The organism is Actinocorallia sp. A-T 12471, assembly GCF_033875155.1.
In the GTDB taxonomy this organism is placed as follows: Bacteria; Actinomycetota; Actinomycetes; order Streptosporangiales; family Streptosporangiaceae; genus Actinocorallia.
This window is the reverse complement of sequence record NZ_JAWZTE010000011.1, coordinates 226,015-282,624: the sequence shown is the minus strand read 5'-3', so window position 1 is coordinate 282,624 and position 56,610 is coordinate 226,015. Positions and strand designations below refer to the sequence as shown.

Annotated in this window: 53 protein-coding genes (1 of these 53 only partly in view); 16 read left to right on the top strand and 37 right to left on the bottom strand. The window is 71.1% G+C overall.

Annotated features, from left to right (window positions below; genetic code table 11):
* Window positions 1-761 precede the first annotated feature (761 nt).
* Complete coding sequence (locus R9X44_RS27355) at window positions 762-1,793, top strand: alpha/beta hydrolase family protein (RefSeq protein WP_319817166.1); 1,032 nt, start codon at window positions 762-764, stop codon at window positions 1,791-1,793.
* Between the two features lie 176 nt (window positions 1,794-1,969).
* On the opposite strand, the gene urtE is transcribed toward R9X44_RS27355, so the two are convergent.
* The 7 genes from urtE to R9X44_RS27320 all read right to left on the bottom strand — a co-directional run bounded on the left by urtE (window position 1,970) and on the right by R9X44_RS27320 (window position 8,346).
* Window positions 1,970-2,662, bottom strand: coding sequence for an urea ABC transporter ATP-binding subunit UrtE (gene urtE, locus R9X44_RS27350; protein ID WP_319817188.1), 693 nt, complete (start codon window positions 2,660-2,662; stop codon window positions 1,970-1,972).
* Window positions 2,662-3,453: an urea ABC transporter ATP-binding protein UrtD gene (urtD, locus tag R9X44_RS27345; RefSeq protein WP_319817165.1), complete on the bottom strand. Its 792-nt coding sequence runs from the start codon at window positions 3,451-3,453 to the stop codon at window positions 2,662-2,664. Before urtD ends, urtE begins: the two co-directional genes overlap by 1 nt.
* Complete coding sequence (urtC, locus tag R9X44_RS27340) at window positions 3,450-4,595, bottom strand: urea ABC transporter permease subunit UrtC (RefSeq protein ID WP_319817164.1); 1,146 nt, start codon at window positions 4,593-4,595, stop codon at window positions 3,450-3,452. The genes urtD and urtC overlap by 4 nt, the downstream gene beginning before the upstream one ends.
* A complete protein-coding gene (urtB, locus tag R9X44_RS27335) occupies window positions 4,592-5,461 on the bottom strand; it encodes an urea ABC transporter permease subunit UrtB (protein WP_319817163.1) in 870 nt (289 codons plus the stop codon). Before urtB ends, urtC begins: the two co-directional genes overlap by 4 nt.
* Before the next feature lie 119 nt (window positions 5,462-5,580).
* Window positions 5,581-6,780: an urea ABC transporter substrate-binding protein gene (gene urtA / locus R9X44_RS27330; RefSeq protein WP_319817162.1), complete on the bottom strand. Its 1,200-nt coding sequence runs from the start codon at window positions 6,778-6,780 to the stop codon at window positions 5,581-5,583.
* Between the two features lie 202 nt (window positions 6,781-6,982).
* Window positions 6,983-7,741, bottom strand: a complete 759-nt coding sequence (locus R9X44_RS27325) for a dimethylarginine dimethylaminohydrolase family protein (protein WP_319817161.1) — start codon at window positions 7,739-7,741, stop codon at window positions 6,983-6,985.
* Window positions 7,738-8,346: a hypothetical protein gene (locus R9X44_RS27320; RefSeq protein WP_319817160.1), complete on the bottom strand. Its 609-nt coding sequence runs from the start codon at window positions 8,344-8,346 to the stop codon at window positions 7,738-7,740. The genes R9X44_RS27325 and R9X44_RS27320 overlap by 4 nt, the downstream gene beginning before the upstream one ends.
* A 213-nt stretch (window positions 8,347-8,559) precedes the next feature.
* Between R9X44_RS27320 and R9X44_RS27315 the strand changes: the two genes are divergently transcribed.
* Window positions 8,560-9,996 (top strand): glycosyltransferase family 39 protein, encoded by a 1,437-nt coding sequence (locus R9X44_RS27315; protein WP_319817159.1) that lies wholly within the window; start codon window positions 8,560-8,562, stop codon window positions 9,994-9,996.
* A 132-nt stretch (window positions 9,997-10,128) separates the two neighbouring features.
* Here R9X44_RS27315 and R9X44_RS27310 read toward each other — a convergent pair whose 3' ends face one another.
* Together R9X44_RS27310 and R9X44_RS27305 are read right to left on the bottom strand one after the other, a co-directional pair.
* Window positions 10,129-10,530 carry a hypothetical protein gene (locus R9X44_RS27310; protein ID WP_319817158.1) on the bottom strand — a complete coding sequence of 134 codons (402 nt, stop codon included), beginning with the start codon at window positions 10,528-10,530 and terminating at the stop codon, window positions 10,129-10,131.
* A gap of 95 nt (window positions 10,531-10,625) precedes the next feature.
* On the bottom strand, window positions 10,626-11,099 hold the full coding sequence (locus R9X44_RS27305; RefSeq protein ID WP_319817157.1) for a DUF5753 domain-containing protein: 474 nt from the start codon (window positions 11,097-11,099) through the stop codon (window positions 10,626-10,628).
* Window positions 11,100-11,171: 72 nt separating this feature from the next.
* Here R9X44_RS27305 and R9X44_RS27300 point away from each other — a divergent pair, with 72 nt between their 5' ends.
* Together R9X44_RS27300 and R9X44_RS27295 are read left to right on the top strand one after the other, a co-directional pair.
* Window positions 11,172-11,393, top strand: coding sequence for a type II toxin-antitoxin system RelE/ParE family toxin (locus tag R9X44_RS27300; protein WP_319817156.1), 222 nt, complete (start codon window positions 11,172-11,174; stop codon window positions 11,391-11,393).
* A gap of 1 nt (window position 11,394) precedes the next feature.
* Window positions 11,395-11,739, top strand: a complete 345-nt coding sequence (locus R9X44_RS27295) for a helix-turn-helix transcriptional regulator (RefSeq protein WP_319817155.1) — start codon at window positions 11,395-11,397, stop codon at window positions 11,737-11,739.
* Between the two features lie 26 nt (window positions 11,740-11,765).
* Here R9X44_RS27295 and era read toward each other — a convergent pair whose 3' ends face one another.
* Window positions 11,766-12,704, bottom strand: coding sequence for a GTPase Era (gene era / locus R9X44_RS27290; RefSeq protein ID WP_319817154.1), 939 nt, complete (start codon window positions 12,702-12,704; stop codon window positions 11,766-11,768).
* 95 nt (window positions 12,705-12,799) lie between these two features.
* Here era and R9X44_RS27285 point away from each other — a divergent pair, with 95 nt between their 5' ends.
* A complete protein-coding gene (locus tag R9X44_RS27285) occupies window positions 12,800-13,441 on the top strand; it encodes a hemerythrin domain-containing protein (RefSeq protein WP_319817153.1) in 642 nt (213 codons plus the stop codon).
* Here the strand turns inward: R9X44_RS27285 and R9X44_RS27280 are convergent.
* From R9X44_RS27280 to R9X44_RS27240, 9 genes are all read right to left on the bottom strand, one after another.
* Complete coding sequence (locus R9X44_RS27280) at window positions 13,429-16,692, bottom strand: BTAD domain-containing putative transcriptional regulator (RefSeq protein ID WP_319817152.1); 3,264 nt, start codon at window positions 16,690-16,692, stop codon at window positions 13,429-13,431. The genes R9X44_RS27285 and R9X44_RS27280 overlap by 13 nt on opposite strands.
* Window positions 16,693-16,728: 36 nt before the next feature.
* The gene (locus R9X44_RS27275; RefSeq protein WP_319817151.1) at window positions 16,729-20,001 is read right to left on the bottom strand and encodes a BTAD domain-containing putative transcriptional regulator; all 3,273 of its coding nucleotides are present in this window, start codon (window positions 19,999-20,001) and stop codon (window positions 16,729-16,731) included.
* A gap of 84 nt (window positions 20,002-20,085) precedes the next feature.
* Entirely contained in the window at window positions 20,086-22,191 is a 2,106-nt protein-coding gene (locus R9X44_RS27270; protein WP_319817150.1) for an MMPL family transporter, read from the bottom strand.
* Window positions 22,192-22,304: 113 nt separating this feature from the next.
* Window positions 22,305-22,619, bottom strand: coding sequence for a cytidine deaminase (locus tag R9X44_RS27265; RefSeq protein ID WP_319817149.1), 315 nt, complete (start codon window positions 22,617-22,619; stop codon window positions 22,305-22,307).
* Window positions 22,616-23,302 carry a hypothetical protein gene (locus R9X44_RS27260; protein WP_319817148.1) on the bottom strand — a complete coding sequence of 229 codons (687 nt, stop codon included), beginning with the start codon at window positions 23,300-23,302 and terminating at the stop codon, window positions 22,616-22,618. Before R9X44_RS27260 ends, R9X44_RS27265 begins: the two co-directional genes overlap by 4 nt.
* Before the next feature lie 60 nt (window positions 23,303-23,362).
* Window positions 23,363-24,604 (bottom strand): hemolysin family protein, encoded by a 1,242-nt coding sequence (locus tag R9X44_RS27255; RefSeq protein WP_319817147.1) that lies wholly within the window; start codon window positions 24,602-24,604, stop codon window positions 23,363-23,365.
* Window positions 24,605-24,618: 14 nt separating this feature from the next.
* Window positions 24,619-25,086 carry an rRNA maturation RNase YbeY gene (gene ybeY, locus R9X44_RS27250; protein WP_319817146.1) on the bottom strand — a complete coding sequence of 156 codons (468 nt, stop codon included), beginning with the start codon at window positions 25,084-25,086 and terminating at the stop codon, window positions 24,619-24,621.
* Window positions 25,083-26,120 carry a PhoH family protein gene (locus R9X44_RS27245; protein ID WP_413774991.1) on the bottom strand — a complete coding sequence of 346 codons (1,038 nt, stop codon included), beginning with the start codon at window positions 26,118-26,120 and terminating at the stop codon, window positions 25,083-25,085. The genes ybeY and R9X44_RS27245 overlap by 4 nt, the downstream gene beginning before the upstream one ends.
* Before the next feature lie 132 nt (window positions 26,121-26,252).
* On the bottom strand, window positions 26,253-26,591 hold the full coding sequence (locus R9X44_RS27240) for a histidine triad nucleotide-binding protein (RefSeq protein WP_319817144.1): 339 nt from the start codon (window positions 26,589-26,591) through the stop codon (window positions 26,253-26,255).
* A 175-nt stretch (window positions 26,592-26,766) separates the two neighbouring features.
* Between R9X44_RS27240 and R9X44_RS27235 the strand changes: the two genes are divergently transcribed.
* The gene (locus R9X44_RS27235) at window positions 26,767-27,300 is read left to right on the top strand and encodes a SigE family RNA polymerase sigma factor (protein ID WP_319817187.1); all 534 of its coding nucleotides are present in this window, start codon (window positions 26,767-26,769) and stop codon (window positions 27,298-27,300) included.
* On the top strand, window positions 27,297-27,926 hold the full coding sequence (locus R9X44_RS27230) for a hypothetical protein (protein WP_319817143.1): 630 nt from the start codon (window positions 27,297-27,299) through the stop codon (window positions 27,924-27,926). Before R9X44_RS27235 ends, R9X44_RS27230 begins: the two co-directional genes overlap by 4 nt.
* Before the next feature lie 185 nt (window positions 27,927-28,111).
* Here the strand turns inward: R9X44_RS27230 and R9X44_RS27225 are convergent, their stop codons facing one another.
* Both R9X44_RS27225 and R9X44_RS27220 read right to left on the bottom strand, forming a co-directional pair.
* Complete coding sequence (locus tag R9X44_RS27225) at window positions 28,112-28,843, bottom strand: 16S rRNA (uracil(1498)-N(3))-methyltransferase (RefSeq protein ID WP_319817142.1); 732 nt, start codon at window positions 28,841-28,843, stop codon at window positions 28,112-28,114.
* Window positions 28,840-29,532, bottom strand: coding sequence for a hypothetical protein (locus R9X44_RS27220; RefSeq protein WP_319817141.1), 693 nt, complete (start codon window positions 29,530-29,532; stop codon window positions 28,840-28,842). The genes R9X44_RS27225 and R9X44_RS27220 overlap by 4 nt, the downstream gene beginning before the upstream one ends.
* A gap of 313 nt (window positions 29,533-29,845) precedes the next feature.
* Here R9X44_RS27220 and R9X44_RS27215 point away from each other — a divergent pair, with 313 nt between their 5' ends.
* Window positions 29,846-30,577, top strand: coding sequence for a UTRA domain-containing protein (locus R9X44_RS27215; RefSeq protein WP_319817140.1), 732 nt, complete (start codon window positions 29,846-29,848; stop codon window positions 30,575-30,577).
* A gap of 93 nt (window positions 30,578-30,670) precedes the next feature.
* Here the strand turns inward: R9X44_RS27215 and dnaJ are convergent, their stop codons facing one another.
* Window positions 30,671-31,801, bottom strand: coding sequence for a molecular chaperone DnaJ (dnaJ, locus tag R9X44_RS27210; protein ID WP_319817139.1), 1,131 nt, complete (start codon window positions 31,799-31,801; stop codon window positions 30,671-30,673).
* Window positions 31,801-32,811 carry a heat-inducible transcriptional repressor HrcA gene (gene hrcA / locus R9X44_RS27205; RefSeq protein ID WP_319817138.1) on the bottom strand — a complete coding sequence of 337 codons (1,011 nt, stop codon included), beginning with the start codon at window positions 32,809-32,811 and terminating at the stop codon, window positions 31,801-31,803. Before hrcA ends, dnaJ begins: the two co-directional genes overlap by 1 nt.
* Window positions 32,812-32,932: 121 nt before the next feature.
* On the opposite strand from hrcA, the gene R9X44_RS27200 reads away from it, so the two are divergent.
* The 3 genes from R9X44_RS27200 to R9X44_RS27190 are packed head-to-tail and all read left to right on the top strand — an operon-like array spanning window position 32,933 to window position 35,028.
* Entirely contained in the window at window positions 32,933-33,733 is an 801-nt protein-coding gene (locus R9X44_RS27200; RefSeq protein ID WP_319817137.1) for an MBL fold metallo-hydrolase, read from the top strand.
* 36 nt (window positions 33,734-33,769) lie between these two features.
* Entirely contained in the window at window positions 33,770-34,591 is an 822-nt protein-coding gene (locus R9X44_RS27195) for a DUF3097 domain-containing protein (RefSeq protein ID WP_319817136.1), read from the top strand.
* A 5-nt stretch (window positions 34,592-34,596) separates the two neighbouring features.
* On the top strand, window positions 34,597-35,028 hold the full coding sequence (locus tag R9X44_RS27190) for a DUF4870 domain-containing protein (protein WP_319817135.1): 432 nt from the start codon (window positions 34,597-34,599) through the stop codon (window positions 35,026-35,028).
* On the opposite strand, the gene hemW is transcribed toward R9X44_RS27190, so the two are convergent.
* From hemW to lepA, 6 genes are all read right to left on the bottom strand, one after another.
* Complete coding sequence (gene hemW / locus R9X44_RS27185; protein ID WP_319817134.1) at window positions 35,021-36,217, bottom strand: radical SAM family heme chaperone HemW; 1,197 nt, start codon at window positions 36,215-36,217, stop codon at window positions 35,021-35,023. The two genes, R9X44_RS27190 and hemW, sit on opposite strands and share 8 nt — an antisense overlap.
* Before the next feature lie 38 nt (window positions 36,218-36,255).
* Window positions 36,256-37,008, bottom strand: a complete 753-nt coding sequence (locus R9X44_RS27180; protein ID WP_319817133.1) for a Uma2 family endonuclease — start codon at window positions 37,006-37,008, stop codon at window positions 36,256-36,258.
* A gap of 69 nt (window positions 37,009-37,077) precedes the next feature.
* Window positions 37,078-37,404, bottom strand: coding sequence for a cupin (locus R9X44_RS27175; protein ID WP_319817132.1), 327 nt, complete (start codon window positions 37,402-37,404; stop codon window positions 37,078-37,080).
* A 42-nt stretch (window positions 37,405-37,446) separates the two neighbouring features.
* On the bottom strand, window positions 37,447-37,683 hold the full coding sequence (locus R9X44_RS27170; protein WP_319817131.1) for a hypothetical protein: 237 nt from the start codon (window positions 37,681-37,683) through the stop codon (window positions 37,447-37,449).
* Window positions 37,684-37,742: 59 nt separating this feature from the next.
* Window positions 37,743-38,291 carry a DUF4870 domain-containing protein gene (locus R9X44_RS27165; protein ID WP_319817130.1) on the bottom strand — a complete coding sequence of 183 codons (549 nt, stop codon included), beginning with the start codon at window positions 38,289-38,291 and terminating at the stop codon, window positions 37,743-37,745.
* Between the two features lie 11 nt (window positions 38,292-38,302).
* Window positions 38,303-40,168 carry a translation elongation factor 4 gene (lepA, locus tag R9X44_RS27160; RefSeq protein ID WP_319817129.1) on the bottom strand — a complete coding sequence of 622 codons (1,866 nt, stop codon included), beginning with the start codon at window positions 40,166-40,168 and terminating at the stop codon, window positions 38,303-38,305.
* Window positions 40,169-40,428: 260 nt separating this feature from the next.
* Between lepA and rpsT the strand changes: the two genes are divergently transcribed.
* Window positions 40,429-40,695: a 30S ribosomal protein S20 gene (gene rpsT, locus R9X44_RS27155; protein WP_319817128.1), complete on the top strand. Its 267-nt coding sequence runs from the start codon at window positions 40,429-40,431 to the stop codon at window positions 40,693-40,695.
* 118 nt (window positions 40,696-40,813) lie between these two features.
* Window positions 40,814-41,362, top strand: coding sequence for an RNA 2'-phosphotransferase (locus R9X44_RS27150; RefSeq protein WP_319817127.1), 549 nt, complete (start codon window positions 40,814-40,816; stop codon window positions 41,360-41,362).
* On the opposite strand, the gene R9X44_RS27145 is transcribed toward R9X44_RS27150, so the two are convergent.
* The 8 genes from R9X44_RS27145 to hflX all read right to left on the bottom strand — a co-directional run bounded on the left by R9X44_RS27145 (window position 41,353) and on the right by hflX (window position 52,374).
* Window positions 41,353-41,826 carry a hypothetical protein gene (locus tag R9X44_RS27145; RefSeq protein ID WP_319817126.1) on the bottom strand — a complete coding sequence of 158 codons (474 nt, stop codon included), beginning with the start codon at window positions 41,824-41,826 and terminating at the stop codon, window positions 41,353-41,355. The two genes, R9X44_RS27150 and R9X44_RS27145, sit on opposite strands and share 10 nt — an antisense overlap.
* Window positions 41,827-41,921: 95 nt before the next feature.
* Window positions 41,922-42,869, bottom strand: coding sequence for a DNA polymerase III subunit delta (gene holA, locus R9X44_RS27140; RefSeq protein WP_319817186.1), 948 nt, complete (start codon window positions 42,867-42,869; stop codon window positions 41,922-41,924).
* 261 nt (window positions 42,870-43,130) lie between these two features.
* On the bottom strand, window positions 43,131-45,044 hold the full coding sequence (locus R9X44_RS27135; RefSeq protein ID WP_319817125.1) for a ComEC/Rec2 family competence protein: 1,914 nt from the start codon (window positions 45,042-45,044) through the stop codon (window positions 43,131-43,133).
* Window positions 45,045-46,377: 1,333 nt separating this feature from the next.
* On the bottom strand, window positions 46,378-46,953 hold the full coding sequence (locus R9X44_RS27130) for a ComEA family DNA-binding protein (protein WP_319817124.1): 576 nt from the start codon (window positions 46,951-46,953) through the stop codon (window positions 46,378-46,380).
* Window positions 46,954-47,024: 71 nt separating this feature from the next.
* A complete protein-coding gene (locus R9X44_RS27125; protein ID WP_319817123.1) occupies window positions 47,025-47,333 on the bottom strand; it encodes a hypothetical protein in 309 nt (102 codons plus the stop codon).
* A gap of 1,120 nt (window positions 47,334-48,453) precedes the next feature.
* Window positions 48,454-49,296, bottom strand: a complete 843-nt coding sequence (locus R9X44_RS27120; RefSeq protein ID WP_319817122.1) for a DegV family protein — start codon at window positions 49,294-49,296, stop codon at window positions 48,454-48,456.
* 140 nt (window positions 49,297-49,436) lie between these two features.
* Complete coding sequence (hutI, locus tag R9X44_RS27115; RefSeq protein WP_319817121.1) at window positions 49,437-50,648, bottom strand: imidazolonepropionase; 1,212 nt, start codon at window positions 50,646-50,648, stop codon at window positions 49,437-49,439.
* Window positions 50,649-50,931: 283 nt separating this feature from the next.
* Window positions 50,932-52,374 carry a GTPase HflX gene (hflX, locus tag R9X44_RS27110; RefSeq protein ID WP_319817120.1) on the bottom strand — a complete coding sequence of 481 codons (1,443 nt, stop codon included), beginning with the start codon at window positions 52,372-52,374 and terminating at the stop codon, window positions 50,932-50,934.
* 273 nt (window positions 52,375-52,647) lie between these two features.
* On the opposite strand from hflX, the gene aceB reads away from it, so the two are divergent.
* The 3 genes from aceB to R9X44_RS27095 all read left to right on the top strand — a co-directional run.
* Window positions 52,648-54,243: a malate synthase A gene (gene aceB, locus R9X44_RS27105; RefSeq protein ID WP_319817119.1), complete on the top strand. Its 1,596-nt coding sequence runs from the start codon at window positions 52,648-52,650 to the stop codon at window positions 54,241-54,243.
* Window positions 54,244-54,561: 318 nt separating this feature from the next.
* Window positions 54,562-55,980 carry an FAD-linked oxidase C-terminal domain-containing protein gene (locus R9X44_RS27100; RefSeq protein WP_319817118.1) on the top strand — a complete coding sequence of 473 codons (1,419 nt, stop codon included), beginning with the start codon at window positions 54,562-54,564 and terminating at the stop codon, window positions 55,978-55,980.
* Window positions 55,980-56,610: the 5' portion of an FAD-binding oxidoreductase gene (locus R9X44_RS27095; RefSeq protein WP_319817117.1), read on the top strand. The gene runs 494 nt beyond the window's last position; the window shows 631 of its 1,125 coding nt (coding positions 1-631); the start codon lies at window positions 55,980-55,982; the stop codon falls past the right edge of the window. Before R9X44_RS27100 ends, R9X44_RS27095 begins: the two co-directional genes overlap by 1 nt.

The window sequence follows — 56,610 nt, the reverse complement described above, 5'->3', positions numbered from 1 at the left end:
CCGGGCGGGGGCCCGTCTGCGGCGGCCGGGGGGGACCGGGCTGGGGGTACTGGGCCGTAGGGGGCCCGGGGCGCGTCTGCCGGGGGGGCAGGGGCTGGCGGGGCGGCAGGGGCTGCTGCGGCACAGGCTGCGGCTGGGCAGCCTGCGGCACGCCACCGGTGAGCCATTCGAAGTCAGGCCCGCCTGGCGAGGTCGACGATGAGGTCGACATGTCGGTCACAGAGCGCCTCTCCACGAACACGGAAAGCGGCACATGCCGCACGAAACGGTCTAGACCCTATAGGACCCGCGTTGCCCAGAAGTTACTTTCAACAGATTACGAAGGCCCATTGGCCTTATCCGCAGATCCGCCGTTACTGTCCGTTAGCCACCGTCCGGGGGGACGTGACGACGCTCACGAAAGTCATCCGAACTTTCCGGCTCGACCGTGAATCATACGGTCAGGCCCCCTGTGCGCCCCGGAGCCGTGCGCGGCCGCCCCGGGCGCGGAATGTTCCATTCGCCATTGATAAAGAGGCATAACCGGGGCCTTCCCCGGGGTCTCTATTGATCTTTCACAGCGCATTCTGCAATGCAAGTGGATAGGTCAACCGGTGTCAACCACCGGTCGTGACCGCCGCCAGGACGAAACGTCCATAACCGTCACCCAGAGTGATACGAGTGGCGGGTTAGCAGGATGTTCCGCTAGGTTCTCCCCGCAACAGACAATGAGTCCAACAAATCCGACTCGGCCCACCCCGAGGGGCAGAACCGTGCACTCCGTGACAAGGCGCACCGCTCTCGGCGGCATCGCGCTCACCAGCATGATCACCGTCGCGCGCCCCGGCGCGGCGTACGCGGCCCCCGCCGACACCGGCGCGAACGTCATCGACGAACAGGAGGTCAGGGCGCGCACGCTCGACCTCACGATCGACACGCCGTCGATCCCCTTCATGAAGCCGAAGGTCAGGCTCTTCCTGCCGCGCGGCTGGAGCAAGAACGCCGGACGCACCTGGCCCGTCCTGTACGTCTACGGCGGCGGAGGCGAAGGCGACTACCAGGGCTGGGACGTCATGACCGACCTCAAGGACTGGGCCGCGGCCTGGGACGTCCTTGTCGTCTGCCCCGAGGGCGGCGTCGCGGCGGGCTTCACCGACTGGCTGCGGCCCAAGGGCGGCGGCGTCGTCAACTGGGAGACCTTCCACGCCTCGGAGGTCGTCCAGCTGATCCAGCGCAACTACCGGGGCGGCACGCGCCGCGCCGTGATGGGGATCTCCTCGGGCGGCCAGGGCGCCATCACCTACGCCGCCCGGCACAAGGGACTGTTCAAGTACGCCGCGTCGTTCAGCGGCATCCTGCACATGACCAAGCCGGGCATCCCGACCATGATGGAACTCGGCGACATGGGCTCGCCGACCGGCGCGAGCCCCGAGCAGAAGTGGGGCGACCCCGTCGCCGACCGGGCCAACTGGCTGTCCCACGACCCGTACTACCTCGCCACGAACCTGCGCGGCGTCGGCATGTACATCTCTTCCGGCACCACCGGACGCCCCGGCCCGCTCGACGCGTCGTTCAACGACGTCCTGGAGGACCTGGGCGTCGTCGGCGGCACCCAGTGGCAGGTCGTCGGCGGCATCGGCGAGGCCCTCGTGGGCGTCACGGTGAAGTCCTTCGTCACCAAGCTCAAGGCCCTCGGCATCCCGCACACCGCCAACGTCTACGGCGACGGCATGCACAACTGGGCCTACTGGAACCGCGAGTTCCACACCGCCTGGCCCCGCATCATGAAGGCCCTGAACGCCAAGAAGTACTGAGCTCGTCGGCCGATGTGCCGTGCCCGCTCGCCTGGGGGCTCGCGGGCACGGCACATCGGCTGTTCGGGCGCTTTGAGAACCTGGCGTCCGCCCTTCGGCCCTGGGGGCCTACGGGCGGACGCCAGGGCGCCCTCACGGCAACTCTCACCGGCGCGGTTATGTGGGTTTGTGAGTCCTCACACGGCGAGCATTCTGCCGATGCCCTCGTCTCTGAGGTCTTCCTTTTCGCCCGAGTGCGTCACCAAACCGCCTTCGAGGATGACGAATCGGTCGGCAAGGCGGAGGGCGAGCTCGAGGTACTGCTCGACAAGGAGGATCGCCAGCCCGCTCGCGTGCAGGCGCTCGATGGCGTCCTCGATCTCCAGGACGATGTTCGGCTGGATGCCCTCGGTGGGCTCGTCAAGGATGAGCATCCGGGGGCGCGTCACCAGCGCGCGGGCGATCGCGAGCTGCTGCTGCTGGCCGCCGGACAGGAAGCCCGCCTTGCGCTTGAGCAGCGGCACGAGCCTGGGGAACGCGTCGAGCGCCTCGTCGAGCGCGCCCTTGTCCCGGTGGGAGGTGGCCTCCAGCGTCACCTGGAGGTTCTCCTGGACGGTGAGCTGCGGGAAGGTCTCGTGGCCCTGCGGCACGTAGCCCATCCCGAGCCGCACCCGCTCGTGCGTCTTCATCCGGGTGACGTCCTTGCCGTCGAGCACCACCTTGCCGGACGTCGGCGGCAGCACGCCCATGACCGCGTTGAGCAGGGTCGTCTTGCCGACGCCGTTGCGGCCCATGACGCACATGAGCTGACCGGCGTCGACCGCGAAGTCGATCCCGAACAGCACGCGGGCCCTGCCGTAGGCGGCTTCCAGCCCCTCCACCTGGAGCATCACGCGGCGTCCTCCTTCTTGCGGCCCAGATAGACCTCCTGGACCCTCGGGTCGGCCTGGACCGCCGCGACGTCGCCCTCGACCAGCACCGTCCCCTCGTGCAGGACGGTGACGGTCGAGGCGTAGCGGCGCAGGAACTCCATGTCGTGCTCGATGACGATCACCGTGTGGTCCCTGGCGATCTCGGTGAGGAGTTCGCCGGTGCGCTCGCGCTCGTCCTTGCTCATGCCCGCGACGGGTTCGTCGAGGAGGAGCAGCTTCGGGCCCTGCGCGATGAGCATGCCGATCTCCAGCCACTGGCGCTGGCCGTGCGACAGGATGCCGGCGGGCTTGTCGGCGAGGTCCTTCAGGCCGATGGTCTCCAGCGCGGCGGCGACCTCGTCGGAGACGGTCCTTCGCCGTCGCAGCAGCTTGACCAGCGGGTTGCGGAAGGTCGCGGCGAGGTCGATGTTCTCCAGGACCGAGAGTTCCTCGAACACCACGGATGTCTGGAAGGTCCGGCCGACGCCCATCCGGACGATCTGGTGCTCCTTGCGGCCGACCAGCGACGTGCCCGCGAACGTCACGGTCCCGGACGTCGGCTTGGTCAGGCCGGTGATGATGTCCACGAGGGTCGTCTTGCCCGCGCCGTTGGGGCCGATGAGGAACCTGAGCTCCCCCTCCCCCACGGTGAGGTCGACGCCGTTGATCGCCTTGAACCCGTCGAAGACGACCATGAGGTCGCGGATCTCCAGCAGGCCGCCGGACTTGACCGTCGGCGTCTCGGGCGTCGGCTGCGCCTCCTCGGTCATACCGGCACCTCCTTCTTGACCTCGGGCTCCTGTGCCGCCGGAGCGGGCGGGGTCTTGGCGCGGCGGCGCGCGGCGACGTCGCCGAGCTGCCTGGCCAGGCCCGCGATGCCCTTGGGCGCGAGCATGATCACCAGGATGAACAGGCCGCCCTGGACGTAGGTCCAGCCGTCCGGCCAGCTCTCGGAGAACGTGGTGCGCGCCCAGTTCATGAGCACGCCGCCCAGCAGCGCCCCGAACAGCGAGAACCTGCCGCCGATCGCGACCGCGACCAGCAGCTCGATCGACGGGACCACCCCGAGCAGCGCCGGGGAGATGATCCCGACGACCGGGACGTACAGGGCCCCGGCGATGCCCGCCATGGCCGCCGACACCGCGAACGTGATGGTCTTGACCGTCGCGGGGTTGTAGCCGAGGAACCTGACCCTGTCCTCGCCGTCGCGGATCGCCACGAGCAGCCTGCCGAAGCGGCTGCGCACGATGTGCCTGGCCACCAGGTACAGGACGCCGACGGCGATGACGACGACGAAGTAGAACGTCAGCTTGGTGGAGTCGTCCTCGGGGTACATGCCGAAGACGTCGTAGAAGTTGGTGAGCCCGTTGGTGCCGCCGGTGAGGCCCTGGTTGCCGACCAGCCAGATGACGAACGCGGCGGCGAGCGCCTGGCTGAGGATCGCGAAGTACGCCCCGCGCACCCGCTGCCGGAACACCAGCAGGCCGAGCGCCGTCGCCACCACGACGGGCAGCACCACGACCATCGTGAGGGCGAAGAACGGGCTGCGGAACGGCTCCCAGATCGCGGGCAGCTCCTCCACGCCGCTCCACGTCATGAAGTCCGGAAGGCCGTTCTCGCCTGCCTCCTTGAGCTTCAGGTGCATGCCCATGGCGTAGCCGCCCAGGCCGAAGAAGACGCCCTGCCCGAGCGTCATCATGCCGCCCTGGCCCCACGCGAGGCCGATGCCGAGCGCGGCGATGGCCAGGCACAGGTACTTGGCGAGCAGGCTCAGCCGGAACGGGTCGAGCGCCGCGGGGGCGACGGCGAGCAGCAGGAGGGCGACAAGGGCGAAGGCCACATATCCCCGGTACCTGCCGGTGAGGAACGCGCGCACGTCGAACGGGGTCGTGCCCCGCTTCAGCCCGGTCATGTGAGCGCCCGCGAACGCAGGACGAACATGCCCTGGGGACGGACCTGCAGGAAGGCGATGATCGCCGCGAAGACCAGCACCTTGGCCGCGCTGGCGTTCGTCCAGAACTCCGCGTACGACTGGATCATGCCGAGCGCGACCGCCGCGATCACCGCGCCGCGCAGCTGCCCGAGCCCGCCCGCGACGACCACGAGGAACGCGTCGACGATGTAGTTGGTGCCGAGCGTCGGGCCGATCGGGCCGATGAGGGTGAGCGCCACCCCCGCGACGCCCGCGAGGCCCGAGCCGATGAAGAACGTGAACTGGTCGACCCGCTCGGTGACCACGCCCGAGCACGCCGCGAGCTCGCGGTTCTGCATGACCGCGCGCATCCTGCGGCCCTGCTTGGAACGGTTCATATAGGCCCAGATCGCAACGACGCAGGCGACCGCGAGGACCATGATGAACAGCCGGGTGTAGGGGATGGCGACGTCGCCGAGGGTGAGGCGGCCCGACAGCCAGCCGGGCGCGGTCACGTTGACGTTCGGCGCGCCGAAGAGCTGCCTGGCCAGCTGCTGGAGGACGAGGCTGACGCCCCACGTGAGCAGCAGTGTGTCAAGTGGCCGTCCGTAGAATCTCCGGATGGCCAGCCGTTCGAGGATCAGGCCCATCCCTCCCGCGACGAGGAAGGCGACGGGCAGGGCGACGATGACGGCCTGGTCGTCGGCGAAGCCCTGGAGCATGTAGGCGGTGTAGGCGCCGGCCATGATGAACTCGCCGTGCGCCATGTTGATGACGCCCATCTGCCCGAACGTGAACGTCAGGCCGAGCGCGATGAGCAGCAGCGCACCGGCGATGCTGAGGCCGATGGGAAGCTGGCTGAGCATGGTTTTCCCCTCCTTTCTTCTGGCATGCGGGCTACGTGCATGCGGGAGGGCCACTCCGCGCCCGACCCGTGGTCGGCGCGCGGGGTGGCCCCGGTGTCCATGCGGTTCAGCGCGGGGGCCTAGGAGAGACCGGCCGCCCAGGGGTAGTCCTTGAGGTACGGGTCCGGCTTGATCGGCTCACCGGAGTTCCACACCTCCTTGATCAGGCCGTCCGACTGGATGACGCCGATCCTGGCGGTCTTGTAGACGTGCTGGGTGGCGCCGTCGATGGTGACCTTGCCCTCCGGCAGGTCGAGCGCGATGCCGTCGGCTGCCTTCTTGACGGCCTCGACGTCGGTGCTGCCGGCCTTCTCGACGGCGGCGGCCCACAGGTAGACGGCGTTGTATCCGGCCTCCATCGGGTCGGAGGTGACCTTGTCGGAGCCGTACTTCTTCTTGAACGCCTCGACGAACTTGGTGTTCGCCTCGCCCTCGGTGGTCTGGTAGTAGTTCCACGCGACGGGCTGGCCGACGATGTTGTCGACGCCGATGCCGCCGACTTCTTCCTCGGCGATGCTCACCGAAAGGACGGGCAGCTTCTCGGCAGTTCCACCGGCGGCCTTGAACTGCTTGAAGAAGGCGACATTGCTGTCACCGTTCAGGGTGTTGAAAACTGCGTCGGGCTTGGCGTCCATTACCTTCGACACCAGCGTGCCGTATTCGGTGTGGCCGAGCGGGGTGTATTCCTCGCCCAGGACCTCCATGCCGTTGGCCTCGGCGTAGGCTTTGATGATCTTGTTGGCGGTGCGCGGGAAGACGTAGTCGCTGCCGACCAGGAAGATCTTCTTCTTGCCCTCGGACTTGAGGTAGTCGAGGCCGGGGATGATCTGCTGGTTGGTGGTCGCGCCCGTGTAGAAGATGTTGGGCGAGGACTCCAGGCCCTCGTACTGCACCGGGTACCAGAGCAGGCCCTTCTCCTGCTCGAACACCGGCAGCATGGCCTTGCGGCTCGCGCTGGTCCAGCCGCCGAAGACGGTGGCGACCTTGTCGCTGCGGATGAGCTTGCGCGCCTTCTCGGCGAAGGTCGGCCAGTCGGAGGCCCCGTCCTCCACGACCGGAACGATCTTCTTGCCGAGCACGCCGCCCTTGGCGTTGATCTCCTCGATCGCCATCAGCTCGGAGTTGTGGACCGTCACCTCGCTGATCGCCATCGTGCCGCTCAGGGAGTGCAGGATGCCGACCTTGATCTCGTTGGCGTTCGCGTCGCCGCCGCCGGACTCTTCCTCGGCGCCGCCGCAGGCGGTGAGCGCGAGTGCGGACGCGGTAAGCAGGACCGCCATTTTCCGCAGGGGGGTAATGCGCAACTTGCTCTCCTCGGGCGTGGTTCCCCGTCGTTTGTCGGGAACAACTTCCGGGAGCCGTATTTCGCGTATCCCGTCCGTATGTTAATTGCGCATTACCGAAGTACCACCATGTGAACAAACGGTGAATCACGGCGCGTTGAAGAGTCTCACCCTGCGGGACGTACTGGAAGGGTACTTTTCAGATGAGCACGGAAAGGCAGGTCACGCTGCCCTCGAGCGCCTCGAACTGGCCGATGTCAAGAACCGTGACTCGCCAGCCGTCGGCGCGCAGCCGGGCCGCAGTGCGCGGCGCGCTCGCCGCGACCATCACGTGGTCGTCGCCGAGGACCAGCACCCGCGCCCCGGACGGCTCGGGCGCGACGAGCAGGCCGGGCAGCCCTGCGGTGTCGACGTGGTCGGGCGAGCCGATGAGGGTGCCGTCGGGCAGCGCCGTCATCGCGGTCTTCAGATGCAGCACCCCGCCGACCTTGACGCCGACGACGCGGCGGCCGGGCATCAGCGGCGCGAACCTGCACAGGGCCTCGTCGTCGGTGCGGCTCGATCTGCCGACGTACCAGGTGTCCCCGGCGCGCAGGACGTCGCCGCCGTCAAGGGTGCAGCCCTCGCCGAGCGTGTGGATCTCAAGGCCGAGCTCGCGCAGGGCGCGTTCGGTCCCGGCGACCTCGGCCCTGCGCTCCGGCGCGCCCGGCGCGGCGAGGACCGCGCGGTTCCCGGAGACGACCGCGGTGTCCTCGACGAAGACCGCGTCGGGGCAGTCGTCGGCGGGCTCGACGAAACGGACGGCGAACCCGGCGTCGGCGAGCGCCCCGACGTACTCGTCATGCTGGGCGCGGGCGGCGGCGAGGTCGACCGGCGCGCGGTCGAGATGGGTGAGCAGGCCCTCGGCAAGCCTCGGTCCGGGAGCCCGGACCAGGGCGGTGCGCGGGGCCGCGCTCATCGGGACGCGCCCTCGGTGGTGAGGATCACGCCGAGCGCGTGGGCGGGGCTGAGCCCGAGCGTCCCGGCGATGCGGTGCAGCTCGTCGCGCTGGCCGGTGGACAGCTCGCCGGCGGCCAGCGCCACCCTGACGATCTGGGCGAGGAACCACTCCTTGGCCTCGACCGCCAGCTGCGCGCCCGTCGCGGCGATCTCCTCGAGCTGGTAGGACTCGGGCATGTCGAGGTCGCCCGCGAGCTCCTCGGGGCCGTAGGCGTCCTCGCCGTAGCCGCGCACGACGTCGACGGCGCGGACCCGTGCTGCGGTGTCGGCGGGGTCGCCGGCCAGCAGCGCCAGGCAGCACGCGGCGCGGGCGGCGGCGGGGAGCGCCGACTCCATCCGGGCGGCGGTGGGGGTGCGCAGGACGCCGGTGTTGAAGCGGGTGCGGCACGCCCGGCACTGGACGGTGTGGCCGAGCCGGTCGAGGGGGATCAGGGGCAGCACGGCGGTGACGTAGCGCCGTCCGGCCCGTCGCCGGTAGCGGCGATCGCCGCCGCACGACGGGCAGTGGAACATGCCCTCGCCCACGGTCCGGAAGCGGACCGATATCCCGAAGAGGACGAACAACGGGATCTCCCTTCCAAGGGTCGCGAAAGTCAACGTACAGAGGGACCCGGCACCGTGTGGGCGATATGACCAGAGACGTGCCGGCGCAAGGGTAACCCCGGCCCGCCCCTGCTCCCGCCCACGATCACCACAAACTCCACGTCACACGGTTGATCCCCTGAAATCCGGATGGATCGTCGCGGATCGCGCTTCGCCTGTAGCCTCGGTCCCGCGATGAACACCCGTCCCACCCGCTTCCCCGCCGCCGCCCTGCCCGTGCTCGCCGCCCTGGCGGGCCTGGCGGCGGCGCTCTGGCGTCTCGACACCCCCTCGCTGTGGCGCGACGAGGCGGTGACCGCCGACCTGGCGAACCGCTCCCTGCGTCAGCTCGCCGCGGTGCTCCAGGAGATCGACGCCGTCCACGCGGCCTACTACGTGTTCATGCAGGGCTGGACCGCCGTCGCGGGCGACTCGGTGATCGCGCTGCGCCTCCCGTCGGCGCTGGCCGCCGCCGCAGCGGCGGGCCTGACCGCCCTGATCGGCCGCCGCCTCGTCTCCGACCAGGTGGGCCTGATCGCCGGGTTGCTGGTGGCCGCCTCCCCCTTCGTCGCGAGGCACGCCCAGGAAGCCCGCCAGTACGCCATCGTCATGGCCCTCGCCACCCTCGCGACCTGGCTCCTGCTCCGCGCCTCGACCCGACGCGGCTGGGCCCTCTACGCCCTATCGGTGGTCCTCCTGGGCGCGGCCCACCTCTTCGCCCTGCTGCTCCTGCCCGCCCACCTGATCACCCGCCGCTCCGACTGGCGCCCCTACCTGATCTCGACGGCGTCCGCGATGATCCCGCTCTCGGTCCTCGCCTACGCCTCCTCCGCCCAGCGCTACCAGGTCAGCTGGATCGAACCCCCCACCTGGAACGGCTTCACCAACCTCCTGGAAGCCCTCGGCTGGGGCCCCTACTTCGCCGTCCCCGCCTTCGCCCTCATGACCTACGCGGTCATCCGCCGCTCCCCCGTCACCCCCGTAGCCCTCCCCTGGCTGCTCCTCCCCCCGGCCCTCCTCCTGAGCGTCTCCCTCATCTCCCCCCTGTACGTCCAGCGCTACCTCCTCTACTGCGTCCCCGCCGCCGCCCTCCTCATCGCCGCGGCCCTTGCCCTCCTCCCCTGGCGCCCCCTCACCTGGGCCGGCCTCGCCATCGCCATCACCGCGACCGTCCCCGCCCAACTCACCGTCCGCCGCCAGGACGCCCGCGTGGACGACCTCCGCACCCTCACCACCATCATCGCCACCCACAAGGCCCCGGGCGACGCCCTCATCTTCACCGACATCCGCTTCCGCCCCGTCCTCGCCACCTACCCCACCACCTGGCAGGACCTGGACGACATCCTCCTCAAAACCCCCCCCACCAAAACCGGCGACCTCAAGGGCCGCGAACTCCCCCGCCCCGCCTACCCCACCGCCCTCACCACCGCCCCCCGAGTCTGGCTGATCGACAACCGCGTAGCCTTCCTCCCCGGCTCCAAATCCACCGCCCCCGCCAAACGCCAAGCCCTGGAATCCGAAGGCTTCACCCCCACCCAAACGTGGAAATACAAGGGCGGCAAACTAACCCTCTACACCCACCAAAACCCCCTCCCCACCCTCACCCCCCGCACAGCCCCACCCCACCCCTAACCCTCCACACACCGACCGCCCCGCAGCCCAAACCGTCAGCTCCTAGGTGTCCAAGAAGCATGCCGAAGAGGATGCACGTCGCGCCTCCGGTGGCGAGGTGGAGGATCAGGCTGCTGAGCTGGCCGGAGAGCGTCATCCGCTCTTCTCCGGAGGGAGAATTCCCCGGACCGCGCCGAAGTGCTCGAAGCACAGCCCGCCGATTGCCCTGGGGCATTGCGGGCAGAGTCGGACTTGGTCGGCGACGTCCAGCAGTTCGCCGACGATGCGCCCCACCTCCCCGGCGACAACAGCCGCCGGGGGCTCTTCGAGCGGCCCCCGATACTCCAGCGGAGCCGATTCAGCCGGATCGACGGTGAAGCCGTCCGCGTACAACTCCGCGTCGCTCACCGGAAGCACCCGCACAGCCGAGCCGCCGAGCGCTTCCACTTCACCGACGGCCCCCGCTCTTGCGGCCAGATTCAGCAGTTGCCGCGCCGTCACGACCCGCCCCAGCCTCTCGGCTACCGGCGCTGTCAGCGCTTCCTGTTCGACCATCCCCAACCCCCATTCGGCACGTTCGGCCTCCTAGGGACGACGGTAGGAAGCGGGCTTGACCGCCCTCAACGAACGTGCACGAACTTGCACGCCCGCTACGCGAGGGCGTCTAGCGCGGAGTCGATCAGGGCGCGTGCCCGCGCGCCATAGACGGCCATCTCCGACAAATCAGAGAAAGCACGTGCGTAGTCGGCGATCTCGCGGGGTTGGGTGATGGTCAGGTAGCTGGAGACCAGCTCCACGTTGACCTGTTCGTCATCGAAGATCCAGAAGCCCTCCACAGGCCAACGGCGGCGCTGGTGGCCCATGGGGATGACGCCGAGGCTCACCGATGGGAGGGCCGCGCAGATGGCCAGATGGTCGAGCTGCGCGGCATGGTCTTCCGGCTCACACACCGAAGTCCGCAGGACGGATTCCTCAATGACGAACGCGAACCGATGGTCTCCCTCCCGCAGCACCCTCTGACGCTGCATCCGCGCGCTCACCGCCGCGTCAACGTCGTCAGGCGCATCGGTGCGGCGCATGATCGTGCGAAAGACGGCCGTCGTGTATCCGCGCGTCTGGAGCACCCCCGGAACCAGCCAAGACGAGTAAGCGCGAAAGCGCTTCGCGACGAGGGCCCCACGCTGGGCCGACCATTGGTGGATCGGCTCAAGGGGTCGGCGGTGCACCACCTCAAGGAGCTGCGCCCTGGGTCACGAGGACGGTCGGAGATCCGGATAATCTTCGCGTTCGACCCGTCCCGGTCGGCGCTGCTGCTGCTGGGCGGTGACAAGGCGGGCAACTGGGAACGCTGGTACCGCGACAACATCCCGGTCGCCGAACGCCTGTACATCGCGTACACGATCGAAGGACAGGAGTGACATGCCGGTTCCGGAAGACTGGGAGACGCTTGAGGCTGAGTTGTATGCGGCAGGTGTCACGCCCGCTGAGGTTGAGGACGGGGCGCGGCGGCTGCTCGCTGAGGCGCGCGGGCATCAGCTCGCTGAGGCTCGCAGGCAGGCAGGGCTGATCCAGAAGGACATCGCCGCGCGGATGGGGGTCAGCGTCGCGCGTGTTTCGCAGATCGAGCACGGTGAACACGCCGCGCTGGACGTCATCGCGCGGTACGTCCAGGCGCTCGGTGGGCGTCTGGATCTCGTCGCGGACTTCGGTGACCACACCGTGCGGCTGCCCGTTGGCGAGCCGCACGGTGACGGGGCGGGGTGATTGAATGGTCGGCTGGCTGGGTGGGGTTAGTCGTAGAAGCCTAGGCGGCGGAGTTGTTTGGGGTTGCGTTGCCAGTCTTTGGCTACGCTGACCTGGAGGTTCAGGTAGACGCGGGTGCCTAGGAGGGCCTCTATTTGGTGGCGGGCCTGGGTGCCCACCTGGCGGAGGCGTTGGCCCTTGCGGCCGATGAGGATGGCTTTCTGGCTTGGGCGTTCCACGAAGATGTGGGCGTAGATGTCGGTGAGGTCGGGACGGCCCTGGCGGGGGGTCATCTCGTCGACCACGACGGCGATGGAATGGGGGACCTCTTGTTCCACACCCTCCAGGGCGGCTTCGCGGATGAACTCGGCGGCGAGGATCTGTTCCGGCTCGTCGGTGAGGTCGCCTTCGGGGTAGAGCGGGGGGCCTTCGGGGAGTTTGTCGATGATCACGTCGGCGACGACGTCGAGCTGGTAGGGCGTGGCGGAGGAGCCGCCGAGGCCGCCCACGGCCGAGACGGGGACGATGTCGGACCAGGAGCCGAGCTTGTCGACGGCCATGAGCTGTTCGGCGAGCTGCTCGGGGGCGACCTTGTCGGCCTTGGTGACGATCGCGACGACCGGGGTGCCCTTGATCCCGGCGAGTTCCCTGGCGATGTAGCGGTCGCCGTCGCCGACCTTCTCGTCGGCCGGGACGCAGAAGCCGATCACGTCGACCTCGGTGAGGGTGCCGCGCACGAGGCTGTCGAGCCGCTCGCCGAGCAGGGTGCGCGGCCGGTGCAGGCCGGGGGTGTCGACGATGACGAGCTGGGCGTCGGCGCGGTGCACGATGCCCCGGATGGCGCGGCGCGTGGTCTGCGGCCGGTTGCTGGTGATCGCCACCTTCGCGCCGACCAGCGCGTTCATCAGCGTCGACTTGCCCACGTTGGGCCGCCCGACGAAACAGGCGAATCCGGATCTGAAGTCGGGCTGGTCTGGCGTGGTCACGTTCCGATTCTCCCGTATCCGGGCCGATGGCCGGACCAGGGCGGCGGCAAGCACACCGCAAGAGCCCCGCAAGGGCACGGGCCGACAGTGGGGTCATGAACAGCGACAGCGCCCGCCGCGTCGGGGGCGGGGAACCCGACCTGACCATCTTCACGACGATCCACCGGGGCATGCGCGCCGAGGTGCGGCGGCTCGCGGACCTGACCGCGGCCCAGGGCGACGCGCCCTTCCCGCCCGAGCGCGAGGCGGCCTTGCGCCGTCATCTCGACAGCCTGCTCCACGAGATCCACGCCCACCACGCCAGCGAGGACGAGATCGTCTGGCCGGTGATCGTCGCCGCGGCCGGGGCCGCGATCGACCTCGCCCCGCTGACCGACGACCACGGCGCCATCGACCCGTGTCTCGACCGGGTCCGCGCCGCCCGGGGGACCGCCCGCGCCAAGGCCCTCGCCGATCTGCGCGACCTCCTTGACGAGCACATCACCGAGGAGGAGGCGACGGTCTTCCCGATCGTGCGCCGCTATCTGACGGCCGAGCAGTGGGCGGCCTGCGAGGCGCGGATTCGCAAGGGCGCGAAGCCGTCGCATCTGCGGTGGCTCGTGCCGTTCATCGCGGCCTCCTGCGAGCCCGCCGACCGGGCCCGGCTGCTCGCCGACGCCGGGGCGCCCATGCGGCTCGTGCTGCGCCTGTTCGGGCCGTCTTACGCGAGGCTGCTCCGCGCGGTCTACGGGAGCTGAGCGAGCGACCGCTCCGCCCAGTAACGCGACCCCGCCTTGCGCGCGACCCGTGCCGCCTGTGCGTAGTGCTCGGCCGCCTCCGGCCTGCCGAGGAGGGAGGCGGCCTCCCCCAGGACCCACCCGGCCGGGCACAGGGCGACGGCTCCGGTGGTCGTCCCTATGAAGTACTCGGCATACGGCAGGAGCCTTGTGTATGCCTCTTCGGCGGCGGCTCTGTCCGCCAAGGCGACGGCCGCTAGCGCGCGCACGGCCATGTTGAGGTCTTCCAGGTGGTCGGTGCGGATGCGCTCCGACGCGTCGAACACCTCCCTCGCCTTCGCGAGGTCTCCGGAGGCGGCGAGGGTGAGGGCGTAGGCGTCCCGGACGGCTCCGCGCGGCATCAGCCGGAACAGCGACTCGGCGGGGCCGAGCAGGTCGGCGACGGTGTCGCGCATGAGGTGGAGGCTGAGCCTGCCCGCCCAGGAGATCGCCACCTCGCCGCCCCACACGCTGGTCCTGAGCATCGCGGTAAGCACCGCGTCGTACTCGGCCTCGGCTTCCGCGAGCCGTCCTGCGAGGGCGAGGCGCAGGCAGGGGGCCCAGGCGGAGATGTTGACAAGGAGCGTCATCTCGTAGCGACGGGCAAGCCTTCTGCCCTCGGCGAGATGGTGGTCGGCCGTCGTGAAGTCGAGGCGTCCGGCGGCGGTCTTGTACAGGCACAGGTGGCCGAGGGCGAGATAGGGGCCCAACGCGTGCCGTTCGGCGACTTCTACGAGCTCCCTGCCGATCTCCTCGCGGACGGCGAGGTCGGCCGCCGAGCGGTGCCGGTTGGTGAACATGCCGTGCAGCGCGTGCGCGAGCAGTTCCCCGCCGCCCAGCTCACGCGCCAGCGCGACGGCCTCTTCGGCCGCCTTGCTCCCCCTGCCCTGCTCGTCGTTCTCCAGCTCGAGGGCGATCGAGTTGAGCAGCCGCGCCTTGGCCTCCCCGCGCGGCAGCCGGGACACTGCCTCCTCCATGACGGCCACAAGCTCCTCGTCATGGACGCCGTAGCTGTGGCTGTTCCACAGCGAGGGCGTATCGAGCGCGGTGACGACCCTCGCCGTCAGCTCGGGATCGCCGAGCCTGGCAAGCTCCGGGACGGCCTCATTACGGCGCTCGCGTGCCTTCATGACGTCTCCGGCGAGCACAAGCGCGCGCACGAGCCGGGCCGTCAACTCCATCTTGGTACGGACGTCGCCGGACGCGCGTGTGTGGGCGTCAAGGGCCGACGTCCACAGCTCGGCCGCCTGCGGGTGCGCGAAGCGCGCCTCAGCCGCCTCGGCCGCACGGGCGGCGTGATGGGCGGCCCTCGCTAGGTCGGTTCCCGCCGCGAGGTGGTGGTGGGCGAGGGCGGACGCGTCGGCGGAGGGCCGTCTCTCCAAGGCGGCTGCGACCCTCCCGTGCAGACGTGCCCTGCGCAGCACGGACAGCTCGCCGTAGAGGGTGTCGCGGATGAGGACGTGGGCGAAGCGGATACCCGGGCCGTCTTCGGCGACAAGGCCCGTCATGAGGGCGGCGTCCAGGGCGTCGAGGACGGTGTCGTCGTCCACGCCGCAGACCTCGGTGAGCAGGTCGGGATCGACGTCGCGGCCGACGACCGACGCGGTGCGCAGCACGGTCCGCGCGGTCGCCGGAAGCCGGGAGACGCGGCGGCGCAGCACGTCGACCACCCCGGAAGGCACCTCGCGCAAGGCGGCCTCGGGGCCTTCGGCGTCGAGCAGACGCGCGGTCTCCCGGACGAAGAACGGGTTCCCGGCCGTGCGCTCGGCGACGGCGGCGAGGGTCGCGGCGTCCACCTCGCGCCGGCACATCCGCCGCACGAGCGCGGCGACGGCCTCGGGCGCGAGCCCTGTCAGATCCACCCGGACCGGCTCATACCTGGCGAGCGTCGCCAGCGCGTCGGTGAGGGCGTCGGTGAGCTGCGTCGGCCGGTAGGTGCCCAGGACGACGACGCCGGGCGCCTGCTCGTGAAGGCTCGCCAGCAGCGCGAGGGTCTCGTCGTCGGCCCGGTGCAGATCCTCGAGGACGACGGCGAGGGGCGCGGCGGCCGAGACATCGGCGAGGTACGCCCCGACCGCCCTGTGCAGCCGAAAGCGCGCCACCGAACGGTCTCCGGAAGGCGACGCGGCGTCGTCGAGCAGTGGGGACAGCGCAGAACGCAGCGAGTCGGCGGCCGGATGGCGCGCGTGCAGGGCGCGCAGGAGTTCCGCCCACGCCCAGGCGGCGGGCGCGCCGTCCACCTCGGGGGTGCGGCCCCAGGCCGAGCGGAGGCCGTCGGCGGCGAGGTCGCGGCAGATCCGGTCGGCGAGCGCGGTCTTGCCCGCCCCCGCCTCGCCCGCCAGGAGAACCAGCCGACGGCCCGCGCGGACCGCCTCCACGACCCCGGCCACCTCGGCCTCCCGGCCCAGCAGTGGCTCCGGCTCGACGGCCTCGGCCTCGGCCCGACGGGTCCGCACGAGGCTCACACGCGGCACGGTCTCGGGCGCGTCGAGCGCGTCCGACTGGTGCAGGATGTCGTGTTCCAGCCTCTGCAGGGCGGGGCCGGGATCGACGCCGAGTTCGTCGGCGAGCAGCTCGCGCACCTTGCGCAGCGCGGACAAGGCGTCGGCCTGCCTTCCGACGCGGTAGAGGCCGAGCGCCAGCAGCCGCCATGGCTCCTCGCGCAAGGGGTGTGCGGACGTGTGCGCCTCAAGGTCGGGCAGCGCCTGCGCGGCGGCTCCCGCGCGCAGCATCCCCGCTGCCCTGCGCTCGACCGCCGTCAGCCGCAACTCCTCGAGCCTGACGCCTTCGGCCTCCGCCCACGGCAGGTCGGCGAACTCCGCGTACGCGGGCCCGCGCCACAGCTCAAGCGCCGCCTCTGCGCGCTCCCAGGCGTCGCGCGGCTCGGCGCTCTCGCGGACCAGCTCCTCGAACCGCCAGACGTCGACCGCGCCGTCGCCGACCTTGAGCGCGTACCCCGGCGGCCGCGTGACGAGCACCGCGGCGGGCGTGCGCGGAGGGCGTCCCGGCTCAAGCGCGCGGCGCAGATGCGACACGAACGCCTGCACCCCCGCCAAAGCTCGCGGAGGGGCCTCCCCCGGCCACAGGTCCTCGATCAGCCGGTCGACCGGCACCATCCGGCCCCGTGCGGCCACCAGACGCGCCAGGACGGCCCGCTGACGGGTTCCGCCGAGGTCCACCGCCGCGCCGCCGAGCCGCGCCTGAAAGGCTCCCAGAGCCCGGATCTCCACCATCTCGCGGGAATCATAAACCGCAGCGAAACCCCCGAATCAGGCAAGACGCGCCATACTGCGCCGCACCCAGAAGTCCGACCCCGCCTTGCGCGCCACCTCCGCCGAGCGCGCGTAGTGCGCGGCCGCCTCCGGCAGCCCCAGGTGGGTCGCGACCTCGCCGAGCACCCACGCGGCGGGGCACACCGCGACGGCGGTGGTGAACGTGCCGACGAACCCGTCGGCGAACGGCAGGAGCAGCCGGTAGGCGTCCTCGGCGACGGCGTCCTCGCCGACGGCCATCGCGGCGAGCGCGCGCAGCGAGATCTGCAGGTCGAACAGGTAGTCGCGGCGGATCGGCGAGATGTGCGTGAAGACCTCGCGGGCCTCCTCGAGCCTGCCCCCGGCCGCGAGCGTCAGCGCGTAGGCGTCGCAGGCCGCGCCGTAGGGCCAGCCCCGCCACAGCTCCCGGGACTCGTCGATCAGCTCGGGGAGCCTGTCGCGCGCGAACATGATGGCGAACCTGACGCACCAGGCGATCGCCGCCTCCGCGCCGAACGAGCTGGTCCCCGCCATCCCCGCGACGACGGCTTCGGCGTGCGCGCCCGCCTCGTCGAAGCGGCCCGCGAGGGTGTGGTCCAGGCACGGCCGCCAGGACGCGAGGTTCACCAGCAACGGCAGCTCGTACCTGCGGGCCAGCTCGACGCCGCGCTCATGCAGCGCCCTGGAGGCTTCGAAGTCGAGGCGGCAGCACGCGTTCTGGTGCAGCGACAGATGGCCGAGCGCCACGTACTCGCCGAGCGAGTGCCGTTCGGCGAGCTCAACCATCTCCCTGCCTATCGCCTCGCGTACGACGACGTCCCCCGCGCCGCGGTAGCTGTTGTTGAACAGGCCGTTCAGCGCGTGCACAAGGATCTTGCCGCCTCCGAGGTCGCGGGCGAGCGCCACAGCCTCCTCGGCGGCTTCCACTCCCCTGCCCGAGGCGTCGCCGTCGAGCTCAAGGGCGATCGACGTGAGCAGCCGCACCCTCGTCTCCCCGCGCGGCAGCCGTTCCAGGACGGCTTCCATCGTCGCCACGAGACGGTCGTCACGCAGCCCGTAAGGACGGTTGGCCCACAGCATCGGCGTATCGAACGCGGTGAGGACGCGCGCGGCGAGCTCCACCTCCGTGGGGCCCGCCTTGGCGAGGTCTTCGAGAGCGGCGACGGCCTCGTCGCGGCGGACCCGTGCCGTCATCACGTCACCGGCGAGGACAAGCGCGCGCACGAGCCGGGCCGTCAGCTCCATCCGGCCCGCGACCGCGCCGCCCGTCCTTGTGTGCGCCTCAAGCGCGCTGGCCCACAGCTCGACCGCCGCGCGGTGCGCGAACCTCGCCTCGGCCGCCTCTGCGGCGCGCGAGGCGTGCACCACAGCGCGGTCAAGCCGGGTGCCCGCCGCGAGATGGTGGTGCGCGAGGGCCGCGCTGTCGCCGGGCCGCAGCTCCTCGAGCGCGTTGGCGACGCGGCCGTGCAGCCGCGCCCTGCGCAGCCGTGACAGCTCGCCGTACAGGGTGTCGCGGACGAGCACGTGGGCGAAGCGCGCGCCGGTCTCGTCCTCGGTGATCAGACCGGTGATCAGCGCGGCCTCGAGCGCCTCGAGGACGGTGTCCTCGCCGAGTTCGCACACCCGGGTGAGCACGTCGAGATCGACCTCGCGGCCGAGGACCGCGCCGGTCCGCAGCACCGTCGCGGCGGTCGCGGGAAGCCGCGCGACGCGGCGGCGCAGCACGTCGCCGACGCCGGAAGGCACCTCGCGCAAAGCGGCGTCCGGGCCTTCGGCGTCCAGGAGACGCGCGGTCTCGCGCACGAAGAACGGGTTCCCCGCCGTGCGCTCGGCGACGGCGGCGAGGGTCGCCGCGTCGACCTCGCGGCGGCACACCCTGCGCACCAGGTCGGCGACGGCGTCGGCGCGCAGCCCGCCGAGCGCGATCCTGACGGGTTCGCGCCCGGCCAGCGCGGCGAGCGCGTCGGCGAGCGGCTCGCTCGGCTCGGTCGAGCGGAACGTGCCGATGAACAGCACGTCGGGGGCGCGCTCGGGCAGTCCGGCGAGCAGGCCGAGGGTCTCGGTGTCGGCGCGGTGCAGGTCCTCGAGGACGACCGCGAGCGGCGCGGCGTGGGCGAGGTCGGCGAGGTAGCCGCCGATCGCGCGGTGCAGCCTGAACCGCGCGACTGACGGGTCGGCGGACGGCGCGGGCGTGTCGTCGTCGAGCATGGGCGCGAGCGCGTCGGGCGCGGGACGCACCGCGTGCAGGGCGCGCAGGAGTTCCGCCCACGCCCAGGCGGCGGGCGCGCCGTCGACCTCGGGGGTCCTGCCTCGGGCGTGCCGCCAGCCCTCGCGGGCGAGGTCGCGGCAGATCCGGTCGGCGAACGCGGTCTTGCCGGCCCCCGCCTCCCCCGAGACGAGCACGACACGCCGTCCCGCGCGGACCGCCGCCAGCACCTCGCCTACCTCATCTTCGCGTCCGACGAGCGGCTCTTCCTGCGGGAGGGGAACGGGTTCCGGCGGCGGGGGTGCGACGGCACGGACGGCGGGAGCGGGGGCCGCGGCGGCAAGGGCCGTGTCCTGCCGCAGGATGTCGTGTTCCAGCTTCCGCAGCGCGGGTCCCGGATCGACGCCGAGCTCGTCGGCGAGCAGGTCGCGGACCTTGCGCAGCGCGGCGAGGGCGTCGGCCTGTCTTCCGGCCCGGTAGAGGCCGAGCGCCAGCAGCCGCCAGAGTTCCTCGCGCAAGGGGTTCTCTGCGGTGTGCGCCTCAAGGTCGGTGAGCGCGCGTGCCCCCTCCCCTGCGTCGAGCAGGGCGGCGGCACGGCGTTCGACGGCGGTGAGGCGCAGTCCGTCGAGACGGGCGGCCTCGGCCTCGGCCCAGGGCAGGTCGGTGAACTCGGCGTAGGCGGGGCCGCGCCATAGCGCCAAAGCCTCCTCGGCGGACGCCAGCGCCTCGGCCGGATCGGCGGTGCGCGACGCGAGCGCCTCGAACCGCCACACGTCGACGGCCGCCTCGTCAAGGACGAGCGCGTATCCGGGCGCGCGCGTCACCAGGACGCCCGCAGGGGTGCGCGGAGGACGGCCCGGCTCAAGCGCGCGGCGCAGATGCGACACGAACGCCTGCACCCCCGCCAAAGCTCGCGGCGGGGCCTCACCGGGCCAAAGATCCTCGATCAGCCGGTCGACCGGCACCATCCGGCCGTGCGCGGCCACCAGACGCGCCAGGACGGCCCGCTGACGGGTCCCCCCTAGGTCGGCGACGTTCCCGCCCACCCGGGCCTCCAGGGCGCCCAGAGCCCGAATCTCCACCATCTCGCGGGAATCATAGGCCCGGCCCGACATGACGGACACCCCCGTACGCATACGGGGGTTTCCGTTCTAGCCTGTTCCGCCCTGTCAGCTCACCAGTTCCAGGTCGCGGCGCGCGCTGCCGCCGCCGTCGTCGCGCTCCCCGAGGTCGGGCAGAATCCTGTCGAGCCGCGCGGGCATCCACCAGTTCCACCTGCCGAGCAGCGCCATCGCCGCAGGGACGAGCACCAGCCTGACCAGCGTCGCGTCCACCGCGACGGCGACGGCCAGGCCCACCCCGACCTGCTTGATGATCACGCCGGGGTCGAGGACGAACCCGCCGAACACCGCGATCATGATCAACGCGGCACTCGTGATGATCCGCCCGGTGGCCGCCAGGCCCGACACGACGGAACCGCGCGGATCACCCGTCCTGCGGTATTCCTCCCGCACCCGGGACAGCAGGAACACCTCGTAGTCCATCGAGATCCCGAACAGCGCGGCGAACATCAGCGGCAGTACGAAGCTCGACACCGGGACGCTGTGCGGCAGCCCCAGGACGTCCACGCCCCAACCCCACTGGAACAGCGCAGTCACGACGCCGTAAGCGGCGCCGATGGACAGCAGGTTCATCACCGCGGCCTTGAGCGGCACGGCGATCGAGCGGAAGACGAGCAGCAGAAGCAGGCAGGACGTACCGACCACCACAAGGATGACGATCGGCAGCCTGTCGAAGATCCGCTGGTTGACGTCCCGGTAGACCGCCGTCAGACCCGTCACCTCGCCGCCCACCGGACGGACCTGCGCGCGGACCGCGTCCACGAGCGCCTCGACGCGCTCGTCCTGCGGACCGAACTCGGGGATGACGGTGATCGCGGCGGCGTCCTTGGCCGGGGACAGCGCGGGCTCCTGCACCGCGGCGACCCCGTCGAGCGCGGCGAGCCTCGCCCGGACGTCGGCCGGGTCGGCCACGCCGTCACGCAGGTCGAGCGCGACGATCAGCGGACCGTTCGCACCGGGCCCGTACGCCTCCGCGACGAGGTCGTACGCCTGCCGCACGGTGTTCGAGGTCGGCTCGGAGCTCGCGTCGCTCGGCCAGCTGCGCAGCGCAAGCGTCGGCGCGGCGAGCGCCAGCAGCACGGTCAGCGCCGCGAGCAGCCACGGCAGCGGCTTCGCCCCCACCCGCGACGCCCACGCCGCGACCTTAGGCGACGACACCGCGACGGCCTCGCCCCGCCGCTCACGGCGGCGCAGCACCCGGCGTCCGGCGAGGCCGAGCAGCGCGGGCAGCAGCGTCAGCGCCGACGCGACGGTCGCCGCGACGACGAGCCCCGTCGCGTACCCCATCGTCACGAACGCGGGCAGCCCCGAGAACGCGAGCCCGCACAGCGCCACGAGCACGGTCACGCCCGCGAACAGCACGGACCGGCCGGCCGTCGCGTTCGCCGACGCCGCGGCCTCCTGCACCGGCATCCCTTCGGCCAGGTACTCGCGGAACCGCGTGAGCACGAACAGCGCGTAGTCGATCCCGACGCCGAGCCCGATCATGATCGCGAGGGTCGGCGTCGTGGTCCCGACGTCCACGAGCCCCGCGAGGACGGTGATCCCCGAGACGCCCACGCCGAGCCCGGTCAGCGCGACGGCCAGCGGCAGTCCCGCCGCCACGATCGAGCCGAACGCCAGGAACAGGATCACCAGCGCGGCCCCGATGCCGACGGCCTCGGCGCTTCCCGAAGGCGCGGACACGTTCTCCGGCACCTGCCCGCCGAACTCGGTGCGCGCCCCGGGGACCTCCGCCGCCTCTTCGAGCAGCGTCAGGGTCTCCTTGGGCGCCAGATCGGTGACGGGCAGGTCGTAGCGGACCGTCAGGAGCGCGGTGCGGCCGTCGGGGCTCGGCACCGGGCCCTCGACCCCCGCGACGTGCGGCAGCGCCGCCAGCCGCGTCCTGGCCGCCGCGACGGCGCTCTCGTCAAGCGGCTTGTCGGCGTGGACGACGACCCGCGCCTCGGCCTCGGCCATCAGCGGGAACCGCTCGCGCAGCAGGTCGGTGGCCTGCTGCGAGCCGGTCCCCGCGAGGCGGTAGTCGTCCTGCAACGCCCCGCCGAAGGCCGACGCCGCACCTGCGGCAATCGCCACGGCGAGCAGCCACAGCGCGATCATCCGCCAGGGCCGCCGCGCGGCGGACCCTCCAAGGCGGTACAGCAGACGTGACATCTTCTTCCCTTCCCCACGGTTCTCACCTTGCGGTCACCACTGTGGGGAAGGGTTCTTGCCCGACGATTGCCCGGCACTTGCTTACGCGGCTTGCGTCCCAGGTCAGGGCGGTTTCAGACGGTTTCGCGCACCGCCCCGTCGAGGCCGCACACCAGGACCGGCGCGTCCTGGGAGAGGTCGCGCACGGCGGCGACGTCGGGGGCCGGGCCCGCCGTGACGACGACGGCGGCCTCAAGGCCCTCCGCGCCGCTCGCCACGGCCATCGCGACGGCCGTCTGCAACGCGGTCAGCGCGAGGCTCGGCAGGGCGACGGTGGAGGCGGTGTACGTGCGTCCGGTCTCGTCGCGGACCGCCGCGCCCTCCTCCGCGCCGTTACGTGCCCGCGTTGCGCGGGCGAGCTTGATGAGCTTCTCGTCCTCGGGATTCACGGGCTCACCTTAGTGGCTTGCTCGAGCTTGGCCGCGGCCGCCTCCGCGGCCCCCGCGACCGGCCCGGCCTGGCCGTCGGCGAGCAGCACGGGCCCCGCGACGAGCAGCAGCTCCCCGCCCACCCGGTGCGCGACGATCTCGTAGCTCAGCCTGACGCCGTCGGCCGTGCGCTGCCGGTAGGCGGCCGCGACGGTGTCGGCGGCGTTCAGCCTCGGCGTCTCAAGGTGCACCCGCTCAAGCGCGAGCACGCCCTCACCGGCCGGGGCCTCGATCGCCGGACACCCCCCGATGAGCCGACGCGCCTCCCCGACGGCCTTGGCCGCGCCCCTGTCGCCGAGCCGTACCACCCGCTGCGCCACCGTGCCGCCCGGGCTCGCCTGGTAGAACACCGCCACCGACGCCGGAGCCGACGCGCGCAGGCCGCGTCCGTCGGCGAGCGCAAGCAGGGCCGCGCAGTCGGCGTCCACAGGGGTGATCCCACGGAACACCTCGTGAGCGGCCGCCGGCTGGTACCCCGTAGGCAGGTCGTCGGCTGTCAGCAGCGCGGCGACGGGCTTGGCCGCGCTCGCCGGAGCCGCAGTCTTCGTGCCGCATCCGGCGGCGATCGCCGCGACGGCGGCGGCCAACGTCACGGCGGCCGCCGCCCCGACGGGAAACGCGCCGACACGCCAGAACCGACCCATGGGAATTCCCCCCGAAACTCTCCCGACGGCGAGCGGGATCGTTCCCGGGGGCCGGGCGCGTCAACCCTCGGCGGGCTCCGGCAGGCGCTCCACCAGCACCGTCGAGATGCGGTTGCGCCGCCCGGCGAGGCTCTCGGCCGTCAGTCGCAGCCCCGCGACCTCCGCGGTGGACCCGGCGATCGCGACCCTGCCGAGCGCGTGCGCGAGCAGCCCGCCGACGGTCTCGACGTCCTCCTCCTCGATCGGCGCGCCCGTCAGCTCCGCCAACTCCTCCACGCCCATCCGCGCGGTCACCCTGATCGAGCCGTCCTCCAGCCGTTCGACGCGCGGGGCCTCGTTGTCGTACTCGTCGGCGATCTCCCCGACGATCTCCTCGAGGATGTCCTCGATCGTGACGAGCCCGGCCGTGCCGCCGTACTCGTCGATGACGATCGCGACGTGCGTGTGCTCGGCCTGCATCTCGCGCAGGAGGTCGTCAATCGGCTTGGAGTCCGGCACGAAGGCGGGCTCGCGCATCAGCGTCGAGACGCGCTCGCCGGAGGCGTCGTCGCCGGACTCGTGCAGGCGGCGGATGACGTCCTTCAGATACGCGACGCCGACGACGTCGTCCTCGTTCTCGCCTGTCACCGGAATCCTTGAGAACCCCGAGCGCAGGGACAAGGAGAGGACTTGCCTCAGTGTCTTCTCCCGCTCGATGAACACGATGTCGGTACGCGGCACCATCACCTCACGCACCACGGTGTCGCCGAGTTCGAACACCGAGTGGATCATCTCGCGCTCGTCGGGCTCGATCAGGCTGCGCTGCTCGGCGAGGTCCACGAGGTCGCGCAGCTCGGCCTCGGTCGCGAACGGGCCCTCACGGAAGCCCCGGCCGGGGGTGAGCGCGTTGCCGAGCAGGATCAGCAGCCGCACCAGCGGGCCGAGCACCCTGGCCAGCGGGTGAATGATCACCGCACCGGCCAGCGCGACCTTGTCGGCGTGCTGGATCGCCAGGGTGCGCGGGCCTACCCCGACGAGCGTGAAGCTCACCAGGATCATGACCAGCGCCGCCGCGGCGTAGGCGCGCCATGTCTCGTCAAGCCAGCCGATGCACAGGTCGGCCACGATCACCGTGGCCGACAGCTCACACGACGTCCGCAACAGCAGGAGAAGGCTCACATAAGGGGCGGGATCGGCCACCACGGCCGACAGCTTCGCCGAGTCCAGCTCGGCGACCCGCACCCGCGACACCCGCGACAGAGCCGTCTCCGCACTCGCGAACAGCCCCGCGAAGACCACCAACAGCACACTGACGGCGATCATCCACAGCTGGGTGTTCAGCGCGACTCCCGCCAGCTCGCCAGCAGCCTGCCCTGGAGGCCGAACATCTCGGTGTGCTCCTCGGGCTCGGCATGGTCATAGCCGAGCAGATGCAGGATGCCGTGCGTGCACAGCAACTCCATCTCGTCCTGGGTGGAGTGGCCCGCCGTCTTGGCCTGCCGCTCGGCGACCGCGGGGCACAGCACCACGTCGCCGAGCAGGCCGGGGTCGGCGACGCCGTCCTCGCTGCCGCCCGACAGATGGCCGGGACGCAGCTCGTCCATCGGGAAGGCCAGGACATCGGTGGGTTTGTCCTCGCCCATCCACTTCTGGTTGAGCTCGTGCATCGCGGGCTCGTCCACCATCAGGATCGACAGCTCGGCCTGCGGGTGGATGCGCATCGCGTCGAGGACATGCCTGGCGAGCTCGACAAGAGCGACCTCGTCGGCCGACGCCGACGACTCGTTCAGCACCTCGATGCTCATCGGCGGCCACGCTCCCTACGGCCACGGCCCGCGGGCGGCTGGTCGGACTCGTCAAAGCGCGCGTAGGCGTCGACGATGTCGGTGACCAGCCTGTGCCGCACCACGTCGCCGCTGGACAGACGGCAGAAGTAGATGTCCTCGATGCCCTCCAGGATGTCCTGGACGACCGCGAGACCGCTGCGCTGCCCGGAAGGCAGGTCGACCTGGGTGACGTCGCCCGTCACCACGATCTTCGAGCCGAAGCCGAGCCGGGTGAGGAACATCTTCATCTGCTCAGGCGAGGTGTTCTGCGCCTCGTCAAGGATGATGAAGGAGTCGTTCAGCGTGCGGCCGCGCATGTACGCCAGCGGGGCGACCTCGATGGTCCCGGCCTGCATGAGCTGCGGGATCGACGCGGGATCCACCATGTCGTGCAGGGCGTCATAAAGCGGGCGCAGGTACGGGTCGATCTTCTCGTACAGGGTGCCCGGCAGGAAGCCGAGCCGCTCGCCCGCCTCGACCGCGGGACGCGTCAGGATGATGCGGTTGACCTGCTTCTCCTGAAGCGCCTTCACCGCCTTGGCCATGGCCAGGTACGTCTTGCCGGTGCCCGCGGGCCCGATGCCGAAGACGACGGTGTGCTGGTCGATCGCGTCGACGTAACGCTTCTGGTTGACGGTCTTCGGGCGGATCGTCCGGCCGCGCGAGGAAAGGATGTCGTGGCTCAGCACGTCGGCCGGGCGGCCCGAGTGCCGCAGCATCGCCACGCTGCGCTGCACCACGTCGGGCGTCAGCACGGTGCCCTTGCCGAGCAGCTCCACCAGCGAGGCGAACAGTTCGGCCACGAGCTCGGGCTCGGAGCCGCCGGTCACGGTGATCTCGTTGCCGCGCACGTGGATGTCGCTGTCGAACGCCTTCTCCACGGCCGCGAGCAGTTCGTCGCCCGAGCCGAGCAGCGCCACCATCGGCAGGTCGTCGGGGACGACGATCTTCATCTGGGCGCGGGTCCCGCTCCTGGCGGCCGAGCCGCCGCGGGAACTCTTTGATTCGGTCATCTGCCGGCCGCGGGCGGCCACTGAACCCCTCTGCTGCGTGGTTTCCGGTCTTGCCGACCATGGTACCGACCGGGGGCCGCCCGGCGCGCGTCCATTTCCCCGGGGTAGGCCGCGTTCACCCTGGTCATCCGGCTATCCGGGCGGCCAGTTCAGCCCCCGTCCGCCGAGCACGTGCGCGTGCGCGTGGAACACCGTCTGACCCGCGCCGGTACCGGTGTTGAACACCACCCGGTACCCCGACTCGGCGACGCCCTCGGCCTTGGCGACCTCCGCGGCCTCAGCCGCCAGCTCCGCCAGGGTCTCAGGGTGCTCGGCCAAGGCCGCGAAGTTCGGCACATGCACCTTGGGGATCACCAGCACATGCACCGGCGCCTGCGGGTTGATGTCGCGGAAGGCGAGCGTCCGCTCGGTCTCCCGGAGCACCTGAGCGGGCACCTCACCCGAAATGATCTTGCAGAAGAGACAGTCCACGGAGCCCTCCGTCCTCACGTTCGGGGGGCATGCTATCGACTCGCGGATACCCCACTTGCACGGCACGGCGGGGCTTCGTCTGGTTATGGTGGCAGTTGGCGGCGTACCCCCGATGCGGCTGGACGGCTGAATGCGGTTTGGTAAACCGGACGACGAGGGCGGGCGTCCCAGTGATGTGACCGAGACCCTCCTGGCCCCACCCACCGGAGTGGCCGCCGCGTGGGACGCCGACCAGGCCGTCACCGCCCTGTACGGGGCCGAGTACCGCTCCCTGGTCCGTCTTGCGGCGCTGCTCGTGCGCGACGTGGCCACCGCCGAGGAGGTCGTCCAGGACGCGTTCGTCGCGATGCACGGGGCGTGGCGCAGGCTGCGCTCCCCGGACAAGGCCCTTGCCTACCTGCGGCAGTCGGTCGTCAACCGCGCGCGGTCGGTGCTGCGGCACCGGGCCGTCGTGGAGAAGTACGCGCCCAAGGGCCTGCCCGACGTGCAGAGCGCCGAGCACGGGGCGATCATCCAGCTCGAGCGCGACGCCGTCGTCCGCGCGCTGCACGGGCTGCCGCCCCGGCAGCGTGAGGCGCTCGTGCTGCGCTACTACGGCGACCTTTCCGAAGCCCAGATCGCCGCGGCCATGGGCATCAGCCGTGGCGCGGTGAAGAGTCACACGGCGCGCGGCATGGCCGCGCTCCGCAACGTCCTGGAGCAGCCATGACCCCCGGCGACCCGTACGCCGACGTCCTCCGCCGCGCCCTGCGCGCCGAGGCGGACCAGGTCATGCCGTCCCCCGACGCGCTGAACCGCATCCGTGAGCGCACCGCGAACCGCCGCCCCTTCCCGTGGCCGGCCTCCGGCTGGAAGGGCCTCCTGCTCGCCCTCACCGCCGCGTTCGCCACCGGCACCGTCGCCGTCACCGCGACGCCCGCCGCCTACCACCGCTTCATCGCCCCCGACCCGGCCCCGGTCCCCGTCCAGGAACCCAAGTCCGCGGTCCCCACACCCCCCTCCCCCGACCCTTCCACCCCTGCGACCACCCCCACCTGCACGCCTTCCGCGTCGCCCTCCCCCTCTCCCACCCCCTCCCTGGCCACCTCCCCCGCCACCCCTGTGCTCCCGCCCTGTCCTCCGTCCCCCACCGCCGTCCCCACCCCACCCCCCTCCCAGCTCCCCCTCCCCCACCCCACCCAGCCCCCGTCCTCCACCCCCACCCCTGACCCCTCCCCACCCACCCCCGCCCCCACAACGCCACCCCCCTCCCCAGACCCGCCCACCACCCCCACCCCCAACCCCCCCGACCCCACTTCAACGCCTCCCACCCCCGCACCCCCCACCCCCACCTGACCCCCGGTTCCGGGCAAGGAGCCGCCCCGGCCACCCGGGTTCTGGCCGGGGCGCGCCCCACCCAACCCCGGACCCACACAAACCCACGAACACACAACAAGTCACACCAACACCCCCACACAGCGCGGCCAGGCCACCACCAGCAACAGCACCAACCCAGCCAAATCCCCGCCGGGGTCCGGGCGTTACCAGCGGCCGGTACGTGACATCAGAACCGAGGCCGCGGCGACTCCGGCCGTGGACGTGCGCAGCACGGTCGGCCCCAGCAGCACAGGCCGCGCCCCCGCCCCGACGAACAGCGCAAGCTCCTCAGGACTGATCCCCCCCTCTGGCCCGACGACGAGCACGATCTCGGACACGTCACCAAGCTCAGTCCGGCTCAGCGGCTCAACGGCCTCCTCATGCAGCACAAGCGCCAAGGGCGCAGCCCCCAGCCGCGCAACGACCTGCCCCGTGCTCTCCAACTCGGCCACCTCGGGAAACCGCCCCCGACGCGCCTGCTTGGCCGCCTCCCGAGCCGCATTCCGCCACCGCCCGAGCGACTTCTCCCGCCGCTCAGCCCGCCACTGCGTAATAGACCGACTAGCGGCCCAAGGCACGATCACATCCACCCCCGCCTCAGTCATCACCTCAACCGCAAGCTCCCCCCTCTCCCCCTTGGGCAACGCCTGCACCACGGTCACCCGAGGCAGCACCTCCCCCTCAACCCACCTCTCCACAACCTCGACCTCAAGCCGATCCCGTCCCACCCCCACCACGTTCCCCCGCACCACAAGCCCTTCCCCATCGGTCAACACCACCTCCTCCCCCACCCGCACCCTCTTCACCGTCGCCGCATGCCGCCCTTCACTCCCCTCAACAACAACCCTCTCCCCCGCCAACCCAGCGGCCCCCACAACAAACACCGAAGCACTCACCCCCCCATCCTCCCACCCCCGCCCCTCTCCCCCAACTTCCTCTCAAGCCCATCCACCGACCCCGCCTCCCACAGCTCCCCACCCGCCATCCCCCACCACCGCCCGGTTCTCTCCCCAAACCACACCAGCACCCCCGGATTCCTCCCCCGCACCCCCTCAAGCGCCCGAGCCCGCCACCCGACAACATCCTCACAAATCTCCCAACACCAGACCCCGTGCCCCACCGCCCCCGTAACCATCTCCCACCGCACACACACCTCAGCCACAATCGCCAACCCCCTCCCCCTCTCCGCCGCCGCGTCCGCCATCCCCCACCGCCCCTCCCGCACCGCCATCCCCCCGAACCACCGCACCACCTCCTCCGAGATCACCGCCCGAGGCCCCTGCACCATCAGCCCCAACACCCCACCCGGCACCACCCCCAACCACAACGCGACCCGCCCCCCACCCCCATGCTCAACCACATTCGCCACAAGCTCCCCCACCACCATCAAACACTCATCCGCCGCCCCCACCCCTCCCAACACCCGCCGCGCCCACCCCCGCACCGACCGCAACTCCTCATGCGACCCCGTCCCGAACACGGCGCCCTCGCCCTGCCCCAACTCCCGCCGGACCCGCTCCCAGAGACCCACACCCTCCGACGAGCCCGCACTGAACTGCTCTTCACCCTTGCGATCACCGCGCATGTTGAAACCCTCACTTTCAGGCAGGACCCATGAGCCGATGAGTCGGCACCGGCTCGGGCCGTTCTGTACTGGATCGACGGGCGCACTGAGGCAAGATGAGACATGGTGAGCTGCCCGGCACAGCGGACCCCGAGATGCACTTTAGGGGGCCTAAAGTCATTGGCAGTGAGCATAGGTGACCCTCCGTGCCGTCGCAATAGGGGGGCTAAAATTCGGCGAAGCAATCTTGGGAGTGGGCGTGGATTTGAGGGTTTTGCGGGAGATTTCGGCTATTGGGGATCCGATTGAGCGGGCTCGGGCGGTGAGTCGGGCCATGACGGAGCAGCAGGGGGTGACGGAGGAGGCGGCGCGGGTTCGGCGGGGGGCCATCGCTGAGGCTCGGGAGGCTGGGCACAGCCTTGACGAGATCGCCAAGGCGCTCGGGGTGACGCCGGGGCGGGTGTCGCAGATGCGGAAGGGGCCCGCCGCCAGGGCACCGGAGCAGCCGGTGAGCCAGGGGCCGAAGGTGATCGTGCAGCGGGCGCTCCCGACCGATCCCGGGACGCGCGGGTCGGTGTCGTTGTTCCTCACCGAGGCCGAGCGGCAGGGGCTCAGGCCGGGGCGGAAGATGCTCTACACCGGGCTTGAGGCGGCGAGCGAGCATGTGGCCGCCGCGCTGCACGTGGCCGACGGCGACGACGTCATCGCGCGCCGCAAGATGATGTTCGCCAACGACATCCCGGTACGTATCGCCACAAGCTACTTCCGCGCCGACCTCTTCGGCGCGACCCGCCTCGCCGAGCCCGAGTTCGTCAAGCCGACCCTTCAGGCGGCCATTGAGGCGCTCGGGTATCGGTTCGGTCATGCTGAGGAGACGCTGACGGCGCGGCCCGCGACGCGGTTCGAGGCCGACACCCTCGAGCTGGACCCGGGCGAGTGGGTCGTTCAGGTGCTGCGCGCCTCCTACTCCACCGAGGGCACGCCCGTCCACGTCCTCGAGACGATCTGCGCCGCCACCCGCCACATCTTCCCCATCGGCCAGGTGGGCGGCCTCGACGAGTTCTGAGCCGGGAACGGGCGCGGCCGGGCCCGTTGGGCCCGGCCGCGGGTGTTAGGGGTTGGTGTAGCCGTCGTGGTAGGCGTCGGTTATGTCGTCTCTTCAGGTGTGGAAGGCGTCGCGGAGGCGGGAGAAGAAGCCCTGTTGGCCGGGGGCGAACTTGCCGGGGGGGCGTTCCTCGCCGCGCAGGACGGACAGTTGCTTGAGGAGGTCTTCTTGTTCGGGGTCGAGCTTGGTGGGGGTCTCGACGTTGACGTGGATCATCAGGTCGCCGCGGCCGCTCGCGTTGAGGTGGCGTGCGCCCCTGCCGTACAGGGGGATGACCTGGCCGGACTGGGTGCCGGGGCGGATGTCGACCTCCTCCGCGCCGTCAAGGGTCTCGACGGTGACGGTGCTGCCGAGGGCGGCGGCCGTCATCGGGATCTGGACGGTGCAGTGCAGGTCGTCGCCCTCGCGCTCGAAGATCGGGTGCTGGCGCTCGACGATCTCAAGGAACAGGTCTCCGGCGGGGCCGCCGCCGGGGCCGACCTCGCCCTCGCCCGCGAGCTGGATGTGCGTGCCGTGCTCGACGCCCGCGGGGATCTTGACCTTGATCGTCCGCTGGGTCCGCACCCGTCCCTCGCCGGAGCACTCCCGGCACGGCGTCCGGATGACCGAGCCGTAGCCGCCGCACTGGGGGCACGGCCGCGACGTCATGACCTGGCCGAGGAAGCTCCGCTGCACCTGCTGGATCTCGCCCCGCCCGTGGCACATGTCGCACGTGTCGGGATGCGTGCCGGCCTCCGCGCCGGTGCCGGTGCACACCTTGCAGACCGTCGCGGTGTCGATGGTCAGCTCGCGGGTGGTGCCGAACGCGGTCTCGGCGAGGTCGAGTTCGACCCGCAGCGTGGCGTTGCGGCCCCTGCGGGCGCGTGAGCGCGGCCCGCGTGTCCCGGCCTGGCCGAAGACGGCGTCCATGAGGTCGCTGAAGGGGAAGCCCGCGCCGAAGCCGCCGCCGAACCCCCCGGCGCCGCCGCCCGGCGCGAACGGATCCGCGCCGAGGTCGAACATCTCCTTCTTCTTGGGGTCGGACAGGACCTCGTATGCCTGGGTGACCTCTTTGAACTTCTCCTGGCTCTCGGCGTCAGGGTTGACGTCCGGGTGGAGTTCGCGCGCGAGCCGGCGGTATGCCTTCTTGATCTCGTCGGGGGTGGCGTTGCGGCTCACCCCGAGAATCGCGTAATAGTCGCGCACTACGAGCCCGCCAGAATCTGTCCGACGTAACGTGCCACAGCGCGTACCGCTCCCATCGTTCCGGGGTAGTCCATGCGGGTGGGGCCGAGAACCCCCAGGCGGGCCAGCGCCTGCCCGTCCATCCCGTAGCCGGTGGCGACCACGGAGGTGGAACGCAGACCTTCCATCTGGTTCTCGGTGCCGATCCTGACGGTCAGGGTAGCCGGATCCCCGGTCTCCCCCAGCAGCCTCATCAGCACCACCTGTTCTTCGAGGGCCTCCAGCACGTCCCGGAGGCTCCTGGAGAAGTCCACGTGGGCGAGGTTGGCCGCCCCCGCGAAGACGATCTTCTCTTCGTTCCGTTCGACAAGGGTCTCAAGCAGGACCGACAGCACGGCCGCCGCGATCGGCCGATCCTCGACCGCGACGCGTTCGGGAAGGTCCTCGACGGCAAGGGGCACCTCGGCGAACGACCGTCCGTCGAGGCAGGTGTTGAGCAGCGCCCGCAGCTGCGCGACGGAATCCTCGGCAAGATCAGACCCCGTCTCGATGATGCGCTGCTCAACCCGTCCCGTATCGGTGATCACGACGAGCAGAAGCCGCCGCGCCGCCATGGGCACAAGCTCGATATGCCGTACCGACGACCGCACAAGCGACGGGTACTGCACCACGGCCACCTGACGCGTCAGCTGCGCAAGCAGCCGAACAGTACGCGACACCACATCATCGAGGTCGTAAGCCCCCGCAAGGAACGTCTCGATAGCCCGACGCTCAGCCGACGACATCGGCTTGATCGTGGACAGACGGTCGACGAACAGCCGGTAGCCCTTGTCGGTCGGTATCCGGCCCGCGCTGGTGTGGGGCTGGGTGATGTACCCCTGCTCCTCCAGGACGGCCATGTCGTTGCGTACGGTCGCCGGGGAGACGCCCAACGCGTGCCGTTCGGCGAGCGCCTTGGAGCCCACCGGCTCGTTGGTGGAGACGTAGTCCTCAACGATGGCGCGCAGGATCGCCAGCTTACGATCGTCCAACTACGCTCACCTCCTGCTCGGGCTCCCGCTGCCGGGCGGGCGGGCCTGCCTGGCACTCCCAGTCTACGAGTGCCAAGTGTACGGTCCACCGGCCCGAAGTCGATGTGCGAGAGTCTGGGGCATGTCCTGGGAAGAGGTCGCCGACCGCTGTTTCCGCCGTAGCCACGGCAGGTTCGAGGTCAACGTCGGGGTCGTCACGGGCCGCCTGGGCACCGTGCTGATCGACACGGGGGCGTCCCTCGCCGAGGGCTGTGAGCTGCGCGAGGAGCTGCGGGAACTCGGTGTGGGCGAGCCGGTGGCCGTGGTGAACACCCACGGACATTTCGACCACTGCTTCGGCAACGGGGCATTCACCGGCCTGTTCTGGGGACACCCCGACCTCGCGGAGTACCTGCGCCGGGAGGTCTGGATCACCATGGCCGCCGACGACCCCGACTGGGCCCGCGACGTCGTCGGCACCCAGGTCCCCCCGCCCTCCCAGACGGTCTCGGCCACCGCCCTGATCGACCTCGGCGACCGCCTCGTGGAGCTCCACCACCTCGGCCGCGGCCACACCGGCCACGACATCGTCGTCCAGGTGCCGGATTCCGGGGTCCTGTTCTCCGGCGACCTCGTGGAGGAGTCAGGCCCGCCCGCCTACGGCGGCGACAGCCACCCCCTCGACTGGCCGATCACCCTGACCCGCCTGCTCGAACTCCTCCCCGAGACGATCGTGCCCGGCCACGGCCGTCCCGTCGGACGCGACTTCGCCAAGGCACAGCGCGACGCCGTCGCAGCCGTCGCCCACGGCGTCCGTGAGACGTTCGACCAGGGCCTCGACCCCGTACAGGCGCTGACGGCCCACGACTGGCCCTACGACCCGCTCCGGCTCCTCCAGGCCGTCCGACGGGGCCACGCGCAGCTCTCCCGCCCGAAGGGGTGATGCGCGTCCGGCGCGGCGCGGGTTAGGGTCGTGGGCGTGCGCAGCAAGGACTATGGCGACGACGTCCTGGCCGGGAACTGGCGGCTGCCCCGCAAGGGCATGATCCCCGAGGTGCCCGCCGAGCGCGACCTCGTCGTGGAGGACCCCGACAGCGGGTTCTGCGGCGCGGTCGTCGCGTGCGGCAAGGACGAGGTCACCCTCGAAGACCGCTTCGGCAAGCGCCGCGTCTTCCCCCTCGACCCCGCGGGGTTCCTGCTCGACGGCAGACCCGTCACGCTCGTGCGTCCCGTCCCCCGTCAGACGGGTCCGGCCCGCTCCGCGTCGGGCTCGATCGCCGTCCAGGGCCACCGGGCGCGGGTGGCGCGGGAGAGCCGGATCTACGTCGAGGGCGTGCACGACGCGGAGCTCGTGGAGAAGATCTGGGGCCACGACCTGCGGATCGAGGGCGTCGCGGTCGAGTTCCTCGAGGGGATCGACGACCTTCCCCTGATCGTCGCGGAGTTCGAGCCGGGCCCCGGGCGCAGGCTCGGCGTCCTCGTCGACCATCTCGTCCCCGGCTCCAAGGAGTCGCGCATCGCCGCCCGGATCGCCGACCCGCACGTCCTGGTGTGCGGGCACCCCTTCATCGACGTCTGGCAGGCCGTGAAGCCGGCCGCCCTGGGGATCAGGGCTTGGCCCGAGGTCCCCAAGGGATTCGACTGGAAGGAAGGGGTTTGCGCCCGTCTGGGGTGGCCCGGTGACACCCGTGCCGCCTGGCGCAGGATTTTGGGATCGGTGCGGACTTATGCCGATCTGGAACCTGAGCTGCTCGGGCGCGTCGAAGAGTTGATTGACTTCGTCACCGCTCCCGAGGAATGACGCCCATGGCACGTCGCAGCCGTCCCCAGCCCACCCCGACCGTCCGCCTGCCCGAGGGCTTCGCCGCGGGCTACGAGGGCGGGCCCACCACCCCGGACGAGCGCCAGTGGGCGCTCACCGCCTACATCGGCCAGTTCGTCCTGTGGGCGCTGCCGCCGCTGTACATCTACCTCACCAAGAAGCGCCGCTCGGCTTACGCGCGCCACCACGGCCGCCAGGCGCTCAACCTCGCCCTCACCACCGGTATCGGCGTCGGCGTCGCGCTGGTGCTCAGCCAGTGGATCCCTGGGGCCCAGTGGGTGGCCGCCGGATGGGTCGTGCTCTCGCTCGGCCTCGTCGTGCACAGCGCCACCAAGGTCAACCACGGCGCGTGGCACAGGCTGCCGAAGATCTTCGCCTGGCCGATCCTGAAGGACCGGCAGCGCGCCGCTAGGTGAGGTCGCGTACGACGGCGTCAGCCAGCAGGCGGCCCTTGAGCGTCAGTACGGCCCTGCCGTCAACGACCTCAAGCAGGCCCCTAGCCTCCTGCTCCGCGACGCCCGAGGCGTCGAGCAGATCGAGCGGGCAGCCCTCACGCAGCCTGATCTCCAGAAGAATCCGCTCGACCTTGCGGGTCTCTTCGTCAAGGATCTCTCGGGCGTGCGCGGGCGTGCGCCCCTCGGCGAGCCGTGACGCGTAAGCCGCCGGATGCTTGACGTTCCACCACCGCGTCCCCCCGACATGGCTGTGCGCGCCGGGCCCCGCCCCCCACCAGTCCGCGCCCTTCCAGTACAGGACGTTGTGCGCGCACTCGCCCCCGGGCAGCGCCCAGTTCGACAGCTCGTACCACCGCATCCCGGCCTTGCCGAGGAGGTCGTCGGCCATCAGGTAGCGGTCGGCCATGGCGTCGTCGTCCGGCTCGGCCAGCACCCCGCGCCGCACCTGCGCGGCCAGCTTCGTGCCGTCCTCGACGATCAACGCATACGCCGAGACGTGGTCGGGACCCGCCTCCAACGCCGCCTCAAGGGACGCCCTCCAGTCGTCGTCTGACTCCCCGGGGGTCCCGTAGATCAGGTCGAGGTTGACGTGCCCGAACCCGGCGGCGCGCGCCTGCTCGACCACCCACGGCACCCGCGCGGGCGTGTGCGTCCGGTCCAGCGCCGCGAGCACGTGCTCACGCGCGCTCTGCATCCCGTAGGAGATCCGGGTGAACCCGCCCGCGAGCAGCCCGTCCAGGTACGCCCGGTCGACGGTCTCCGGATTGGCCTCGGTGGTGACCTCCGCCCCCTCGGCCAGCCCGAACTCGGCGTCGATCGCGGCGAGGATGCGCCCGAGGTCCCCCGGCGGCAGCAGCGTCGGCGTCCCCCCGCCCACGAAGACCGTCTCGACGGGCAGGTCCGCATCCCCCAGGACGCGTCTGGCCAGCCGTATCTCCCCGATGACCGTGTCCGCGTACGACTCGCGTGACGCCCCCGGCCCGAGCTCCGAAGCCGTGTAGGTGTTGAAGTCGCAGTAGCCGCAGCGCGTAACGCAGAACGGGACGTGGACGTAGAAGCCGAACGGCCGACCGCCCAGACCGGCGAGCGCCGAGCCGGGCAGTGATCCGTCGACGGGTACGGGGTCCCCTTCGGGCAGCGTGGAGGGCATCCTCCAAGTCTCGCAGCGGGGACGCCGTGCTCAGGCCGTCAGTCGAGCCGCATGGCCTGCTGCGGGGCGGTGGGGGCGGCGGCGGGCAGGACCGTCATCGTGCCCGGCCGCCCGGGGGCCTGGTCGAGCCGGACGACACGGCCCGGGTAAGCGCGCTGGGCGGTGGCGACGTCGCGCTCGTCCCAGCGCCCGTAGAAGACCGGGCTTCCGTTGTGCAGTTCCACCTTCTCCACGCCGGTCGGCCAGCGGCGCAGGAAGGAGTCGATCCCGAACGCCTCGTCGGCCGCGGGCAGGTCGGGGCCGTTCTGACGGGCCATGTGCGTTCCCTCCACCGGGGCGCGCCAGGGCGGGAGCCCGCGGAACAGCGCCTCCGGCCTGATCTCGATCTTGAACGGTTCGGTGAGCCGCACTGTCTCGCCCTGGTCGACCACGGCGACCCGCCGGTAGCCGTCCTCGCCGAGCTCGAACACGTGCACGCGCGGGGTCTCGCCCGCGACGTCCACGACCCAGTAGCACGGCACCCCGGCGGCCTCGTACAGCGCCTTCTTCGCGCCGAGGTCGCTCGCCCGCGACGCCTCGGAGGCGACCTCGACGGCGAGCAGCGGCGGCCCGTTGACGAAGCCCTCCCGGCGCTGCCCGGCGCAGTAGACCATGAGGTCGGACGGCACCCAGGTGCCCTCACCGAGCCGCACGGCGGTGGCCGTCGCCGTCGCCATGTCGCCGTACTCGGCGAACATCACCGGGGCGACGAGATCCGCCACGAGTATCTGGTGCAAGAGTGTGTGACCCACAACGGACAGTATTCACGCGGAACGCGCGGTGACCCGGCCGTTCGCCGGAGTCGGTGAGACTCGATCTGATCACGCCTCGACGTTCGTGACGGTCGTCAGCACCACGACGGCGTCGCTGAGGGCGGTCAGGCCGTGCCGTTCGTGCGGGATCGGGGAGACGCCGCCCTCGCCGAGCTCGACGTCGCCGCTGCCCGCCGTGATCCGCACCCGGCCGGACAGGACCTGGAGGCTCGCCGCGGGGGGCGCGGAGTGCTCGTCGAGCTTCGAGCCCTCGGTGAGCGCGATCAGCGCCTGCCTGAGGGGGCCGTCGTGCATGAACATGTGGGCGCTGCGCCCGTTCTTGTCGGCTTTGGCCTTCGCGAGATGTTCCGCGGTGAGCGCTTTGAGATCAGTCATGGCTGGAGAGATTCCCTACCCGGCACGACGGTCAAACTGCCGTCAGCCCCTGACGTCGCCGCGATCCGGACGATAAGCACGTTTCCAGGACGGACCACGCCAGTAATGGTTGGCCGCGGCGATCGTCGCGAACTCGGCGGCGACCGCCTCCCCGCTCACCTGAGGGTCGGCCGCGGGACGCAGCCGCAGCAGCGTCCGGCGCGCGAGTTCGAGCGCCAGCGCCCTGCCCTCCTCGGGCGATTCGGTCATGAGCGAGTCGCCCGGCACCAGTTCGTCCATGACCGATGCATCCCACCGGGCGGGGCGCGTTAACCCCACACGTCCCCGGCGCGACGGCGTCAGCGGACCAGCGGCCAGGCGACGACCGCGGGGAACCGGTACCACTCGCCGCGCGACGCGCCCACCGCGGCGAGGATCAGGTAGATGATCTCCGCGATCCCCAGGGGGATGTACAGCAGCGCGCCGAGGCCGAGCGTGACGATCGTGACGGGGATCAGGATCAGCGAGTAGCCGATCGCGGCGATCCCCAGGTTCAGCGACTGCGCCGCGTGCCAGCGCACGAACGGCGACCTGTCCTTGTACATCAGGAAGACCACGAGCGGCGCGAACACGCCGAACAGGAACTGGCCGAGATACCCCAGCAGCGACCACGTCGTGTCCTCCGACGTCGGACCCTGCGGGTACGGCGGGAAGCCCTGCGGAGGCAGAGGCGGCTGCCCGTACGGAGGCTGGTACCCGCCCTGCGGGACACCCCCCGGATAGCCGCCCTGCTGGTACCCGCCCGGAGGCTGGTAGCCGCCCGAAGGCGGGAAGGGCGGCTGTGTGTGCTGCTGCCGCCAGTCCTGCGGACCGGCCCCGGCGTTCGGGTCCCAGGGGGGTGTGCTCATCGCCTAGCGGCTCATTTCTTGGGTTTGTCGGCTGACGACCCCGTCGAGAGGGCCGCGACGAAGGCTTCCTGCGGCACGTCAACGCGCCCGATGGTCTTCATCTTCTTCTTGCCCTCCTTCTGCTTCTCCAAGAGTTTGCGCTTACGCGAGATGTCGCCGCCGTAGCACTTGGCGAGGACGTCCTTGCGGATCGCGCGGATGTTCTCGCGGGCGATGATCCGCGCGCCGATCGCCGCCTGGATCGGCACCTCGTACTGCTGGCGCGGGATGAGCTCCTTGAGCTTGGTGGTCATCATCAGGCCGTACTCGCGCGCCTTGTCGGCGTGCACGATCTGGCTGAACGCGTCGACCGACTCGCCCTGCAGCAGGATGTCCACCTTGACGAGCTTCGACTCCTGCTCGCCCGCGGGCTCGTAGTCGAGGCTGGCGTAGCCGCGCGTGCGCGACTTCAGCTGGTCGAAGAAGTCGAAGATGATCTCGCCGAGCGGCAGCGTGTACTTGATCTCGACGCGGTCTTCCGACAGGTAGTCCATGCCCTGGAGCACGCCGCGACGGCCCTGGCACAGCTCCATGATCGTGCCGATGAACTCGCTCGGGGTCAGCACCGTCGCCTTGACGACGGGCTCGTACACCCGCGCGATACGGCCGTCGGCCGGGTACTCGCTGGGGTTGGTGACGATGTGCTCGGCGCCGTTCTCCAGCACGACCCGGTAGATGACGCTCGGGGCCGTGGAGATCAGCGCGAGGTTGAACTCGCGCTCCAGCCGCTCGCGGACGATCTCCATGTGCAGCAGGCCCAGGAAGCCGCAGCGGTAGCCGAAGCCGAGCGCGAGCGACGTCTCCGGCTCGTAGACCAGGGCCGCGTCGTTGAGGCGGAGCTTGTCGAGCGCGTCGCGCAGCAGCGGGTAGTCGTCGCCGTCGATCGGATACAGGCCCGAGTAGACCATCGGCCTGGGGTTGTCGTACCCGCCGAGCGCCTCGGGAGCCGGCCGCGACGCCATCGTGACGGTGTCGCCGACGCGCGCCTGCCTGACGTCCTTCACGCCCGAGATCAGATAACCGACCTCGCCGACGCCCAGGCCCTCGGTGGAGATCGGCTCGGGCGAGATGACGCCGACCTCGAGGGTGTCGTGCGCGGTGCCCGTCGACATCATCAGGGACTTCTCGCGGCGGGTGATCCTGCCGTCGACCACCCTGACGTAGGTGACCACGCCCCGGTAGGTGTCGTAGACGGAGTCGAAGATGAGCGCGCGGGCGGGCGCGTCGGCGTCGCCGACGGGCGCGGGCACGTCTGCGACGATCTTGTCGAGCAGCTCGGCGACCCCGACGCCCGTCTTGCCGGAAACGCGCAGGACCTCCGACGGGTCGCACCCGATCAGGCCCGAGATCTCCTCGGCCACCTTGTCCGGCTGCGCCGCGGGGAGGTCGATCTTGTTCAGCACGGGGATGATGTGGAGGTCGGCCTCGATCGCCATGTACAGGTTCGCCAGCGTCTGCGCCTCGATGCCCTGCGCGGCGTCGACCAGCAGGATCGCGCCCTCACAGGCGGCGAGCGAGCGGGACACCTCGTAGGAGAAGTCGACGTGGCCCGGCGTGTCGATCATGTTCAGGACATGGCCGTCCCACGGCAGCCGCACGGCCTGCGACTTGATCGTGATGCCACGTTCGCGCTCGATGTCCATCCGGTCCAGGTACTGGGCCCGCATCGAGCGGTCGTCGACCACCCCGGTGAGCTGCAGCATGCGGTCGGCCAGGGTCGACTTGCCATGGTCGATGTGCGCGATGATGCAGAAGTTGCGGATCACCGCGGGATCGGTGTGTTTCGGTACGGGCGGCACGCGAGTCCTAGGTTGACGTGGAGACCTTCCGACCACCATCGTCCCATGTCCGCGCCGATGCTCCGGCTCCGGATGCGCCGATACCGGACACCACGCCCCTTGACGTGTCCTGCCGCGACGCCCTGAGCTGGGCTTCGACCGTCCGGGTTGGGGGTCGGGCCGCCGCGTTGGTAGTCTTCCTCCTTGCGTGTGGGTGCGTGTGTCTCCGTACCCGCAGATCCGACCGGCTGCCGGATCTCCGCGCCCCATCCGTACGTTGACTCCACCAGTCGACTCTTCTTAGACCGAGGCTTCTTTCAGTGGCGAACATCAAGTCCCAGATCAAGCGGAACAAGCAGAACGAGAAGGCGCGCCTGCGCAACAAGGCCGTCAAGACCGAGCTGAAGTCGGCCATCCGCAAGTTCCGCGAGGCCGCCGCCGCGGGCGACGCCGAGGGCGTGCAGACCGCGCTGCGCCACGCCAGCCGCAAGCTGGACAAGGCCGTCAGCAAGGGCGTCATCCACAAGAACCAGGCGGCGAACCGCAAGTCCGCGATCGCCAAGCAGGCCGCGGCGCTCGCCAAGTAACACCCCCTCGCGCCCAGCGCTTTCGCCGAAGGCCGTCCCGTCCGGGGCGGCCTTCGCGCGTTCCCGCGCCAAATCGGGGATGCGCGCGGGCCTTGATCCGTTCTACGCTCGAAGACGCATGGACGCACGACAGATCACCAAGGTTTCCAAGTACCTCTCCCGGCACCTGCGCCACCAGCCAGAACGGATCGGGCTGACCCCCGACCGGGCGGGGTGGGTCGCCGTCGCCGACCTCCTCGAGGCGTGCCGCAGACACCGGATGGCGCTCAGCGAGGACGAGCTGCGCGAGGTCGTCGCGCGCAACGACAAGAAGCGGTTCGCCTTCTCCCCCGACGGCCTGCGCATCCGCGCGAGCCAGGGCCACACCATCACCGTCGATCTCGGCCTGCCCGCGGTCCCGCCGCCCGACGTCCTCTACCACGGAACCGTCGGCGCGTCACTTGAGGCGATCTTCCGCGACGGACTGCGGCCCATGGACAGGCACGCGGTCCACCTGTCCCCCGACACCGCGACCGCCCAGCGGGTGGGGGCGCGGCGGGGGCGTCCGGTGGTGCTGCGGGTGGACGCCGCCGCGATGGCCGCCGACGGGCACCTGTTCCAGCTCACCGACAACGGCGTCTGGCTGACCGGACACGTGCCCGCCCGGTACCTGAGCGCTCAGGGGTAGCCGATGGCCTCGTCGAGGTCGCGCCAGGTCAGGGTCGGCACCACCCAGTCGGGCGGCGGCTCGTCCTGCGGGCCGAACAGGTAGCGGTTCGGGACCACGTCGCGGATCGCGCGGTGCACGTCGAGCCGGTCGTCGATCATGTGCGTGATGCCGAGCTCGGCGCAGTGCAGCGCTTTTTCCTCACGCAGGCGGCAGTACCTGATCCGCGAGCGCGCAATGCCCGTGACGCCGTAGAAGTCGTAGTGCTCGAGCCACGCCAGCGACAGCGGCTCGCCCTCCTCGCTGATCCGCGAGATCACCCACGCCTGGCCGTTGAAGCGTTCCACGATCCGCGGCAACACCTCGAACGCGCCCTCGATCAGCGGCATCCGCCGCGGATCATCGAGGAACACCCGGCCGTCGGCGTTCCGGTTCGCACCGACCACCACCCGCCCGAGGTCCACCCCGAGCCTCGCCTCTCCCATGACTCCACCTTGTCCAGCCCGCGGAGCGATCGCAACCGTTTCTTGGACAACGAGACGGTCTCGCGTTCCGATCCCCGCGCACGGTGAGAAACCCGTCACCCTCGGCGGCCCGACCTCGCCGCGACGATCTCGTGCACCGCGCGCTCCAGCGCGTAACCCGGGTCGGCCCCGCCGCCCTTGACGGCCTGGTCGGTCTCCGCGACGACGACGAGCGCGCGGGCGATCCCGTCGGGGGACCAGCCGCGGACCTGCTTCTGCAGCCGTTCGATCTTCCACGGGGGCATGCCGAGCTCCTTGGCGAGCGCGAAGCTCTTGCCGCGCGCCCCGCCGACCTTCGCCAGCCCCCGGACGCCCTGGGCGAGCGCGCTGTTGATCAGGACCGCGGCCACGCCCGTCGACAGGGCCCAGCGCAGCTGTTCCAGCGCCTCGCCGAGCCTGCCCTCGACGGCGGCGTCGGCGACCGTGAAGCCGGAGACCTCCGCGCGGCCCCGGTGGTAGCGCGCGACGGCGGCGTCGGTGATCTTGCCTCCGGTGTCGGAGACGAGCTGGTTGCAGGCCGCCGCGATCTCGCGCAGATCGGTGCCGACGGCGTCGAGGAGCTGCTGGGCGGCCGTCGCACCGATCGAGCCGCCGAGCCTTCGCACCTCGGACCGCAGGAAGTCCAGCCGTTCCCCCGCCTTCGTCACCTTCGGACACGTGATCTTGCGCGCCCCCGCCTTCACCCACGCCTCAAGCAAACCCTTGCCCTTGACGCCCCCCGCATGCACCAGCACCATCACGATGTCGTCGGCCGGATTCTTCACATAAGCCCCGACCTCGCCCGCCAGATCCTTCCCCAGATCCTGCGCGGCCCGGATCACCAGCACCTTCCCGCCCCCGAACAGCGACGGCGACGTCAGCTCCACGAGCTTCCCCGGCTCCAACGTCCCCGGCGTAAGTTCCACCACCTCAACGTCATCCCCCCGCCTTCTAGCCTCCCCCACGATCTCCCCCACCGCCCGCTCAACAAGCAGCTCCTCATCCCCCACGACCACCGTCACCATGTCCACCCCCCAAGCATGCCACCCCCACCCCCTCCCCAAGCCCACCCCCAAACCTCCCACCCCGACGCCCCGGCCACCATCGACGACCACGCGGGCAGGCCAGGAACGCGCCCGAACGCGTCGGCGCGGCGCAAGAAGAGCCAGCGGCCGCCTCCCCCGCGCGACGCGGCGCGGGAACGCGCGCGCGGAGGAGGCCGCGCGGAGGAGGCCGCGCGGAGGAGGCGGCGCGGCGCGGAGAGGGTCAGGGGTGGGTGGGGAGGGTCAGGGGTGGGGGCGGGTGTGGACTTGGAGGCGGGGGGTGGTGGCGGTGATCGCTATGTCGCCGTGGAGGTCGGTGCGGTAGACGCGGGCGGGGCGCAGCAGGGACAGGGTGCGGGCCGACGGGTGGCCGTAGGGGTTGTCGCGGCCCACGGAGATCACCGCGACGGCCGGGCGGCCCTCGGCGAGGAAGGCGGGTTCCTGGCGTGGACTTCCGTGGTGCGGGACCTTGAGGACGTCGACGCGGGGGACGAGGCCGCGCAGGGAATTCTGCGCAGCCTCCTCGAGGTCTCCGGCGAGCAGCACAGTGAGGCCCGTCCAGCGCGCGAGCAGGACCACGCTCGCGTTGTTGACGGCGGTGCCGTCGCCCGACGGCGGCGTCGGGCCGGGACCGGGGCCGAGCACGTCGAGGGTGAGCGCGCCGTACGTCCACCGCGCGCCCCGCTCCGCCGCGAGCAGCGCGGGCGACGCGCGGGCCCCCGACGCCGCGCGGCGCTCCGGCCCCAGCGCGCTCAGGGGACTGTGCGCGACTGTCGTGCGCGGACGCCCGCGCAGCACCCCCGGCAGGCCCGCGAGGTGGTCGGCGTGCGGGTGGGTCAGCACGACAAGCGGCACATTCCGGACACCGAGCCGCCGCAGGCACCCGGCCACGCGCCCGGGATCGGGCCCCGCGTCCACAACGACCGCCTTGCCCGGTGCCGCGTAGAGCACGAGCGCGTCGCCCTGCCCGACGTCACAGGCGACGAACCGCCACCCCTCGGGCGGCCACGCCGGCGCGACGAGCCGCACGCCGACCGCCGCGACCACCGCCCCTGCCGCGACCGCCACCGCGAGCCGCCGCACCCAGCGCACCCGCACGGCCGCCGCCGCGCCGACCGTGCAGCACACCAGCAGCGCCGCGCCCGCAAACCCGCCCGGCCACGGCATGACCATGTAGGGCAGCGCCGCGAAGGCGTCCGCGACCGCGATCACCCACGACGCGGCCCACCCCGCAGGAGCCGCCGCCCAGCGCGCGGCGTCGGCCGAGACCTGCGCGAGCGCCGCCGCGGCGAACCCGCACACCGTCGTCACCGCGATCCCCGGCGCGGCGAGCACGTTCGCGACGACCGCGCCCACCCCCACCTGGCCGGACATCGCCGCGAGCACGGGCCCCACCGCGGTCTGCGCGGCCAGCGGCACCGCGACCGCCTCGCTCAGCCGCGCCGACAGCCCCCACGCCCGCAGCCGGTCCCGCAGGCGCGGCGCGAGGACGAGCAGCCCCGCCGTCGCCGTCACCGACAGGACAAACCCCCACGAGACGGACAGCCCAGGGTCGATCAGCACGAGCAGCGTCACGGCCCCCGCGAGCGTCGGGACCCCCTGCCGCTCCCGTCCGGCGAACACCGCGAACAGCCCGATGGCCCCCGTCACCGACGCGCGCAACACGCTCGGCTCGGCGCCCACGACCGCGAAGAACCCGGCGGCGGCGACCCCCGCCGCGACCACCGCGCCCCGCACGCCGAGCCCCGCCCATCGGCCCGCCCACAGCACCGTCGCGGTGAGGATCGAGAAGTTCGCGCCGCTCACGACGAGGCAGTGCACGAGGCCCGCCGCGCGGAACTCCTCGTGCGTCCGCTGCGGCACCCCGGACACGTCGCCGAGCACCATCCCCGGCACCACGCCGCGCGGCTCCGCCGCGAGCCCCGACACCGCCTCCCGCAGCCCGGCCCGCACCCCTTCGGCCCACTTCTGCACACCCCCCGCCTCCGCGACGACCTCGGTCGGCCCCCGCGCCATGATCACCGCCCCGACGAGCCCACCCCCATCGGGCACCGCGAACCGCCCGCTCCCCCGCACCCGCTCCCCGACCTTCACCTCCTCCCACCCCTCCGCCCGCCCGTCCCGCACCATCGCCATCACCACGACAGGCGTCCGCACCCGCACGCCACCCCGCACCCCCACCCACTCAGCCCTCCCTTCAACCACAACGACCCCCTTCGACGTCCTCCGCACTCCCGCCTTCACCACGACCTCGACCTCGACCGTCCCCTCCCGCTCCGCCACCTCCCGCACCACCCCGCCTTCCACCGCCGAGACCCGCACCCCCACCCCCACCGCACAGGCCGCCCCCACCACACACGCCCCCGCGATCCCCCGCCACCCGAACCCCACCCCCACCAGCGCCCCCACCCCAAGTCCCCCCGCCACCCAATACGCCCCCACTCCCCACCCACCCCCCACCAAAACCGCCGCAACCCCCCAAACCACCCCCGCCACCCCCACAACCTTCCCCGCCCCACTCCCCACCCCCCACGCCCCCGCCCCTTCACCCACCCCATCCCCACCCCGCCCAACCCAGCTCCCCACACCCCTCCCCCGCAGCTCCCCACCGACCTCCCGCCTCCCCCGCAGGTCCCCACCAAGCTCCCGCCTTCCCCGCAGCTCCCCACCAAGCCCCCGCGCCCGTCCCACCCGAGCCCGAGCCTCCCTCTTCTCCCGAGCCCAAAAAGCAGCCCGCACCCTCTCCTTCCAGCCCAACACCCTTCTCTCCTCCCCTCACACCACAACCCATGACCGCCACCAAACCGCCCCGGACCTCCCGACGCAGCCCACCCCGACACCGCGACACCGCGACACCGCGACACCGCGACACCGCGACACCGCGACACCGCGACACCGCGACACCGCGACACCGCGACACCGCGACACCGCGACACCGCGACACCGCGACACCGCGACACCGACAAGGGCTAACCCGTGCACACCGTCTCTGACCAGGCATAACCCGGGCAGATTCCAACAATTTTCAAAATCTCCTTCGTTCAGAACACTCCTTCCTCCTCTTCGGCGGACAAGACCCCTTCCGGCCCCAGCCGCCGGGCCGCACACCCGTCAAGCGGGCGGGTGCAGGTCGGCGGGAGGAGGTGGGCGGGCAGGCTGGGCGATGGGCGGGGCGGGCTAGGGCGGGCGGCTTGGGATGTACGGGCCGGGCGGGAGGTAGGGCTGGGCGGGCTGGAGGTGGGGCTGGGTGGGCGGGCGGAGCGGGTAGTGGGCGGGTGCGGGCGGAACGGGCGGGCGGGCGGTTTGGGATGTACGGGGCGGGACGGGTGGGAGGCAGGGCGGGACGGGTGGGAGGCAGGGCTGGGCGGGCGGGCGCGGGTAGTGGGTGGGCGGGCAGGTGGGCGGGTGGACGGGCGCGGGTAGTGGGCGGGCGGGCAGGTGGGCGTAGTGGGCGGGTGGGCGGGCGCGGGTGGTGGGCGGGCGGGTGGGGTCAGACGCGGATGTGGGGGGCCAGGTCGGCGTAGCGGCGGGCGCCGATGCCGGTGACGTCGCGGAGTTGCTCCGGGGTGCGGAACGGGCCGTGGGCGGTCCGGTGGTCGAGGATGCGCTGGGCGAGGACCGGGCCCACCCCTGGGAGTTGCTGGAGTTGTTCAAGGGTCGCGGTGTTGAGGTCGAGCGGCGCGGTGGGCGCCCCCGCTGGAGACAGCGGGTTGGCCGGGGGCTGGGGTTGGTCGGCCCCGACGGCGATCTGTTCGCCGTCGAGGACCTTGCGGGCGAGGTTGAGCGCGCCCACCTCGGCCTTCGGACGCAGCCCGCCCGCCGCCGACACCGCCTCGTGCACACGCGAGTCGGGCGGCAGCGTCACTATGCCCGGACTCCGCACATCACCCGCGACATGCACCACGACGGGACGCGGAGAGGGCGCACTGAGCGGCGCGGCCGGAACCTCATCGGACGACGACACAGGGTCCACGACCTCGAACGCGTCCGACTCCGGCCGCGTAGCCCAGAAGAACACCCCGGTCCCCATCACCGCCACGAGCGCCGCCACGGTCAACGCCCGCAACCCCGTGATCCCCGGATCAACCCATTCCATGAACCGCCCGACAACCCCCCGAACCCCCAGCCCAACCCCCTTCACCCCACTCCCCCCGCCTCCTCCATCCTCAACCCACCCTCGCCCAACTCCCCCTCCCCCTTCTCTCCCACCCCCTCCACCTTTCCCGACCCCTCCACCCCTCTCCTCCACCGCGCCACCTTCCTTCCCGAACCACCCACCGCGCTCGACCACCCCTCCACCTTCCTTCCCGAACCACCCACCCCGCTCGACCACCCCTCCGCCTTCCTTCCCGGACCGGCCACGCCGCTCCTCCACCCCTCCACCGTCCTGCCCGAACCACCCACGCCGCTCTTCCGCCCCTCCGACTTCCTTTCCGAACCGGCCACGCCACTCCTCCACCCCAGCGCCGCCTCTCACCTGCCCCCTTCGCTTCGCCACGCCGTCACCCGCACCCGCCGCGCTCCCTCTCCGCGCCCCATCGCCCCCGCCTGCCAGACCCGGCCGCTCCGCTTCGCCGCTCCAGCTCTCCCCGTGCCGTCGCGGCGTGAGGTCGCCTCTGATCTCCGCGCTCCGCCCGTCCTCCCGTTCCTCCGCTCGCGCACCGCGCTTCCCATCGAGCCGGTGCTTCGCTCCCGCCGACCACTGGGCCGGGCTGGCCGACCCGTCCGACCCGGTCCGCCGACTCCCCGCGACGTTGTTGAAGGTGAGCGTCGTGTTCGCCAGGTCGGAAGGCGGGCGAGAATCGGGGCGGGCGAGGGAAGCGGTGGGTCCGGCGCGGAGGGCGGGTGCTCGGTCGGGGCGGGTGACGCCGTCGAGCGGGTCTTCGACCTCGGCCACCGGTCGTCGGTGCAAGGGCGACGGGCCGTCGAAGGGCACGTCATGCGGACCCCACGGGTCGACGCCCGGTCCGTTCGCCGTGCGGGCGAACGGAAGGACCTCCGCGGTAGTGCGAAGGGCGGCGGGCGTGGGCGGGCGGTTAACGAGGGTCGCCACGGGTGTTCCCCGCAAGGGCGTGAAGCCGCCGAAGTCGTCCCACGGACCCGGATGGGTCAGCTGGTCCGGCCGCGTGACGGTTTCGAGAAGAAGGTCGAGAGCATCCCCCTCGGAAGGCGGCTCCACGGTTTCCTCCGCCTCCGGCACGACCGCGAGCAGGACACCAGGGTCCGCCCGCCCCTCGAACCGCGACGGATCGGGCTCATCCCTAGGCCGTCCCCAGAAATCCACGTCATGGGTCTCGTCCCAGCTGACCCAGTTCTCGTTCGTTCGCCTGCCCCACATGCGCCTGTTCCTCCCCGTGTAAGCCGCGCGGCCATAACGGCACGGCGACTCGCTCTGCGTTGCCCCCCGCGCGCACCACAAAGGCGCGCGACGCGGGCACGGCGGAGGACGCCCCCGGCAGACCCGGTGACGACTTCGGCACACCACGTGTTCGTTCATGCCGACGACGTTAACCGCCGACCGGAACCCCGAACGGGCCGAATCAGATTCTGTGGAAAACTCTGTGCGTTAGCCGCACGGCGAGATCGCGACGCCGAGCATCCCCGGCCCGACATGCGCCCCGATGACGGGCCCGACCTCACCGATGTGCAGCGTCCGAAGCTCCGGAATCCGCCGCCGCAGACTCTCCGCGAGGCTCTGCGCCCGCGCGGGCGACGCCACATGCTGGACGGCCACATCGACCGACCCGGTCCCCGCCCGCGAGACGGCGAGCTCCTCAAGCCGCGACAGCGCCTTCGCCGACGTCCTGACCTTCTCCAGCGGCGCGATCCGCCCGTCCGCGAGGTTCAGCAACGGCTTCACCATCAGCGCCGACCCGAGCAGCGTCGCCGCGGCCCCGATCCGCCCACCACGCCGCAAATGCTCCAAAGTATCCACATAGAACAGCGCGCTACTCGCCGCCGCCCTACGCCGGACGGCCTCGGCGACGTCGTCCACGTCACCGCCCGCCTCGGCCATGATGGCCCCGGCAAGCGCCGCGAACCCGAGCGACATCCCGATCGTCCGGCTGTCCACCACATGGACGGGCACGGCCGCCTCGGCCGCCGCCATCCGCGCGCACTCCACAGTGCCGGACATGTCACCAGAAAGATGGACCGAGACGATCGCGTCGGCTCCGGCCCCGGACGCGGCCTTGTAGGCGTGCGCGAACCGGTCCGGCGACGGTCTCGACGTCGAGACCGGCTGCCAGGAGCGGAGCGCGTCGGCGGCGTCGGCCGAGGTGACGTCGACCCCGTCGTCCCTGACCCTGCCCCCGATGATGATCTGGAGCGGCACGACGCCGATCTGGTACCTGGCGAGGAGTTCGGGGGGCAGATATGCGGAGGAATCCGTAACTATCGCTACACCCATATCCGCAACCTACCCCGCTGCCGTTAACCCTTCGTCACAGCGGAATGACCGGGATGCTGCCGGTTGCGGACCCCCGAAACACGCGCGCCACGGGAACTTCTCAGCATGGGAACGTTCCGGGAACGGACACACGTCGCCGATCAGGGCTGAACCGGCACACCGCCCCGCCAGACGCGCAGGGCACGCAGCCCGTACGCCCAGGCGAAAGCACCCTCGTGGTCTGCGTCCCAAAGGACGATGTCGGCGTACATCCCGCGCGCCAGCGTGCCCCGGTCGGACACCCGCAGCGCCGACGCCCCGCCGATGGTCGCCGCGCGCAGGGCCTCGGTGACGCTCATCCCGAACATCGCGACGGCGAGCCCGATGACCAGCGGCATCGAGGTGATGCCGCTTTCGCCCGGGTTGTGGTCGGTGCCGAGCGCGACGGTGACGCCCCGGTCGAGCATCGCCCGCACGGGCGGGACGCGGCCGCTGCGCAGCGCGCTGGCCGGGCAGACGGTGGCGGTGACGCCCGCGTGCGCGAGCGCCTTGATGTCCTCGTCGGTGGCCTCGGTGAGCAGGTCCGCCGAGGCGCAGCCGATCTCGGCGGCCACCTGCGCGGCCCCGCTGCGCTCGGACAGGCACGCGTGCACGCGCGGCTTCAGCCCGATCTGCTGGGCGGTGTACAGGATGGCGCGCGCCTCGTCGGCGGTGAAGTGGCCCTCGTCGCAGTACACGTCGACGCTGTCGGCCCCGGCGGCGTGCGCGTCGAGCGTCCACTGCCGGACCGCCTCGACGTAGTCGCGCCGGCGGCCGAAGAACTCCGGAGGCAGCACGTTCGCCGCCAGGAATGTCGCGTGAATGCGTGGCATGGCCGGTTCGTTCTCCAACGACCGGAGCATCCGGATGTCGGCGAGTTCGCCGTCGCGCGTGAGGTGGAAACCGGTCTTGGCCTCGACGGTCGTGGTACCCGTCATCATCCAGGCGCGCAGCCGCTCGCGGACCGAGCTGCACAGCGTCCACGGGTCGGTGCCGCGGGTGACCGTGACGGTCGAGCCGATGCCGCCGCCCGCGGACGCGATCTCCTGCGGGCTCGCGCCGCTCGTGCGCATCGCCAGCTCCGCCCAGCGGTTGCCCGCGTAGACGGGGTGGGCGTGCGCGTCGATGAGGCCGGGGGTGACCAGCCCGCCGCCGAGGTTCTCCACGTGGTCGACGTCGACGATGTCGTTGATGACGCCGGGGACGCTTTCCGGAAGGTCGGCGGACGGTCCCGCCCAGACGATCCTGTCGTTGTGGATCAGAATGGCGGCATTGCTGCACACATCGGTGCCCGTCCACAGGCGTCCGATGTTCGTCAGCAGACGAACCGTCATATGCGTGTCACCGAACCGTCCGCTGGGAGGGGTCGACCGGGAGCGTCAAGAGCCACCTGCTCTCGCTGGTGCCGTCCGGCTGGCTGCCGGTCGGCGGAAACTGGCCGCTGCATCGACGGGGGCGCCGAGCACCGGGACGACGAGACCGGAGATATCGGTTTCGTCACGGTAGTGCACGTCATGCCTGCCAGACAAGCTCTTGACACGCCCAACGTGACACGGTCCGCCCGAGTTCCTCAGCGTAGTCCGCGGGCCCGTGAAACGTGGGCGAAACGTCAGAGAATCACGACCCCGACGGTGCCACCTCGAAAACCTCCAACTCGGCGGCCAGGGCCAGCGGAACCCTTGCGACGAGCTCGGTGCCGTCGTCACGGTGCTCGATCTTGACGACCTCGCCCTGCTCGTGAATGCGGGCCACAAGAGCACCCTGCGAGTAGGGCAGCACGACGTGGACCTCACGGTCGAAGTCGGGCAGTTCCGCCTCGATCAGTTCGAGCAGGTCGGTCATTCCCGCGCCGGTGCGGGCGGAGACGACGACGCTGTTCTTGTACTCGCGCTTGAGCCTGCCGAGCACGACGGGGTCGGCGGCGTCGGCCTTGTTGATGACGATCAGCTCGGGCACCGAGGTCGCGTCGACCTCCGACAGCACCTCGCGGACCGCCTTGATCTGCGCGTCGGGCTCGGGGTCGCTGCCGTCGACCACGTGGACGATGAGGTCGGCGTCGCCGATCTCCTCGAGCGTCGAGCGGAACGCCTCGACGAGCTGGTGCGGCAGGTGCCTGACGAATCCGACGGTGTCGGCCAGCGTGTACGGGCGCCCCGACGGCGTCACCGCCTTGCGTACGGTCGGGTCGAGGGTGGCGAACAGGGCGTTCTCCACGAGGACCCCCGCGCCGGTGAGCCGGTTCAGCAGCGAGGACTTGCCCGCGTTGGTGTATCCGGCGATCGCGACGGCCGGGACGCGCCTGGCCCGGCGCACTGACCGCTTGGTGTCGCGGGTCTTGGACATCTCGCCGATCTGCCTGCGCAGCTTGGCCATCCGGGTGCGGATGCGCCGCCGGTCGAGCTCGATCTTGGTCTCGCCGGGGCCTCGTCCGCCGATGCCGACGCCGCCCGCGGCACGTCCGCCGACCTGGCGCGACAGGTTGCCGCCCCAGCCGCGCAGCCGCGGCATCAGGTACTGCAGCTGGGCGAGTTCGACCTGGGCCTTGCCCTCGCGGGACTTGGCGTGCTGGGCGAAGATGTCGAGGATCAGCGCGGTCCGGTCGATGACCTTGACCTTGCAGATGTCCTCCAGCGTGCGCAGCTGTGAGGGGGTGAGTTCACCGTCGGCGATGACGGTGTCCGCGCCCGTCGCCAGGACGACGTCGGCGAGCTCCTCGGCCTTGCCGGAGCCGATGTACGTCGCGGGGTCGGGCTTGGCGCGCCGCTGGATCAGCCCTTCGAGCACCTCGGATCCCGCGGTCTCGGCGAGCAGCGCCAGTTCCCTGAGCGAGTTCTCCGCCTGGGTGAGGGTGCCGTCGGTCCAGACGCCGACGAGGACGACCCTTTCCAGCCGCAGGGAGCGGTATTCGACCTCGGTGACGTCGGCGAGCTCGGTGGACAGGCCGCTGACGCGTCGGAGCGCGTGCCGTTCCGCGAGGTCGTAGTCGCCGGTGGTCTCCGGACCCTCGTAGTCGAGGCCGTCGAACTCGTCGAACCGCTCGGACCGCTTGTAATTCGTCATGTTCCTCCTGGCTTGTTCCAACGCCGCCGACCGGCGGGTTCTTCCCCAGCCTGCCACGCGACGCCGACGTTCTCACCTCAATATCCCCCCGCGCATCCCCGGCTACAAGGCGGCGTGACGCGTCGAGCGGGCACCCGGCTTGGACTCCCCGCCGACGCTTCGGCTAGTCTTTTCATTACTCAGAAGTAGTTTTTCGCCAGGCGAAAAACCCGCTGAGCCGATCCACCGCACGGGATAGCCGACATCCCGAGATCACGACAGGAAGGTCCCGAGATGGGCATCGAGGTCACCGGAACCCGAAACGAGCGATTCGACGAGATCCTCACCCCCGAGGCCCTTGATTTCGTGGCCTCACTCCAGCGCGAGTTCGGGGGACGCCGCCTTGAGCTGCTCGCCAAGCGCGCTGAGCGGCAGGAGGCGCTGAACAACGGCGGCACGCTCGACTTCCTGCCCGAGACCGCCGGAATCCGCGCCGACGACACTTGGCGCGTCGCCGAGCCCGCGCCCGGCCTCGAGGACCGCAGGGTCGAGATCACCGGCCCGACCGACCGCAAGATGACGATCAACGCGCTGAACTCCGGCGCGAAGGTGTGGCTCGCCGACTTCGAGGACGCCAACACCCCGCTGTGGGACAACATGATCGAGGGCCAGCTGAGCCTGCGCGACGCCCTCGACCGCACGATCGACTTCACCGACGAGCGCACCGGCAAGTCCTACTCCCTCAAGCCCGACGACGAGCTCCCGACCATCGTCCCCCGCCCGCGCGGCTGGCACATGGACGAGAAGCACGTCACCGTCGACGGCCAGACGATGTCGGGCTCGCTGTTCGACTTCGGCATGTACTTCTTCCACAGCGGCAAGCGCCAGATCGCCAAGGGCAAGGGCCCGTACTTCTACCTGCCGAAGATGGAGTCGCACCTGGAGGCCCGCCTCTGGAACGACGTCTTCACCTACGCCGAGAACGCCCTCGACGTCCCCTACGGCACGATCCGGGCGACCGTCCTTATCGAGACGATCCCCGCCGCGTTCGAGATGGAAGAGATCCTCTACGAACTGCGCGACCACTCCGCCGGCCTGAACGCCGGCCGCTGGGACTACCTGTTCTCGGTCATCAAGAAGTTCCGCTCGCGCGGCGCGCAGTTCGTCCTGCCCGAGCGCAACGCGATCACCATGACGGCCCCGTTCATGCGCGCTTACACCGAGCTGCTTGTGCGCACCTGCCACAAGCGCGGCGCGCACGCGATCGGCGGCATGGCCGCGTTCATCCCGTCCCGCAAGGACGAGGAGGTCAACCGCGTCGCGTTCGAGAAGGTCCGCGCCGACAAGACCCGCGAGGCCGGCGACGGCTTCGACGGCTCCTGGGTCGCGCACCCCGACCTCGTCGCGGTCTGCCGCGAGGTGTTCGACGGCGTCCTGGGCGACAAGCCGAACCAGCGCGACCGCCTGCGCGAGGAGGTCAAGGTCTCCGCGAGCGACCTGCTGTCGGTCGACAAGACCCCCGGCGAGATCACCGAGGCCGGCCTGCGCAACAACATCGACGTGGCGCTGCGCTACCTCGCCGCCTGGCTGAACGGCTCGGGCGCGGTCGCGATCCACAACCTGATGGAGGACGCGGCCACCGCCGAGATCTCCCGCTCGCAGGTCTGGCAGTGGATCAACAACGGCGTGAAGCTGCCCGACGGCACCCTCATCACCCGCGACCTGGTCACCTCCCTCCTCGACGAGGAACTCACCAAGATCCAGGAGGAACTGGGCGACGCCTACAACTCCGACCGCTACAACGAGGCTGTCTCCCTCTTCAAGGAGGTCACCCTCGCCGACGACTACAGCGAGTTCCTCACCACCCCCGCCTACATCCGCTTCCCGTAACACCTCGCTCGCTGCGAGCAAGAAGCACCGGTAGCCGGGTCAACAAGAGGACGCCTCTCCCGACGGTCCTAAAAGACCGGGGGGGAGACACCTCTCCCTGTAGTCCCATGTAGGAGAGCGGGGAAGCCCCCGCTCTCCCCAGCGTCCCTGAATGCCTTGGCCCGGGGGCCAGGCGTCCCCTTGCACCACAGCCTGTGAGGGGGCGTCTCCCGTCGCGTAGGGGAGGCCGCCTTCTGTGCCCCGCGGTCCCGAAGGGACTGCGGGGTGGGGTTGCGGGGTAGGCGGGCCACGTAGGAAGCGTCCGGTAAAGGAGCGCCGATGTTGCTGGGTCTTGCCGAGGAGTTCCGGAGCGCGCTTGGTCCGGACTCCGTCATCGACGACCCCGTCCGCCTGCGCACCTACGAGTGCGACGGCCTGACCGTCCACCGGGCGTCTCCGGGGCTCGTGGTGCTCCCTGAGACCGCCGAGGAGGTCGCCCTCGTCGTCCGGGCCTGTGTCGCGCGCGGCGTCCCGTACGTCGCGCGCGGGAGCGGCACGGGCCTTTCCGGGGGCGCGCTCCCCAGGACCGACGGCGTCCTCATCGTGACGTCGCGGATGCGGCGCATCCTGGAGATCGACCTGGACAACCAGCGCGCGGTGGTCGAGCCGGGGGTGATCAACCTCGACGTGTCCAAGGCGGTCCGCCCGGACGGCTACTACTACGCGCCCGACCCTTCGAGCCAGCAGATCTGCTCGATCGGCGGGAACGTCGCGGAGAACTCCGGCGGCGCGCACTGCCTGAAGTACGGGTTCACCGCCAACCACGTGCTCGCCTGCGAGGTCGTCACGCCCGACGGGGACATCGTGACGCTGGACGACGGCCCCGGCTACGACCTCCTCGGCGCGTTCGTCGGGGCCGAGGGCACCCTGGGGATCACCACGAAGGTCACGGTCCGGCTGACCAGGACCCCGCAGACCGTCCAGACGCTGCTCGCGGCGTTCCCGTCGATCGAGACGGCGGGCGCGGCGGTCAGCGCGATCATCGGCGCGGGCATCGTCCCCGCCGCGATCGAGATGATGGACGCGCTCGCGATCGAGGCCGCCGAGGCCGCCGTCGCATGCGGCTACCCGGAGGGCGCGGGCGCGGTCCTCATCGTCGAGCTCGACGGCCCCGAGGTCGAGGTCGCCCACCAGTTCGCGCAGGTCAAGGCCCTGTGCCTTGACGCCTTCGAGCAGAGGGTGGCCCGCGACGACGCCGACAGGGCGCTCATCTGGAAGGGCCGCAAGTCCGCGTTCGCCGCCGTCGGCCGTATCTCCCCCGCTTACATCGTCCAGGACGGCGTCGTTCCGCGCACCGCCCTACCGGGTGTTCTGGCGGCCATAGACAGACTGTCGGAGGAGTCCGGGGTAAGGGTCGCGAACGTGTTCCACGCCGGAGACGGCAACCTGCACCCCCTCGTCCTGTTCGACGACGCCGAGCCCGGCGCGGAGGAACGCGCGGAGACCGTGTCGGGGGCGATCCTCGACCTGTGCGTGTCGTCCGGCGGCTCGATCACCGGCGAACACGGCGTCGGCGTGGACAAGGCCAATTACATGCCCCGCATGTTCACCGAGGCGGACCTGGACACCATGCAGCGGGTGCGCTGCGCGTTCGACCCGCCGAACCTGTGCAATCCGGGCAAGGTGTTCCCCACGCCGCGCCTGTGCGGAGAGATCCCCCGCGTGCGGAGGGGCGAGCCAGAGGGAGAGCTGTTCTGATGCCGGACCCGCGCCCCGCCGAGCCCGGGGAGGACATCCTCGGCATACTCCCCGAAAGGGTCGTTCGCCCCGAGACCGTCGAAGAAGCCGCGGAGGCGATGCGCAAGGCGCACGCCGACGGCGTCACCGTGGTCCCGCGCGGCAACGGGACACGTCTGCACTGGGGTAACGCGCCCCGCTCCTGCGGGCTGCTCCTGGACACGCGTTCCCTCGACCGGGTGATCGAGCACGCGGCGGGCGACCTTGTGGTCACCGTGGAGGCGGGGCTCCCGGTGGCCCGTCTTCAAGAACTTCTCGCACCCGCAAGGCAGCAGCTCGCCTTGGACTCCCCCCTGGACTCGACCGTGGGCGGCGTCCTTGCGACGGCGTCGGCGGGCCCGAGGCGTCTGCTGTACGGGACGCCGAGGGATCTGCTGATCGGCGTCACCGTCATCCGCGCGGACGGCGAGATCGTCAAGTCCGGCGGCAAGGTCGTGAAGAACGTGGCCGGGTACGACCTCGGCAAGCTCTACACAGGGTCGTTCGGCACCTTGGGCCTCATCGTGCGGGCCTCCTTCCGGCTGCACCCCGTGCCCGACCAGAGCGTGTTCGTCACGGCCGTCGAGCCCGACCCTCTGCGCGCCGTCCTAG

Coding starts and splice junctions, on each gene's coding strand:
- hutI (WP_319817121.1), bottom strand. CDS start 50,648: ATGACGGTTCGTCTGCTGACGAACATCGGACGCCTGTGGACGGGCACC.
- lepA (WP_319817129.1), bottom strand. CDS start 40,168: ATGGTGGTCGGAAGGTCTCCACGTCAACCTAGGACTCGCGTGCCGCCC.
- R9X44_RS27310 (WP_319817158.1), bottom strand. CDS start 10,530: ATGGTCGAACAGGAAGCGCTGACAGCGCCGGTAGCCGAGAGGCTGGGG.
- R9X44_RS27285 (WP_319817153.1), top strand. CDS start 12,800: ATGAACAGCGACAGCGCCCGCCGCGTCGGGGGCGGGGAACCCGACCTG.
- R9X44_RS27175 (WP_319817132.1), bottom strand. CDS start 37,404: ATGACTGATCTCAAAGCGCTCACCGCGGAACATCTCGCGAAGGCCAAA.
- R9X44_RS27230 (WP_319817143.1), top strand. CDS start 27,297: ATGACCCCCGGCGACCCGTACGCCGACGTCCTCCGCCGCGCCCTGCGC.
- R9X44_RS27200 (WP_319817137.1), top strand. CDS start 32,933: ATGTCCTGGGAAGAGGTCGCCGACCGCTGTTTCCGCCGTAGCCACGGC.
- R9X44_RS27245 (WP_413774991.1), bottom strand. CDS start 26,120: ATGACCGAATCAAAGAGTTCCCGCGGCGGCTCGGCCGCCAGGAGCGGG.
- R9X44_RS27275 (WP_319817151.1), bottom strand. CDS start 20,001: ATGGTGGAGATTCGGGCTCTGGGCGCCCTGGAGGCCCGGGTGGGCGGG.
- R9X44_RS27165 (WP_319817130.1), bottom strand. CDS start 38,291: ATGAGCACACCCCCCTGGGACCCGAACGCCGGGGCCGGTCCGCAGGAC.
- R9X44_RS27315 (WP_319817159.1), top strand. CDS start 8,560: ATGAACACCCGTCCCACCCGCTTCCCCGCCGCCGCCCTGCCCGTGCTC.
- urtB (WP_319817163.1), bottom strand. CDS start 5,461: ATGCTCAGCCAGCTTCCCATCGGCCTCAGCATCGCCGGTGCGCTGCTG.
- R9X44_RS27120 (WP_319817122.1), bottom strand. CDS start 49,296: ATGGGTGTAGCGATAGTTACGGATTCCTCCGCATATCTGCCCCCCGAA.
- urtE (WP_319817188.1), bottom strand. CDS start 2,662: ATGCTCCAGGTGGAGGGGCTGGAAGCCGCCTACGGCAGGGCCCGCGTG.
- hemW (WP_319817134.1), bottom strand. CDS start 36,217: ATGCCCTCCACGCTGCCCGAAGGGGACCCCGTACCCGTCGACGGATCA.
- R9X44_RS27215 (WP_319817140.1), top strand. CDS start 29,846: ATGACGGAGCAGCAGGGGGTGACGGAGGAGGCGGCGCGGGTTCGGCGG.
- R9X44_RS27145 (WP_319817126.1), bottom strand. CDS start 41,826: ATGGGAGAGGCGAGGCTCGGGGTGGACCTCGGGCGGGTGGTGGTCGGT.
- R9X44_RS27170 (WP_319817131.1), bottom strand. CDS start 37,683: ATGGACGAACTGGTGCCGGGCGACTCGCTCATGACCGAATCGCCCGAG.
- R9X44_RS27190 (WP_319817135.1), top strand. CDS start 34,597: ATGGCACGTCGCAGCCGTCCCCAGCCCACCCCGACCGTCCGCCTGCCC.
- ybeY (WP_319817146.1), bottom strand. CDS start 25,086: ATGAGCATCGAGGTGCTGAACGAGTCGTCGGCGTCGGCCGACGAGGTC.
- R9X44_RS27255 (WP_319817147.1), bottom strand. CDS start 24,604: ATGATCGCCGTCAGTGTGCTGTTGGTGGTCTTCGCGGGGCTGTTCGCG.
- R9X44_RS27150 (WP_319817127.1), top strand. CDS start 40,814: ATGGACGCACGACAGATCACCAAGGTTTCCAAGTACCTCTCCCGGCAC.
- aceB (WP_319817119.1), top strand. CDS start 52,648: ATGGGCATCGAGGTCACCGGAACCCGAAACGAGCGATTCGACGAGATC.
- urtC (WP_319817164.1), bottom strand. CDS start 4,595: ATGACCGGGCTGAAGCGGGGCACGACCCCGTTCGACGTGCGCGCGTTC.
- R9X44_RS27260 (WP_319817148.1), bottom strand. CDS start 23,302: ATGGGTCGGTTCTGGCGTGTCGGCGCGTTTCCCGTCGGGGCGGCGGCC.
- R9X44_RS27100 (WP_319817118.1), top strand. CDS start 54,562: ATGTTGCTGGGTCTTGCCGAGGAGTTCCGGAGCGCGCTTGGTCCGGAC.
- R9X44_RS27220 (WP_319817141.1), bottom strand. CDS start 29,532: ATGCGCGGTGATCGCAAGGGTGAAGAGCAGTTCAGTGCGGGCTCGTCG.
- R9X44_RS27325 (WP_319817161.1), bottom strand. CDS start 7,741: ATGAGCGCGGCCCCGCGCACCGCCCTGGTCCGGGCTCCCGGACCGAGG.
- urtA (WP_319817162.1), bottom strand. CDS start 6,780: ATGGCGGTCCTGCTTACCGCGTCCGCACTCGCGCTCACCGCCTGCGGC.
- R9X44_RS27295 (WP_319817155.1), top strand. CDS start 11,395: ATGCCGGTTCCGGAAGACTGGGAGACGCTTGAGGCTGAGTTGTATGCG.
- R9X44_RS27280 (WP_319817152.1), bottom strand. CDS start 16,692: ATGGTGGAGATCCGGGCTCTGGGAGCCTTTCAGGCGCGGCTCGGCGGC.
- hflX (WP_319817120.1), bottom strand. CDS start 52,374: ATGACGAATTACAAGCGGTCCGAGCGGTTCGACGAGTTCGACGGCCTC.
- R9X44_RS27270 (WP_319817150.1), bottom strand. CDS start 22,191: ATGTCACGTCTGCTGTACCGCCTTGGAGGGTCCGCCGCGCGGCGGCCC.
- holA (WP_319817186.1), bottom strand. CDS start 42,869: ATGGTGACGGTGGTCGTGGGGGATGAGGAGCTGCTTGTTGAGCGGGCG.
- urtD (WP_319817165.1), bottom strand. CDS start 3,453: ATGACCGAGGAGGCGCAGCCGACGCCCGAGACGCCGACGGTCAAGTCC.